Below are 47,770 nucleotides of genomic sequence, written 5' to 3' on the forward strand. Positions count from 1 at the left end.
CCTCCCGTCCGGTGGGGTGCCCCTCCGTCAGGAGGCGCTGGAGCGGTCGGCGACCGCCTCGTCGCGCTGCAGGTCGTGGCGGATCTCGGCGCGTGACCGGGGTGCGCCCACCACCGGGATCGAGTGGGTGACGGCGAGGTGCAGCCGCGAGTCGGCGTCGTACCGGAGGCGGAAGTGCTCGTGGCGGACGAGCCAGACGAGCGCGATCGCCAGCGCGACGAAGCCGGACGCGGCACCGACGCCGATCGCCCACCGCGGGCCGAAGGCGTCCGCGACGGCGCCGACGACGGGGGCGCCGATCGGGGTGCCGCCGGCGAAGATCGCCATGTAGAGCGCCATCACACGGCCGCGCATCGCCGCGCTGGTGGTGGTCTGGACGAGGGCGTTCGCGGTGGTCATGAACGTCAGCGATGCCAGGCCGACGAAGACGAGCACGATGGCGAAGGTCCAGTAGGTCGGGGCGAGGGCCGCCGCCGTGCACGCGAGCCCGAAGCCGCCGGACGCGATGACGAGCAGGCGCATCCTGGGGCGGTCGCGGCGGGCGGACAGGAGGGCGCCGAGCACCGAGCCGACCGCCATCACGGAGCTGAGCAGGCCGAACTCGCTCGCGCCCTTGTGGAACTCCACCCGCGCCATCGTCGAGGTGAAGATCGGGAAGTTCACGCCGAACGTGCCGACGACGAAGATCATCGCGAGGACCACGATGATGTCGGGTCTGGTGCGGACGTACCGGAAGCCGGCGATGATCTGGCCCTTCCCGCGCTTCGCCTTCGGTCGGTCGGCGAGCTGTTCGGGGTCGACGAACGCCAGGGCGCCGAGGACCGCTGCGAACGACGCCGCGTTGATGATGAACACCCAGCCGGAGCCGACCGCGGCGATCATCACGCCCGCGACCGCCGGGCCGATGAGCCGGGCCGCGTTGAACGAGGCGGAGTTCAGCGCGACCGCGTTCGAGACCTGTTCGCCGGTGACGACGTCGGAGACGAAGGCCTGGCGGACGGGGGTGTCGAAGGCGGCCACGATGCCGAGCGCCAGGGCGAAGCCGTACAGCCACAGGAGGGTCGCGGTCTCGGTGACGACCATGATGCCGAGGCCCAGGCCGAGCAGCCCCATCAGCGACTGCGTGACCATGAGCGTGCGGCGGCGGTCGAAGCGGTCGGCGACGAGGCCGGTCCAGGGGAGGAGCAGGAGCTGCGGCCCGAACTGCAGCGCCATCGTCGTGCCGACCGCGACCGCGTCGTTGTGGGTGAGCTGCGTCAGGACGATCCAGTCCTGCGCGGTGCGCTGCATCCAGGTGCCGACGTTGGACACGAGGGCCCCGGCGAACCAGATGCGGTAGTTGCGTCCCGAGAGGGACCGGAACATGGCGGTCACGGCTGGGCCAGCCTCCTCATGATGTCGGTGGCCTCGGTGAGCACGCGGCGTTCGGCGGGCGTGAGCACCGCGAGGCGCGGGGTGAGCCAGTCGTCACGGCGGCGTCGGGTCTCGAGGACGAAGTCCGCCCCGGCCGGGGTCGTCGCGATGAGCACCTTGCGGCGGTCGTCCCCGTGGTCGGCCTTCGTCGCGAGGCCGAGCTCCACCAGGGCGGCGACGGTCTTCGTCATCGACGGCGGGGTGACGCCCTCGTGCCGACTGAGATCCGCCAGGGACAGTGGGCCCTCACGGTGCAGGCGGGCGAGCGCGGAGAACACGGCGTCGCTCATGGTGCTGTCGGCCTTCTGGGCACGCAGGGTCCGGGAGAGCCGGTTCACGGCCACGCGGAAGTCGGTGCTCAGGTGGGTCACCTCGTCAGCCTAACTCATTAGTTCAGTGAACGAACTGGTTTGGCATCGGACGGTCCGCTGCGTCATGACCGGCGTATCGTGCGAGGTGCAGGCAACAGGTGTTGCCGAGAACTGGAGCAGGACATGTCAGAGTTCGAGGGCAAGGTCGCCGTCGTCACCGGTGGCGGCAGCGGCATCGGCGAGGCCATCGCGAAGGAGCTCGCCGCGGCGGGCGCGCGGGTCGTCGTCACCGACATCAAGCAGGACGCCGCCGAGCGGGTCGCCAGCGCGATCGAGGCAGCGGGTGGGACCGCCGTCACGTTCACGGCGAACTCGTCCGTCGCCGCCGACAACGAGCGTGCCGTGCAGTTCGCCGTGGACACCTACGGCGGGCTGCACCTCGCCGTCAACAACGCCGGCATCGCCGCCGCCCCGCAGCCCATCGGCGAGTACGACGTCGCCGCCTGGGACCGCGTGCGTGGCGTGGACCTCGACGGTGTCTTCTACGGGCTGCGGTACGAGATCCCGGCGATGCTGGCGTCCGGCGGCGGCGCGATCGTGAACATGTCGTCGGTGCTCGGCTCGGTCGGTCTCGCGCAGAACGCCGCCTACGTGGCGTCGAAGCACGCGCTCGTCGGCCTGACGAAAGTCGCGGCGCTCGAGTACACGGCGCAGGGCATCCGCACGAACGCCGTCGGCCCGGGCTTCATCGACACGCCCCTGGTGCGGTCGTCGCTGTCGGACGAGCAGCTCGCGGCGCTCGAGGCCGAGCACGCGGCGAAGCGCCTCGGCACCGACGCCGAGGTCGCCGCGCTGGTGCTGTTCCTGCTCAGCGACAAGGCCTCGTTCATCAGCGGCAGCTACCACCTGGTCGACGGCGGGTACTCCGCGCACTGAGGCGGCGGGTCCTCCCACGCGTGCTCGGTCCTTTCCTGCGCAGGAGGTCGAATCACGCGTAGCGGGTCGGATGTTCCGTCCCCCTATGCGCGATTGCGCTTGCCAGCGCGGGTGATGTGGGAAGGAACGCGCACCACGGGCGCCGGACTGGAGGCTCGGCTCACCTTCCCGACGTCGGGAAGGTGAGCCGAGCCTCCAGTCCGGCGCTGTGGCCGACTACGCGAGGATCGCGTCGTGCGGGAGCAGCGCGTGCACGCCCCACGTGCGGTTGGCGACCTGGGTGACGCGCATGCTGACGGCCACGCTGGCCATGGCGAGTGCCTCGGCGCGGGTGATGTCGTGCGTGCCGGCGATCCAGTCGACCATCCGGTCCAGGGCCGTGGCGGTCGCGGCGTTGAGGTCGGCGTCGAAGCCGAACGTGATGCGGCCGGCCGGGGTGTCGGCGTGGATGCCCTCGACCGGTGCTACGTCGAGGAGCGAGAGCGTCATGGTCGTCGTCATGCCGCACTCGACCGCGGTGCCGGAGACCTCGCCGTCGCCCTGGGCGGCGTGGCCGTCGCCGACGAAGAGGAGCGCCTCGGGGACCGTGACGGGCAGGTACAGCGTCGCGCCGGCCACGAGCTCGCGGCAGTCGATGTTGCCGCCGCCGACCGGGCGCGGCGGGATGGTGGAGTGCTCGCCGGTGGCCTCGGGCGGCAGGCCGACGACCCCGAGGAACGGCGCCGTGCGGACACCGAGCCCGAGCTGGTTGTGTGCGGTGCCCGTTGCGACGTCGATGTCCCAGAGGAGCGGGCCGCGCGTGGACGGGTCGGCCAGTCCGAGCGCGCGGTTGAGCTCGGTGTCGACGCCGCCGGAGCCGGTGTAGCCCCAGTCGTCCGGCACCAGGTCGTCGAAGTGGACCGCGAGGACCTGGCCGGGGCGGGCACCTTCGAGGGCGATCGGGCCGACCAGGCAGTGGCCTCGGCGTGCGTCGATCAGCGTCGGGACGTCGACGCCCGGTTCCTGCTGGCGTTCGGTGTAGCCGGCTGCACTCAGCGTGTGGACCGTGACGGTGTCGCCCGGGGTGGCCGTGAGGACGGGGGAGCGCTCGGCGGTGAAGACGTCGACGGCGGTGGCGGGGGAGGCCTCGAGGCGGTGGTGGGTCACGGGGCGATCATCCCAGGCGGGGTTGTGGGGGTTCGGGGGTGGGGTCGGTTGGTGAGGCGACGGGGTGCTGCGCGACAGGGGTGTTCACGCGAGACGCCGGCGTCTCGCGAGGCTTGCGGGAGGGGGTGCTGCGAGACAGGGGTGTTCACGCGAGACGCCGGCGTCTTGTGGTGCTTGCGGGAGGTCGGGGCCGGCGAGACGGGGGTGTCTGCGCGAGACGCCTCGGAACGAACGAGACGCCGCCGAAAGTGGCGGCGTCTCGATGTCGGGGCGGTGTCTCGCGCGGACGCCGGTGTCTCGGACCGAGACGCCGGCGTCTCGCGAGGCTTGCGGGAGGGCGTGCTGCGAGACGGGGGTGTCTGCGCGAGACGCCGGCGTCTTGTGGTGTTTGCGGGAGGTCGGGACCGGCGAGACGGGGGTGTCTGCGCGAGACGCCTCGGAACGAACGAGACGCCGCCGAAAGTGGCGGCGTCTCGATGTCGGGGCAGCGTCTCGCGCGGACGCCGGTGTCTCAGGTCGAGACGCCGGCGTCTCCGTCGCACGAGTCAGTGGAACTGGGGGATCGTCATCCAGATGCCGTAGAGGACCGCGGCGACGCACACCGCGAAGCAGAGCCCGGCTCCGGCGAGGGCGATCGGCGGCGTCGTGCCACTGCGGGGTGTCTCGTCGCTGTACTGCGTCTTCTCGCCGCCCGCATCGGCCGGTTGACCGACCCCGAGCAGCCGGAGGCCGAGTGTGTACAACAGGACGATCCCCACGGCCGCCACGAACCCCACGCCTGCGACGGTCGCGATCGCGGAGAAGTCGATGGTCATCGGAGTGCCTCTCAGCTCTCGGCAGCCACGGGCTCGCGCTCCGTGGTGCCCTCGTTGACGTCGCTCGCCGAGATCGGCTTGCGACGGGCCAGTGTGTAGAAGGTGAGTCCGCCGGCGAGGGCCAGGACCGCGACGATCACGAGCCCGATCGTCGAGGTCGAGGCCAGCCAGGTGGCCAGGCCACCGACCACCGCAGCCGACGGGAGCGTGATCACCCAGGCGATGACGATGCGCCCGACGACGCCCCAGTGCACGTCCGCGAGCTTCTTGCCGAGGCCGGATCCGATGACGGAGCCGCTCGTGACGTGGGTGGTCGAGAGTGCGAAGCCGAGGTGCGAGGACACCAGGATCGTGGCGGCCGAGCTGGTCTCCGCCGCGAAGCCCTGCGGGCTCTGCACGTCCGAGATCTTCTTGCCGACGGTCTGCATGATCCGCCAGCCGCCCATGTACGTGCCGAGCGCGATCGCCATCCCGCACGCCAGGATCACCCAGAGCTCGGGACCGGTACCCGCGTCCTGGTAGTTCGCGGCGATGAGGGTCAGCGTGATGACGCCCATGGTCTTCTGCGCGTCGTTCGTGCCGTGCGCGAGCGACACCAGCGAGGCCGAGATGGTCTGGCCGTGCCGGAAGCCGGTCGCGGCGCCGTGGGTCGTCGCGTTCTTCGTGATCGTGTACGCCAGGTAGGTGGCGGCCAGGGCGATCAGCCCGGCGATGACCGGGGAGAGCAGCGCGGGCAGCACGACCTTCGAGACGACCGTCGCCCAGTCGACCGAGTTCAGCCCGGCACCGATGATCGAGGCGCCGATGAGCCCGCCGAACAACGCGTGCGTGGACGACGACGGCAGGCCGAAGTACCACGTGCCGAGGTTCCAGAGCACGGCGCCGACGAGCCCGGCGAAGATCATCGTGGGGGAGATGTGGATGCCGTCCTGGCCCTCGCGGATGATGCCCTGCGAGACGGTCTTCGCCACCTCGGTGGACAGGAACGCGCCCACCAGGTTGAGGACGGCGGAGATGATGACGGCGGTGCGGGGCTTGAGGGCTCCCGTGGCCACCGAGGTGGCCATGGCGTTCGCGGTGTCGTGGAAGCCGTTCGTGAAGTCGAACACGAGGGCCACGACGATCACCAGTACGACGGTGACGAGGACGTCCATGGGCGTGACGCTAGGCCCGGTGCGTCGCGGCCGCGTGAACGGACGGTGAACAGGTCCGCGCATCTGCGAGGATGCTCACGTGCCCACGTTCTCTGCTGCCCGCGGCGACTCCTCGTTCGTCGATGCGCACGGTGTCGAGATCGTCTACTCCACCTGGCGTGCCGGTCGGCCGAAGGGGATCGTCCAGCTCGCGCACGGCGTCGGCGAGCACTCCCTGCGGTACGAGCCGCTCGCGCAGGACCTCGTCCGATCGGGCTACACGGTCGTCGCGAACGACCACCGCGGACACGGCCGGACCGGCATCCTCCAGTGGGAGGACGACCGCACGAAGCTCGGTCGGCTCGGCCCCGGCGGGCTCCGCGCCGCGATCGCCGCCGTCGAGCAGATGACCACCGTCGCGCGCGCTGACAGCCCCGGACTGCCGCTCGTGCTCCTCGGTCACTCGTGGGGGTCCCTGATGGCCCAGCGGATCGTGAACACCTCGAGCGAGTCGTACGAGGGGGTCGTCCTCTCGGGCTCCGCGTACCGGATGCCCGGGTCCATGAACGGCGGTGACCTCAACAAGCGGCACGCGGCGCTCGGGCCGACCCGGTTCGAGTGGCTGACCCGCGACCGAGCGGTCATCGACGCGATGGGCGCCGACCCGCTCGCGGTGGAGGGCGACGTCATCGCGCTCTTCGGCCTCCCCGACACCCTCCGCCTGCTCGGTGTCCCACGACGCGGCATCCCGCACGACCTGCCGATGCTGCTGCAGGTCGGGTCCGACGACCCGCTCGGCGGCCCGAAGTCGGTGCAGCGCCTGGCGCAGGCGTACCGCCGGCGCGGGCGGCTGTCGGACGTGACCGTCCAGGTGTACGAGGGCGCGCGGCACGAGGTCTACAACGAGACGAACCGGGACGAGGTCATCGGCCACCTGGTCGAGTGGCTCGACCGGGTGGTGGATTGACAACGCCGGCTTCCGCACCACCAGGAACGGACTGGAGGCCCGGATCACGTGAGCCGATCGGCGCACGTGATCCGGGCCTCCAGTCCGGCCTGTGATGCCGATCGCAGGAATAGGCTGGCGACGTGCATGGTGAGTACAAGGTCCCAGGTGGCAAGCTCGTCGTCGTCGACCTGGAGGTCGTCGACGACACCATCCAGGAGTTCCGCCTGGCGGGTGACTTCTTCCTCGAACCGGACGATGCGCTCCCGCTGATCGACGCGGCGGTCAACGGACTGCCCGCGACGACGGACTCCACCGGGGTCGCTGCCGCCGTCCGCGCGGCGTTGCCCGCGGACGCCGTGCTGCTCGGCTTCACGCCCGAGTCCGTCGGTGTCGCTGTCCGCCGTGCCCTGTCGCGCGCCTCGACGTGGAACGACTACGACTGGCAGGTCGTCCACGAGGGCCCGATCAGCCCGAACGAGCACCTGGCGCTCGATCAGGTCCTGACGGAGGAGGTGGGGGCGGGCAGACGTGGTCCGACCCTGCGCATCTGGGAGTGGGACCAGCCCGCGGTCGTGATCGGCAGCTTCCAGTCCTTGAAGAACGAGGTCGACCCCGCCGGCGCCGAGAAGTACGGCGTCCAGGTCGTCCGGCGGATCTCCGGCGGCGGCGCGATGTTCATGGACGCCGGCGCGATCATCTCCTACTCGCTCTACGTGCCGACCGCCCTGGTGCAGGGCATGACGTTCGCCGACTCGTACGCGTTCCTCGACGAGTGGGTGATCGAGGCGCTCAAGGCCCTCGGCATCGACGCGTTCTACCAGCCGCTCAACGACATCACCTCGGCCAAGGGCAAGATCGGCGGGGCTGCACAGAAGCGCCTCGGCACCGGGGCGCTGCTGCACCACGCCACCATGAGCTACGACATGGACGGCGAGAAGATGGTCGAGGTCCTGCGCATCGGCCGCGAGAAGATGAGCGACAAGGGGACCACCTCCGCCGCGAAGCGCGTCGACCCGCTGCGGTCGCAGACGGGGCTGTCGCGGGCGGCCATCATCGACTCGCTCATCGCCACGTTCACGCAGCGGTACAGCGCGACGCCCGGCCACGTCACGGACGAGGAGCGGTCCAAGGCCCGCGAGCTCGTCGAGACGAAGTTCGCGACGGCGGAGTGGCTCGAGCGGGTGCCGTGAGCTGACGAGCGGCCTCGGTGCGCGCCCCGGAACGGGGATGTCCGGCCCGGTCGAGGTGGCCCTAGGCTCGGGGCCGTGCTCCGCCGAACCCTCCTCCGTGCGTCTGCTCTGGTGGCAGCGACGCTCGTCGTCCCACTCGTCCTGGTCGGGTGCTCCTCGTCCGAGCAGGACCGAGAGGACGCCAGGAACGCGCAGTTCCGGCACTGGGCTGCCACCGTGCAGCGGGTGGTCGAAGACAGGCCGAACGGTCAGGGCGCCGCAGGGAGCCTCGGCAGCGCGGGTGCGGTGACCCTCACCCCCGACGCCGGGCACTGGGACGTGCTGGCGGTGTGCAACGGCATCGACCACATGTACTTCCGGGTCTCGGACGGCGATGCGTCGCACGTGCACTCCCGCACCGACGTGGCGTGCGGTGCCACGGCGCGGATCCCGCTCGACCTGGCAACGGCGCAGGACGTCCGGTTCCGAGGGCACCCGTACGACGAGGACGCGAAGGCGGTGTCCGACGACACCGCGTTCCTGTTCTGGTACTTCGCGATCGTGCCGCGGGGCTGGGAACCGCCGACTGCTGCCGGATGATCCTCGGCAACCGGCTGCAACCGATCAGTCGGATCTGGTCGGACGACATCGGGTCGGACCGATCGGAGGATGTCGGATCGCGAACATCCTCCGCGCGGCTGATCCGGTGACGCATCTGGTCACGTAGCGTCACTGCCGTGAACTGGATGATCCTGCTGGGGGCGATGGCCGCAGCGGTCCTCGTGACGTGGATCGCCGATCGCCTGGGGTGGATCGACCTGTCGAACAAGGCCACCAACAGCGGGGGATCCGGCGGCATCGCGTCGATGATGGACGAGGTCTTCGCGCCGACCCGGCACGAGACGCAAGCTGAGTACGAACGGCAGTCGCGCCTCCCGAAGGAGGCCCCGACGCCCGCCGGTGACGACCACGACCTGCTCAGCGGCACCGTGCTCATCCGCGTGCCCGCGGTGCGCCCGGCCGGACGGCACGTCGGCAGCATCGGGACGCACGACCGCTCGTACTGAGCGCACGTCCGCGGGCTCGCGCGTGAGGGTTCGCGCCTGCATGCTCGCGCGTCAGCGCGCATCGAGGGAGCAGAAGACGTCGAGTCGCTGCCGGCGAGGCGACGATTGCTGCTCCCTCGACGGAGGCGCGGAGCGCGGCGCGCGTCAGCGCGTCGTGAGCTCCTGGTAGTCCGGGTGGCGCTCGATCCAGGCGGCGACGTAGCTGCACTGCGGCACGACGCGGAGCGAGGAGCCTGAGCGCACGTCGTCCAGCGCGTGCTGCACGAGGATCGACGCGTGGCCGCCGCCGCGGTGTGCGGGCTCGACCTCGGTGTGCACGAAGCGGATCTCGTCGGCGTCGGCCTCGTACGCGGCGAAGCCGATCACCTCGCCGTCCTCGACGAGGGAGTACTGCTGCTGGTCGGTGTCGTTGCGGACGTCAAGAGCCATGCGCGCGAGGCTACGCGGCGATCCCGGACACCCGGTGGAGACGACCGGGCGTCATGGAACGACGAAGCCGCTGTCGTCCGACAGCGGCTTCATCGTGCTGGAGCGGGCTCCGGTGTGGCTACTCGGCCGAGTGGCGGCCGTGCTGGTGGTCGCCCTCGTCCGGACGGGAGGCCGTGCCCGGCTGGGAAGCGTCGGGACCGCTGGCAGCTCGCCCGGCATCCGACCCCGCGGCGTGCGCCGCGTGCTGGGTCCGGATGGCACCCGTCGTGGTGGCGGGCTCGTCCACCGGTGCAGCGGCCGAGTGGGCACCGTGCGTCGGCGCGTCGGGCAGGGGTGCCCGGGTGTCGCTCGCCCGGGGCAGCACCGAGACGCCGCCGCCCTCGACGGAGCGGGCGGACCGCGGTTGGGCGGGGACGTCCGGCGAGGTCGGGACCACGTGCATCGACCCGGTGTCCGGCGACACGAGCGAGCCCATGCCCGCTGCGGACTGCTGGGCGTCGACCGTCAGGCGGTCGTCGTCGCCGTCACCGTTGTCACCACCACCAGATGCTGCGGCACGGGCGGTGTCCGCACGCTCCTGCAACGCCGAGGTCTTGCGCAGCGGCGGCACGCGGAAGAACCACGTCAGCACGAACGCGATGAGGACCACGCCGAGGCCGACGAAGTACACCGTGACCGTCGAGTCGCTGAACCCGACCAGGAACGGACGGGTCAGGCGCTTGTCGGCACCGTTGAGGAACGAGGTGTCGCTCGTCGCGGAGCTCGAGGACGAGTTCGCGGCGGAGTCACCGTTCTTCAGCTGCTTGATGAGGGTCGGCGTGACCTCGTCGACGACGTTCTTCCGCTGGGCGGCGTTCGCGTAGTCGATCTGCAGCGTGCCGCCGTCACCGACCTCGGCGTTCGCCCGGCTCGCGGCGGTCTGCAGGGCCTGGCGCTCGGCGGCGGGCGTCGCGGCGGCGACCTGCTCGGAGATCACGGACTGCGCGGCTGCGGCCGGGACGGTCCCTGCGGCCACCTGCTGCTGGACAGCGGCGGTCACCTGCTTCGTCACGGCGGCGTCGGCGGCCTGCTTGGCCTGGACCGCGCCCCTGTCGAGGCCGTCCTGCACGTTCTGCTTGACCGGGTCGACGATCTTGGTCCAGATGTTGTCCATCACACCCTGGTTCTGGCGGGCGTTCGCGACGGACGGGGTGAGTGCAGCGTTGAGCGCACTCGAGAGGTCGGCCTTGTTCTGCATCGCCGTCGTGATGTTCGTCGGCATGAGCGTGAACAGCACCGAGAGGAGCACGGCTGTGCCCATCGTGCCGCCGATCTGGCGGAAGAACGTCGCGGAGCTGGTCGCGACACCGATGTCACGGGGGCTGACCGACCCCTGCGCGGCGAGGGTCAGCGTCTGCATGAGCTGCCCGAGGCCGAGCCCGATGAGGAACATGCCCGTCATCAGGAACACGAGCGAGCTGTCCGCGGTGAGGAAGGTCAGCACGGTGAAGCCGAGGGCCGTGAACGCGGTGCCGGTGACCGGGAAGATGCGGTACTTGCCCGTGCGGGACACGATCTGGCCGGACGCGATCGAGGAGATCATCAGACCGATGACCATCGGGAGCATCGCGAAGCCGGACTCGGTCGGGGTCACGCCCTTCACGATCTGCAGGTACAGCGGGATGGTCAGCATCGCGCCGAACATGCCGAAGCCGACGAGCACGGAGAGGATCGCGGCCATCGAGAAGACGTGCGACCCGAAGAGCTTCAGCGGCAGGATCGCGTCGTCGCCCATCGCGCGCTCGACGATGATGAACCCGATCAGGCCGAGCGCACCGATCGCGTAGCAGGCGATGGCGCCGGGGGAGGCCCAGCCCCACTCGCGGCCCTGCTCGGCGATGAGGAGCAGCGGCACGAGGGTGGTGATGACGAGCGTCGCGCCCCACCAGTCGATGCGGGGCTTGCCGCGGTCGCCGAACTTCGGCAGGTGCAGGAACGTCAGGACCATGAACAGGGCGATGACGCCGACCGGCACGTTGATCAGGAAGACCCAGCGCCAGCCGGACACGAAGAGGATCTGGTTCGCACCGGCGAACAGGCCGCCGACCAGCGGGCCGATGACGCTCGAGATGCCGAACACGGCGAGGAAGTAGCCCTGGTACTTCGCACGCTCGCGGGGGGCGAGCATGTCGCCCATGATCGCGAGCGGCAGCGACATCAGGCCACCGGCGCCGAGGCCCTGCAGCGCGCGGAAGCCGGCGAGCATGAGCATCGAGGTCGAGAACGACGCGGCGAACGAGCCGAGGATGAAGATGCCGATCGCGGTGAGGAACAGCGGGCGGCGTCCGAAGATGTCGGAGAGCTTGCCGTAGATCGGGGTCGTGATCGTCGAGGCGATCAGGTAGGCCGTGGTCACCCAGGCCTGCTGGTCGAGCCCGTGCAGGTCGTCACCGATCGTGCGGATCGCCGTGCCGACGATCGTCTGGTCGAGCGCACCGAGGAACATGCCGGCCATGAGGCCGTAGATCACGAGCAGGATCTGTCGGTGGTTCATCACGACGTTGGACGCCGTGGTGGTTCCCGCGGGGGCGGTCGCCGTCTGGGTCATGTGCAGGGTCTCCCGGTACCGAGGCGCTGTGGTCAGAAAATTGCGCTGTCTGCAAAGTTACATCTGCCGCAACCAGTCGGTCGTCCGGGAGCGGCTTCCTGAGTGGATCGGCAGGGATCCGCACGGGAACGGCACAGCGGTGTGCGTCGCCACCTGCTGCCCGATCGCCCGAGGCTACGCCCGCGCTGTCGGTGCGGTGGTCGGGTGACGACGACGCTCCTCGACGACGAGATCCTGTCCACCCTCCGCACCGCCGCCGACCGCGTCCGCGCGGCGATCGGCGCCGACGTCGGGGACCGGGTGGAGCGAGCGCTCACCCGGACGCTGCGGGAGACCATCTCGCTCGACGAGGACGGTGCCTTCGTCATCACGGGGGACATCCCGGCGATGTGGCTGCGCGACTCCACTACGCAGATGACGCCGTACCTGCGGCTCGTCGGGGAGAGCCCGGCGCTCGCCGACCTGCTGTGGTCCGTCGTGCGCCGGCAGTTCCGGCTGATCGACCACGACCCGTACGCCAACTCCTTCAACCGGGAGCCGAACGGGGCGCACTGGGACGAGGACGACCTGAACGCCGACCCGCTCGTGTGGGAGCAGAAGTACGAGGTCGACAGCCTGGCCTACCCGGTGACCTTCGCGCGCACCCTGTGGCGGAGCACCGGCTCGACCGACGTCCTCGACGAGCGCGCCCACCGGGTGTTCCGCACGATCGTGGTGCAGTGGCGGGCGGAGCAGGACCACGACGCGTCCGCCTACCGGTTCGTCCGCGCCGGTGCGATCCCCACCGAGACGCTGGCCCGTGACGGCCGAGGGACGCCGGTCGGTCCGACGGGCATGACGTGGTGCGGCTTCCGGCCGTCGGACGACGCATGCACGTACGGCTACAACGTCCCCGCGAACCTGTTCGCCGCCGAGGCGCTGTCGGCCGTCGCCGAGCTGGCACGGGCGGTCTGGTCCGACGGCGCACTGGCCGACGCGGCCGACGTGCTCCGGACGGAGATCACCGCGGGAGTCGCACGGCACGGCGTCGTCCCCGGGCCGGACGGCACCGACGTCTACGCGTACGAAGTCGACGGGCTCGGCGGGGTGCTGCTGATGGACGACGCGAACACCCCGTCGCTGCTGTCGTTGCCCCTGTCGGCGCCGTCGGTCGTCGACGAGACCGTGTGGCGGGCGACCCGGTCGTTCGTGCTCTCGCCGGCGAACCCGTTCTGGTTCTCGGGCTCGGTGGCCGCGGGCATCGGCAGTCCGCACACGCTGCCGGACCGGGTGTGGCCGATCGCGCTCGCCGTGGAGGGCCTGGTGTCGGGATCACCGGCGCGGCGCCGGGAGCTGCTCGACGTGCTCGTCGCGACGGACGCGGGCACCGGGGACATGCACGAGTCGTTCGACGTCGACGACCCGACGCAGTTCTCGCGGCCGTGGTTCTCGTGGGCGGACGCGATGTTCTGCGAACTGGCGATGGTGGCGGCGGAGGACTGAGCCCCCGCCGCCGACCGGGATGACTAGGCGCCGAGGGCGGCGTCCACGATCTCCTTGGCCTCGCGCTGGACCTGCTCGAGGTGCTCCTGGGACACGAAGCTCTCGGCGTAGATCTTGTAGACGTCCTCGGTGCCCGACGGGCGGGCGGCGAACCACGCCTTGTCGGTGACGACCTTGACACCACCGACGGCCGCGTCGTTCCCGGGGGCCTTCGACAGCTTCGCGGTGATCGGGTCACCTGCCAGGGTCTCGGCGGTGATGGCGTCGCCGTCGAGCTTGGACAGGCGGGCCTTCTGGTCCTTCGAGGCCGCTGCGTCGACACGCTGGTAGACCGGGGCGCCGAAGCGCTCGGTGAGCTCGGTGTAGAGCTGCGACGGGGTCTTGCCGGTGACCGCGACGATCTCCGACGCCAGGAGCGCCAGGATGATGCCGTCCTTGTCGGTGGTCCAGGCGGTGCCGTCGGTGCGGAGGAACGAGGCGCCGGCGGACTCCTCGCCACCGAAGGCCACGGAGCCGTCGATCAGGCCGGGCACGAACCACTTGAAGCCGACCGGGACCTCCCACAGGCGGCGGCCCAGGGACTCGGCGACGCGGTCGATGATGCTCGAGGAGACGAGGGTCTTGCCGATGGCGGCGTCCTCGCGCCACTGGGGACGGTGCGCGTAGAGGTACTCGATCGCCACGGCGAGGTAGTGGTTCGGGTTCATCAGGCCACCGTCGGGCGTGACGATGCCGTGGCGGTCGGAGTCGGCGTCGTTGCCGGTGAGGACGTCGAACTCGTCCTTGTGGGCGAGCACGGACGCCATCGCCGAGGGGCTCGACGGGTCCATCCGGATCTTGCCGTCCCAGTCGAGCGTCATGAACGACCAGGTCGGGTCGACGTCCGGGTTCACGACGGTGAGGTCGAGGCCGTAGTGGTCGCGGATCGCGTTCCAGTAGGGCAGCGAGGCCCCACCGAGCGGGTCGGCGCCGATCTTCACGCCGGCACGCTTGATCGCGTCGATGTCGATGATGTTCTCGAGGTCGGCGACGTACGTGTGCAGGAAGTCGTAGCGGTCGGGCGTCGCGTGCTCGCTGCGCTGCACCTCGGCGTTGCCGCCCTCGATGATCGCGTTCGCGCGGTTCGCGATCCACGAGGTGGCGTCGCTGTCCGCGGGGCCGCCGTGCGGGGGGTTGTACTTGAAGCCGCCGTCGCGGGGCGGGTTGTGGCTCGGCGTGATGACGATGCCGTCCGCGGTGTCGGTGTTGCCCGCGCGGTTGTACCGGATGATGGCGTGGCTCAGCGCGGGAGTCGGCACGTAGCCGTTGTCGCTGTCGGCGAGGACGTGGACGTCGTTCGCGGCGAGGACCTCGAGGGCCGTGCGCTCGGCGGGCCCGGACAGCGCGTGGGTGTCACGGCCGATGAAGAGCGGGCCGTCGGTGCCCTGGGACCGCCGGTACTCCACGATCGCCTGCGTGATGGCGGCGATGTGGGTGTCGTTGAACGCGGTGTCGAGCGAGGACCCGCGGTGCCCGGACGTGCCGAACACCACCTTCTGCTCGGGCACGGACACGTCCGGGACGCGGTTGTAGTAAGCGGCGACGAGTTCGTCGAGGTCGACGAGGTCGTCTGCGGTCGCGGGGGTGCCGGCGCGGTCGTTCATGCGCCCATCCTGGCATCGTCCGCGTGGACACGCTCAGGGACGGGACTCAGGCGGTGCGGAACGACCCGGTCGCGGTGCGGAACGAGCCCGTGACGGTCCGGTTCGAGGCCGTGACGGTGCCCGGTCGGGTGGCCTGCACGTCGACGAAGCGGCCGAGACGCCCGGTCACCGGGACGCCCGTGTAGGTGCCGACGGTGTCGATCGAACGCGAGCCGGTGAAGGTGCCGCGCTCGTCGCGCTGCTCGGTGCCGGACACGTAGGCACCGCCGAACGGGGAGGTGTGCTGCGTCATGGGGTCTCCTCGGGGTGGTGCGACGGCGAGGAGCCGCCAGTTCGACGGCTCCGACGTCGTCGACTGGAACCACAATCCTACCGCGTTGTCTTGCATTGTTCAAGAAAACGCGCTTGATGGAGGATCAGGCCACGAGCTCGCAGAAGCTCCGGCCGGCAGCGGTCCAGCTCGACCGCGTGGTCAACCCGACGTCGGCCGCGTACCGCCGGAGGGCGTCGAGGCCGACCTCGGCCCACGGGAACTCGGCGCTGGCGTGACCGTCGGTGTCGACGACACGTGCCTGGTAGGTGCGGTCCGCCGTGCGGTCGGTGTGCGTCTCGACGACCACCCGGCCGCCGTCGCGGACGATGTCCCGACAGCGCTCGAGCAGGGCGGCGGGATCCCCACCGATGCCGATGTTGCCGTCGAGGACGAGGGCGGTGTCCCAGCGTCCTTCGTCGGGCACGGTGTCGAAGACGGAACCCTGGACGGCACGGCCGCCGGAGCGGGTCGCGATCGCCACGGCGTCGGCGGAGACGTCGACGCCGAGCGACGGGATCCCGAGCGCCGCCGCGGCGACGAGCATGCGCCCGGGGCCGCAGCCGATGTCGATCACGGGGCCGTCGACGTCGTCGAGCAGGGAGCGGTCGACCCGGTCGGCCGCGGCGTTCCAGCGGCCGACGTCCATGGTCACGTCGGCGTCCGGACGGCCGAGGTCGGTGAGCCGCAGGCGACCGTCGGTGCGGAGCGCGCGGGCGTAGGGCTCGTCGCCGCCGGTGCCGAAGGTGACCGCGGTCTGGGTGATGTCGCTCATCGGAGGGCTCCAGTCGTGACGGAGGCGTCCACCGGTTCGGCGTCCAGGGCCGTGGCGAACGCGGACGTGGGGGCGAGGCCGGCGACGCGCTGGGCGTCCGGGACCGTGTCCACGTCGAGCAGGGTGGTGAGGGTGCCGACGTCGAGACCGGCGTCGGTGAGGCGTGCGAGCTGGACGGCGCCGGTGTCGTCCTGGGACATCGGCACGCCCCGCAGGAGTGTGCCGTCGGGCCGTCCGAGGGACAGGGACCAGAAGCCGCCGTCCTCCGCCGGGCCGAACCAGGCGTCGCGCCCGGGTGCGTCGAGCACCGGGGCGAGGTCGTCCGCGGAGAGCTGCGGGGTGTCCATGCCGACGAGCAGGGTCGGGCCGGTCATCGTGTCGAAGAGGAACCCGAGGCGCTCGTCGAGTCCGCCGTCGGGCTGGGGGAGCACGTCAAAGCCCGCGGCGGCGTCGGGGACCACGGTGCCGTCGAAGAACAGCACGCGGCGCTCGACGGGCAGGGCGGCGATGGTCCTGAGCGTGTCGTCGAGGCTGGCGGCGGCGACCCGGGCGGCGGCCTCGGGCGAGAGCGCCGGGGTCAGCCGGGTCTTCACCTTGCCGGGCAGGCACTCCTTCGCGATGACGACGACGGTCAGCGGGACGGGGGTCGTGGCGGGCATCGACGCTGCGGCGGCGGCGGTCACGAGCGGACCTCCGCAGCCGGCGTGCGGTCGGTGCTGGGGGCCGTGGAGCCGGCCGACTGGCGGAGGCGGGCCGGCGTGACGGTGGTGGTCCGGGCCTCCTGGCGGTACTTCCGGAGCAGACGCGTCATGTCCTTCACCGCGTTGATGGTGCCGCGGAGCGTCCCGGTGACCTTGCTGTCCCCGACGCGCTGGGCGTAGCCGATGTCGGACTCGTCGACGAGCCAGCCCGCGGCGTGCGCGGCCAGGACCATCTCGAGCGGGTAGCCGCTGCGGCGGTCCTGCAGGTCGAGGGCGACGAGGTCCTCGCGGCGCATGACGCGCATCGGGCCGAGGTCGCGGAGGCGGTAACCGGTGGCGCGGCGCATCAGCACGGCGAGGACGCGGTTGGCGAAGCGGGCGTGCGGGGCCCACGCGCCACGGGTGGTCGGGACGCGGCGGCCGAGCGCCAGGTCGACGCGGCCGGAGGCGACGCGGTCGACGAGCGGCGGGAGTTCGGCGGGGTCCATGGACGCGTCGGCGTCGCAGAAGGCGACGAAGTCGGCGGTGGCGGCAGCGACCCCAGCGGCACAGGCCGAGCCGAAGCCGCGACGGGACTCGGTGACGACCGTCGCCCCCAGCGCACGAGCGATGTCGGCGGAACCATCGGTCGACCCGTTGTCGACGACGATCGCACGATATCCCTCGGGCAGGCGGCCGATGACCGACGGCAGCGCGTCGGCCTCGTCGAGACAGGGGAGGATGACGTCGACCTTCATGCCCACCATTCGGTGCGACGAGCTGTTTCGGTTGGTCGACGTTGCCATGCACACCAGGCAACCGGAGAGTGGCTGCGGATGTCCGGTGCGCCCCACCCCGTCTCCGGGGGACGCGCAAAGCGGCCGGGCTGGTGCGTGGTGGTGGTCGGGTGGTCGCGACGCCCCGCTCGGGTCAGGCGAGCGGTCGCGAACTGTCGCCCGGGCCGGGCCGGGCCGGGCCGGTTCGCCGAGCGGTCACGACACCCCGCTCAGGTTCACCGGGCGGTCACGAACTGTCGGTCGGGCGCCCGGCGACCGACGCTTCGTGACCGGTCGGCGCTCGGCAGACGGGGTGTCGTGACCACTCGGCCACACCGTGACCCCTCGGCCACACCCTGACCACTCGGCAGCGACGGACCCTGACCACTCAGCCGCACCGGACCGAGACCGGTTGCCGCGCCGGCCCCGGCGCCGGCCGCTCGGCAGCCCGCGGCCGCGCTCAGCCCACCGCCGCCCGCAGCGGAGCGTCCGCGAACTCGCGCATGCCCCGCTCGAAGTCGACCTCCGCGCGCCACCCGAGCTCGTCCGCGATCCGCGCCGACGACGCCGTGACGTGCCGGACGTCCCCGAGCCGGTACTCCCCGGTGACGACGGGCTCGAACCCGGCCGTCCCGGCGATCGCCGCGGCCATGTCACCGATCGTGTGGACCGTGCCCGAGCCGACGTTGTACGCCCGGAAGGAGTCCGCTGGCATGGTCTCGGTCGCACCGATCGAGGCGAGGTTCGCCCCAGCGACGTCGTCCACGTGCACGAAGTCACGCCGCTGGGCGCCGTCCTCGAAGACCCGGGGTGCCTCGCCGCGGGCGATCGCGCTGCGGAACAGCGAGGCGACGCCCGCGTAGGGCGTGTTCGCGGGCATGCCCGGTCCGTAGACGTTGTGGTACCGGAGCGCGATCGCCCGGCCGCCGGTGGCCCGGGCCCAGGACGAGGCCAGGTGCTCCTGCGCGACCTTCGTCTGCGCGTAGACGTTCCGCGGGTCGAGGGCGGCGGACTCGTCGATCAGCCCGGGGACGAGCGGCTGCCCGTCGGGACCGATCGGGTCGAAGCGCCCGGCGTCCAGGTCCTCGCGGCGACGGGCCGGCGGCCGCATCGGTGAACCGGTCGCCGTGGCGTAGGCGCCCTCGCCGTAGACGACCATCGAGCTCGCCACGACCAGTCGGAGGATGTGGAGCCGGTCCATCCCTGCTAGTACGCAGGCCGTGCCGGCGTCGTTGCTCGAGACGTAGTCGGGGGCGTCCTGGAAGTCGACGCCCAGGCCGACCTTCGCGGCCTGGTGGCAGACGACGTCGATGCCGTCGAGGGCGGCGTCGAGCGCCACCCGGTCGCGTACGTCGCCCTGGATGAACTCGACCCCGCGGGCCTGGTGGTCGGCCGCCACCGCGGCGACCCCACCGTCGACGCCACCGTGCACGTCGGAGCGGAGCGAGTCGAGGACGCGCACCTCGTGCCCGTCGGCCAGGGCGCGACGGACGATGGCGGAGCCGATGAAGCCCGCACCGCCGGTCACCAGCAGGCGGCTCACGCGCCGACCGCCATGACGCTCGCGCTGGCCGCCGCGGGGACGAGCTCGCGCGGTGTGTAGTCGTCGGGGACCGCGGCGACGATCGACCCGATCGCGCGGACGATGACCTCGTTCGCGCGGGCGAGGCGCTCCATCACCATCGCGTGGGAGACGGGTGCCTCCGCCGCGGCCTCGTCCTCCGTCGGCGCGAGCCCGGCGTCGGCATCGGTGACGAACGACAGGTTGACGGTGCCGATGCCGAGCTCCGCGGCGAGCGGGACCTCGGGCGTCATCGTCATGTTGATCGTGTGGCCGCCGGCCTCGCGCAGCCAGACCGACTCCGCGCGGGTCGAGAAGCGGGGGCCCTGGATCACGACGCACGTACCGGTCGGGCGGAACGGGACGTCGAGGCCCGCGACCGCCTCGACCGCGGCCCGGCGGAGCACCGGGTCGAAGGGGTCCGCGAAGGAGAGGTGCTGGACGGCGTCCTCGAAGAACGTGTCGGCGCGCCCCCAGGTGCGGTCGATGAGCTGGTCCGTCACGACGAAGGTGCCGGGTGCGTAGTCGGGGTGCAGGCCGCCGACGGCGCTCGACGACACGATCGCGCGGACGCCGAGGGACCGGAGCGCCCACAGGTTCGCGCGGTGGTTGATGCGGTGCGGTGCGACGGAGTGCTCCCGCCCGTGCCGGGTCAGGAAGGCGACGCGCTTCCCCGCCATCGTGCCGACCGTGATCGGGGACGAGGTCGCCCCGAACGGCGTCGGGACGTCGATCTCGTCTGCGGTGCCCGGTGCGAAGAGCTCGTAGAGGCCGGAGCCTCCGATCACACCGATGTTCGCGGTCACGTCGTTCTCCACAGGTCCTCCGGATCGTCAGGGGTGCGCCGAGCGCGCTGGTTACGCTACTGACAGGCGGCCGGGTGGGCCGCATCGAGTCCTTCGGAGGCAGCCGTGCGAACGATCGGTCAGCACCAGCGCGAGCTGGAAGCCCTCGTCGCACCCGCGCTGCTCACGTTGGCAGACGTGGTCGGGGACGACAGCCTGGAGGCCCTGCTCGTCGACGACCTCGCTGCCGACACCGGCGCCGGACACGGGTACCGCGTGCTCGGACGAGCCGTCGGCTCACCGATGCCGCTCCCACCGTTCGACAACAGCCAGATGGACGGCTTCGCGGTGCGGTCCGCGGACGCCGGCACGACGCTGCGCGTCGCCGAGCCGATCCCGGCCGGCGTCGTCCCCGCGCCGCTGACCCCCGGCACCGCGGCGCCGATCATGACCGGTGCGCGCATCCCCGACGGCGCGGACGCCGTGTTCCCGGTCGAGGCCACCGCGCCCGGGGTCTTCCCCGCGGCACTGTCCTTGACCACGGTGGAGGTGCCGACGGACCTGGCTCCCGGCACCTTCGTGCGCACCACCGGGTCCGACCTGGCACTCGGCGCACCGGTCGTCGCAGCAGGGGCGGCGCTGACACCGGCCGTGCTCGGTGCGCTGGCTGCTGCGGGCGTCACGCAGGTCGAGCTGGTCCGACGACCGCGGGTGCTCGTCGTGTCGACGGGCTCCGAGCTGTCCGGGTTCGCAGGTGCTGCCGGCGCCGGTGCCGCGATCAACGACGCGAACGGCATCGCGCTGCGGGCGGCGCTCGCCGAGGTCGGGGTCGAGTCGCGGATCGCGCGCGTGCCCGACGACGAACCGCGCTTCCTTGCCGCACTCGATGCCGCCGTGGGGGACTGGGCCGACCTCGTGCTCACGACCGGCGGGATCAGTGCCGGGGCCTACGAGGTCGTCCGTCAGGCACTCGAACCCCGCGGGCTCGCCGTCACGCCGGTCGCGATGCAGCCGGGTGGTCCGCAGGCATCCGGCACCGTGTCGATCGCGGGGCGTCCCGTGCCGGTCGTGTCCTTCCCGGGCAACCCGGTGTCGGCGCTGGTGTCGTTCGAGGTCTTCCTCCGCCCGCTGCTCGCCCGTGCCGCCCGGATGCCCGAGTCGCGCGTCACGCAGGTGCTACCCGCGGCGTCCGCTGCCGCGTCGCCCGAGGGCAAGCACCAGGTCCGTCGCGGTCGGGTGCAGGACGGCCACGTGCACTTCGTCGGTGGTCCGTCCTCGCACCTCCTCGCCCACTACGCCGACGCCACGCACCTGGTGCACGTACCCGTCGGCACCGCGGCCGTCGCGCCCGGTGACCCCCTGACCGTCTGGAGCCTCCGATGACCGACGACACCACCGCCTCCGATCCGGCGTCCGCGACTGCGTCCGCGTCCGCGTCCGCGTCCGACGACCTGTCCCACGTCCGTGCGGACGGCAGCGCGCACATGGTCGACGTCTCGGAGAAGGACGTCACCGACCGCTCCGCGACGGCCACCGCGACGCTCGTCACCCGTCCGGACGTCGTCGAGCGCATCCTCGACGGCTCCCTGCCCAAGGGCGAGGTCATCGGGACGGCCCGCATCGCCGCGATCATGGCGGTGAAGAAGACCTCCGACCTCATCCCGCTCTGCCACCCGCTGCCCATCGCTGGCGTCCAGGTCGAGATCACCGGCGCCGGCGACCGCGTGGTCGTGGAGGTCTCCGTCCGCACCACCTCCCGCACCGGCGTGGAGATGGAGGCCCTCACCGGCGCGAGCGTCGGCGCCCTCACGGTGTACGACATGGTCAAGGCCGTCGACCGCACGGCCACGATCACGGACGTCCGCGTGCTCGAGAAGCACGGCGGCCGGTCCGGGGACTGGAGCGCACGATGAACCTGCTCAGCCGAGGCCGAGCCGCGGTCGTCGTCGTGTCCACCCAGGCGGCCGCCGATCCCGCCCTCGACCGCACCGGGCCCGTGATCGCGGCCTGGCTCCGCGAGCACGACTTCGCGGTCCCCGAGCCGGTGATCGTCGCCGACGGCGGGCCCATCGCGGCGATGGTGACGAGCGAGCTCCTCGCCGAGGCCCGGGTGGTCATCACCACGGGCGGCACCGGCGTCACGCCGACCGACCGCACGCCCGAGGCAGTGGCGCCCCTGCTCGACCTGCAGCTGCCCGGCATCGTCGAGGAGATCCGACGCCGGGGTCTCGTTGGGGCCGGACCGACCGCACTGCTGAGCCGCGGCGTCGCCGGCATCGCCGGCAGAACGCTCGTCGTCACGCTGCCCGGGTCCCGCGGCGGGGTGTCCGACGGGCTCGACGTCCTCGACGGACTCCTCGACCACCTGCTCGCACAGCTGCACGGCGAGGGCCACGCTCCCCGGAGCACGTCGTGACCGCGCTCGACGGCACTGCCGACCAGAGCGCCGACCGCGTGGTCGTCGCCGAAGTCGTCGACCGGGTGATCACGGTGGACGAGGTCGCCGCAGTCGTCGCCACCGACCAGGACGGCGCCGTCGTGACCTTCGCGGGCGTGGTGCGCGACCACGACGGCGGCAAGGGCGTCACGGCGCTCGACTACGAACAGCACCCGAGCGCCGGCAGTGTCATCGCCGAGGTCGCCCGTACGATCACAGCCGACCACCCCGGGGTTCGCGTCGCCGTCCTGCACCGGGTGGGGGCGCTCGTCGTCGGGGACGTGGCACTCGCAGCGGCCGTGTCCTCGTCGCACCGGGCGGACGCGTTCACCGCCTGCGCCGCGCTCATCGACCTGGTGAAGGAGCGCACCCCGATCTGGAAGCACCAGCGGTTCGCCGACGGGACCGACGAATGGGTCGCGTCCCTGTGACCGGGGAACCGGGGACCACGACCGACGCCCCGACGGACACCGCGGACCGGGCGGGCACCGCGGACCGGGCGGGCACCGCGGACCGGGCGGACACCGCGGACTCGGCGGACACCGCGGACTCGGCGGACACCGCGGATCCGGCGGACACCGCGGACCCGACGGCAGCGGAACACCAGGCGCCTGGTGTCGTCGCCGCGTCGCTCCGGTGGGAGGCCGCCGCTGCCGTCGCCGACGAGGTCCTGGCCGTCCCGCCCGGCCCCGACGAGTCCCGCATGGCGAACGCTGCGTTCGTGGCGGCGACGGTCGTGGCCGTCGTGGCCGTCGCGATGCTCCTCGCGCCGGTGCCGTCCGGCTGGCGTGCCGCCGTGGCCGTCGCCGTCCTCGTGCTCGGCGCGGTGCTCGGGGGCGTCGGACTCCTCCGAGGGCGCGCTCGTCGGCGGATGCACCCAGCGGCACGCCTCCACGAGGACGCCATCATCGCCGCGCTCACGTCCCGGGAACGACAGGCCGTCCGTCGTGCGGTCAACGGTCGCTCGAACGCACCCGAGGACCGCGCATCGGTGGTCGACGCCGTCGCGCTCCGCCGTGCCGAGGCGGGCGGCACCGTGTACACCGCCGGTGCCGCCATCACGGGGACGAGCGGTGTGGTCCTGCAGCACGACTCCTCGCTCCTCTGGGCCGGGGCGGTCGTGGTCTGGTTCGCAGCACTCGTGACGACGTGGTGGCGGCGCCGCCTCGCAGACCGGTACCTCCGCCGCCGAGGGCTGCGATCCTGAGAACACCGCAGGGCTCGCCGCGGAGAACCGCACCCCACGAAGAGGTGCGTGGCGCAGTTCACCGCTGATCCATAGGATTCGACGTCATGAGCGTGCTGTTGTCCGGGGTCACCATCGTCCTGCTGGTGTTCGCACTGATCGACATCCTGACGAAGACGGACGACCAGATCCGCGGGCTGCCGAAGATCGCGTGGGTCATCCTCGTGATCCTGGTGCCCGTCGTCGGCAGTGTCGTGTGGTTCGCGATCGGGCACGACTGGGCTCCCGGTCCTCGCAACCACGGCCGCTACATCGAGCCGAACCGCCACGAGGACCAGCACCCCACCCTCGGCCACGCCCGAGCGGCGCACGGCGACCGGCGCGTGACCACGACGGAGCAGGAGCTCGCCGAACTCGACCGCGAGATCGAGTTCTGGGAGGCCAAGGCCCGGCTCAAGCGCGCCAAGGAAGCCGCTGGCGAGGGCGACAGCGCCTCGTCGATCTGACCCGCTGATGACCACCGAGACCACCTACGCGACCGACGTCGTCACCGACGAGCAGTGGGACGCGATCGACCGCCGCCTCGACGGGGGTCTGGTGGACGACCGCGCCCGTCGGGCTGCACGCCGTCGTCGCCTGCCCTGGATCCTGGGTGCCCTGGCGCTCGTCCTCGTCGGCGGGGTGGCCGCCGGGTGGTTCGCCGCTGACCTGGGCATAAGCTCGGGTCCGTCTGCCCGGGAGCCTGCTCCGGGTTCGTCGAGTGTGGTGGGCACGGTGGTCTACGCCGCACTGCTCGTGTTCGGCTACGGGATGCTCGTGTCAGGCCTGATCGTGATGGCTCGATCACGCGGCACGATCATGCCCCCTCCGGAGGCCATAGCCGGGATGCCGCGCAGCGAGCGCCTGTCCATCCGGCGGACCCTCGCGGGGCGCGAACGGGCGGACCCCTCCCGCCGCCGCTCACTCCGACGGCTGGCGACGCTCCGGCTCGACCAGGTCAGGTCGTCGGGCTGGACCTTCGGCGGGCTCCTCCTGGTCACGGTCGGTCAGGTCTGGAACGACTGGGGACGGTGGACGGGAACCCTCTTCCTCTGTGCCTTGGTGCTCTATGTCGTCGTCATCGTGGCGTTCTTCGTGCAACGCCGACGCTGGCGCGCCTTCCTCGCCGCGCACCCTGCTGACGGGGGCGAGCCGGCGTCGGGGAGCTGAGCCGAGCCTCCCGGCTGTCCGTCGGGACCACGTGCGGGTCGCACGGTGCGCGCGCAGCCGGCCGGTGCGAGCTTGGCCGCCCCGTGCGGCGGCATGACCTCGCACGGTGTGGGCACCCTCGCACCAACCGGAGCCCGCCCCGACCCCGCCTCCGCACCGCCTACCCTTGACGGGTGGCACATCTCCTCGGCGCCGAGAACCTGCATCTCGAGTTCCCCACCCGCACCGTCTTCGACAGCGTCACCATCGGCATCGACGAGGGTGACCGCATCGGCGTGGTCGGCCGGAACGGCGACGGCAAGTCGACGCTCCTGAGCCTGCTGTCCAAGCGCCTCGACCCGGACACCGGCCGTGTGACGCACCGCCGCGGGGTGACCGTGGGGTCGCTCGACCAGCGCGACGAGCTGCCCTCGGGCGAGACCGTCGGCAGCGTGGTCGTCGGTGACCGCGCGGAGCACGAGTGGGCGGGCGACCCGAAGATCCGCGACGTGATCGGCGGACTCGTGTCGGACATCCCGTGGGACGTGACCGTCGACGACCTGTCGGGTGGACAGCGTCGGCGGGTGGCGCTGGCACGGCTGCTGGTGGGCGACTGGGACGTGCTGTTCCTCGACGAACCGACCAACCACCTGGACGTCGAGGGCATCCAGTGGCTCGCGGAGCACATCAACCGGCGTTGGCCGGCGAACCAGGGCGGGCTCGTCGTCGTGACGCACGACCGGTGGTTCCTCGACGCGGTGTCGACCGACACGTGGGAGGTGCACGACGGCATCGTCGAGCCCTTCGAGGGCGGCTACGCGGCCTACATCCTGCAGCGCGTCGAGCGTGACCGGCAGGCCGCCTCGAGCGAGCAGCGTCGACAGAACCTGGCGCGCAAGGAACTCGCGTGGCTCCGTCGCGGTGCGCCGGCCCGCACGAGCAAGCCGAAGTTCCGCATCGACGCGGCGAACGCGCTGATCGACGACGTCCCGCCGATCCGCGACGGCGTGGCGCTGGCGAAGACCGCGACGGCGCGCCTCGGCAAGGACGTCGTCGACCTGCTCGACGTCGGCCTGACCTTCCCGGGTGCCGACGAGCCCACCATCCGCAGCATCGAGTGGCGCATCGCCCCGGGCGAGCGCACCGGCATCCTCGGGCCGAACGGCGCGGGCAAGTCGACGCTCCTCGCGCTCATCGCGGGCCGGCTCCAGCCGACCGCCGGCCGGGTGAAGACCGGCAAGACCGTGCAGGTGGCGGTGCTCGACCAGCAGCTCGCGGACCTGGCGCAGTTCGCGAACGACCGCGTCCGCGAGGTCGTCGCGCGCAAGAAGACCAGCTACGTCGCCGACGGCAAGGAGATGACGCCGTCGCAGCTCCTGGAGCGCCTGGGCTTCACGGCCGAGCAGCTCTCCACCCCGGTCAAGGACCTGTCCGGTGGGCAGAAGCGCCGCCTGCAGCTCATGCTCATCCTGCTCGACGAGCCGAACCTGCTCATCCTCGACGAGCCGACGAACGACCTCGACACGGACATGCTCGCCGCGATGGAGGACCTCCTCGACACCTGGCCGGGCACCCTGCTCGTCGTCTCGCACGACCGGTACCTGCTCGAGCGCGTCACCGACCAGCAGTACGCCGTGCTCGGCGGTCACCTCCGGCACCTGCCGGGCGGCGTCGACGAGTACATGCGGCTCCGCGCGGCCGGCACCGGTGGTGGGACCGCGTCTGCGGCTGCCGCCGCCACGGCCGGGAGGCCCGACACGGCCGGGTCGGGGTCCGGCACCACCGCCTCGGGGCCGGGTGCAGGGCACGGGGTCGCGTCCGGCGGGTCCGCTGCGGCTTCGTCCGGGTTGTCGGGGTCGGAGCGTCGGACGGTGGAGAAGGAGATGTCGGCGCTCGACCGCAGGATCGCCCGGTTGGGGGTTGACCGGCAGACCATGCTCGACCTCTTCGCGGCGCACGACCAGTCGGACTACGCGGGGCTGGGGGAGCTGCAGGCGAAGCTCGCTGCGCTGGAGGCCGAGATCGAGCAGCTCGAGGAACGCTGGCTCGAGATCGCGGAGCAGCTCGGGGTGTAGTCCCGGGGCGGCTGCGGCGGCGGCTGGGTGCCGGTGCCGGTGCCGGTGCCGGCTGCGCCGTGCCCGCTGCCCGTCGCGCCCCGTGCCCGCTGCCCGTCGCGCCCCGGCGTGGACGTCGCGCCCCGATGTGACGGGGCGCGATGTCCACGGCCGGGCGCGACGTGCTCAGTGGAGGGTCGGGGCGTCGCCGCCGCAGCGCCACAGGGAGGCGGCCAGCCGGTCGATCTCCTGACGCGCTTCGGCGTTGCCGGTGCCCTCGGCGAAGACCGTGAAGACGATGCGGTCACCGCCGACCTCGTCCGTCACCCCGGTCAGCCCGAACATGTCGTCGAGCGTCCCGGTCTTGCCGCGGACGCGCCCGCGGGCGTCGCTCGCGGGGCCGGTGAAGCGGCCGTGCTCCGCCAGCGTGCCGGTCTTCCCCGCGACCGCGAGTCCGGCGTCGACCGGGGCGAGGCCGTCCTGGTGCTGCACCACGACCCGCATCAGCTGCGTCAGGAACGCCGCCGGCACGCGGTTGTCCCCGCTGAGCCCGGAGCCGTCGACCAGGCGCAGGCCGCTCGTCGGGACGCCGGCGTGCCGGAGCGCCGTCGTGGTGCCGGCCTGGATGGCGTCGAACGAGCGACCGGTGCCCTCGGCGACGGCGACGTGCCGGGCGAGGACCTCGGCGAGCGTGTCGTCCGAGTGGGTGAGCAGCGTCCCGACCAGCTCCGACACCGTCGCCGACCGCACTGACCCGAGCGTCGTCGCGGCCTTCGGTACGGCGACGGAGGCGGTCTCGACCTGGACGTCCGGGCCGAGCAGGGCCGCGAAGGACGTTGCCGCGCGCGAGACGGCGGTGTCGCTGCGGAGCGAGTACGCCTCGGTCGGGTCGTCCCGGTCGCCGTCCACCATGAGCGCGGTGATGTTCGAGACGCTGCCGCTCGTGCGGGCGCTCTCCGTCCAGCTCGGGTGCCACGCGGGTCCGTCGAACAGGGCGGTGTCGACCTGCACGAGCCGGATCGGCCCGGGGTGTGCCGCGCGGACCTGGCGTGCGAGGTCGTCGAGGTGCGGGGCGCCCGGGTAGACGCCGTCCTGGCCGGAGGGCAGCCGGCTGAGCGTCGGGTCGCCCCCGCCCACCAGGACGACGGCGTCCGGGGCCGCTCCGCTGACCACCCTGGTGGTGAAGCGGTGGTCCGCGCCGAGGGCCGTCAGCGCTGCCGAGGCCGTGACGACCTTCATCGTGCTGCCGGTCTGCGTCGGCTCGTCCCCGCGGACGGCGATGACCGTCGCCCCGGTCCGGACCGATCGGGCATCGAGGTGCAGCTGACCGGAGGACCACCTGCCGGCGAGGTCGTCCGCGGTGCAGCGCTGTTCGGCCGCGGACGCTCGACCGGGTGCTGTGCCGATCGCGGTCACCGCCACGGTCAGGCCGCCGAGGACGAGGACGAGCACCGCGACGAGGGCGACGACGTACGGGTAGCGGCGGAGGAAGGAGCGGGGGGTGGTCACTCGTCCATCGTCCGGTCGGACGGACTCGCCCTGCATCGTCCGGCCGGGTGAAGCGAGGACTCCTCGGTCGTCCGATCGGACGAAGTCGGGTGGGGCGGTCTCAGTCGCCCAGGCCGAGGATCAACCGGCGGAGCAGCCCCGCGAGCTGGTCCTGCTCGCCCGCGGACACGACGGTCAGGATGTCCCGCTCGGCCTGCAGCAGGTCCGCGATCGCCGAGTCCACCGCGCTCCGCCCGGCATCGGTCAGCGACACGAGGATGCCGCGGCCGTCCCTCGGGTCCGTCCGGCGTGCCACGAGCCCGCGTGCCGTGAGCCGGTCCACCCGGTTCGTCATCGTGCCGCTCGACACCAGGGTCTGCTGCAGCAACGTCTTCGGGCTGAGCTCGAACGGGTCACCCGCGCGCCGCAGTGCCGACAGGACGTCGAACTCCCACGGCTCCGTGCCGCTCGCGTCGAACGCCGCCCGACGTGCCCGGTCGAGGTGTCGGGCGAGCCGGTCCACCCGGGAGAGCACCTGCAGCGGCGCGAAGTCGAGGTCGTCCCGCTGCCGTCCCCAGGCCGCGACGATCCGATCGACTTCGTCCTGGTCCGGCATCCGTCCATCATGGCCGGTCGGGCTGCGCACGGCCACTGCGGCGCACGGACGACCCAGGCACGGTCACCGCCCGACCCATGGGAAGATGGACGAGCGCCTCCGTGCGCGTTCCGCCTTGGTGTAATGGCAGCACGACGGCCTTTGGTGCCGTTAGGTCTGGGTTCGAGTCCTGGAGGCGGAGCTCGCGGCCTCGTGCATGACGGCCCTCGTCTGGCCCTTGATCGGAGAACCGCACGTGCCCGAACCGCGAGACCTTGTCTTCCTCGACTGCGACACCGGCATCGATGACGCGCTCGCGATCGCGTACCTCGCCCGGAGCCCCTCGCTGCAGCTCGTCGGGGTCGGTACCGTGTCGGGCAACATCGACGCCGCCACCGCTGCGCGGAACACCCTCGACCTGCTCGACGTCCTCGGGCTCGGAGACGTCCCCGTGGCGATCGGCGAGCACGACTTCACGACGCGCGCCTACAGCGGTGGGGCTCCGCACGTGCATGGCGACAACGGCATCGGTGGTGTGGTGCTGCCGCCGAGTCTGCGTGCAACGCACGAGCAGGACGCGGCACACCTGCTGGTGACGCTTGCTCGGCAGCATCCCGGTCAGATCCGGGTCCTCGCGATCGGGCCGCTGACGAACCTGGCTCGTGCGCTCGAGATCGAGCCCGACCTGCCCCGTCTCGTGCGGGACGTCATCGTCATGGGTGGTGCGTTCCTGGTGCCCGGGAACGTCACGCCCCTGGCCGAGGCGAACATCCACAACGACCCCGAGGCAGCCGACGCCGTCTTCGCAGCAGACTGGGCGGTCACGCTCGTCCCGCTCGACGTGACGACCGGCCACCGTTTCTTGCAGGAGCACCTGGACGAGCTGCTCCTCGCACCAGCGCCGTACGCGAGCATCGGCAAGATGCTCGACACCTACTTCGACTTCTACGCGACGGTCTACGGCTCCCGGGTGGCGATCCTGCACGACCCGCTCGCAGCCGCGGTGTTGTCTGGCGAGTCCCAGGTCACGAACACGCTGGACGTCCCGGTCCTGGTGACTGGTGGGCACGGCCCCGATCGCGGCCGGACGCGCGCCGACCTCCGAACCGACGGCTCGGCGACGCGCAGGCCCGTGCGGGTGGTGCTGACCGTGAGGGAGCTGTTCGCACCCGTGTTGCTCGAGCGGCTCGTCGGTACCGGGCGCGCCGACTGAAGTTCGCTCCCTGCTCGGCCTGGCAGGCTGATCGCGTGCACATCACCCTGGACTCCACGACCGCGACGGACGTCGTCACCGGCATCCGCTTCCCCGAGGGCAACCGCTGGCACGACGGCCGGCTCTGGTACTCGGACATGCACACGGGCGAGGTCTTCTCGCTCGACCCGACCACCGACGAAGGACCACGCCTGGAGGCCACGGTCGACGGCCAGTCGTCGGGCCTCGGCTGGCTGCAGGACGGCCGCCTGATCGTCAGCGCGATGGAGGCCCGGACGCTCGTCGCGGTGCAGCCCGACGGATTGCAGAGCGTGTTCGCAGACCTGTCCCCGATCGAGTCGTCGCTCATCAACGACCTCGTCGTCGATGCAGCCACCGGCCGGACCTACGTCGGCGCGTTCGGGTACGACCTGTACGCCGGCGAGGAGCTCCGCCCCGGTCCGCTGTACGTCGTCGAGCCCGACGGCTCCGTCCGCCTGGCTGCCGACGAGCTGGTCTTCCCGAACAGCGCGAACGTCCTGCCGGGCACCCGCACGCTGGTCGTCAGCGAGACCTGGGGCGGCCGCCTGACGGCGTTCGACATCGAGGCCGACGGGTCCCTGACCGGCCGCCGCGAGTGGGCGGCACTCCCGCAGGGGATCACGCCGGACGGCAGCACCGTCGACGCCGAGGGCGCCATCTGGGTGTGCTCCGTCGACACCGGGGAGTTCCTGCGCGTGGTCGAGGGCGGCGAGGTCACCGACCGCATCGACGCACCGGGACGCTGCGCGGTCGACTGCGCGCTCGGTGGTCCGGACGGGCGCACGCTCTACCTGGCCACCGCCGACAGCTACGACCCGGCCACCACCGCGCAGACGCGCGACGGACGCATCAGCGCGGTCCGGGTGACGGTTCCGGGTCCCTGACCGGTCCTCGACCGGTCCTCGGACGGGAGGCTCGTGGCGGCGCCGCCACGAGCCTCCCGTCCGGTGGACGGCCGGCTGGTCACCGCTCACTCAGCGCCAGCGGGATCGGCGCACCTTCCCCGTGTCATCGCGCAGCGGTTCGCGGACGATGACCCATTCGCGGGGCCGCCGCTCGGGGTCCAGACGCTCGGCGGCCCACTGGGCGAGATCCGTCTCGTCGAGGTCGTGCTCCCCGATGTCGACGACCGCGCGGACCCGCTCGCCGAGGTTGTCGTCCGGCACCCCGACGACGACGCACGAGCGGACGGCGGGGTGGGTCTCGAGGACGGACTCGACCCCGGCCGGCCAGACGTCGACGCCGCCGGAGACGATCCGGTCGTCGGCGCGGTCGGCCAGGAACAGCCACCCGTCCTCGTCGAGGTGGCCCATGTCCCCGAGCCCGTGCCACGTGTCGGCGTCGGGCTCCGGTCGGCCGAGGTACCGGTAGGTGGCAGGACCCGGTCGGGTGAACTCGATGCGTCCGATCTCGCCCGGTCGGGCGGTCGTGCCGTCCGGTCGGAGGATGCGGACGGACGAGCCTCCGGCCGCTCGCCCGACGGAGCCCGGCCGCTCCACCCACTCCCGCCCGGTGATCATCGTCAGCCCGTTCGACTCGGTGCCGGAGTACACCTCCACGACACGGTCGGGGCCGAGCCAGTCGATCCAGGCGCGCTTCACGTGTGGCGGGCAGACGGCGCCGATGTGCAGGACGGACTCGAGCGCGGACACGTCGGCGCCCGCCAGACGCTCCCGACCGAGCGCCGTGATCCGCGACATCATCGTCGGCACGACCATGGCCCACGTGACCCGGTGCCGTTCAACGGCCGCCAGCCAGGCCGCGGCGTCGAAACGGGGGAGCAGGACCAGTTCGTGCCCGGTCATCAGGCCGCGCATCGCGTAGACGAAGGGCGCCGCGTGGTGCAGCGGACCGGCGACGAGCTGCGTCGCGTGCCCGGGGACGAACGCGGCGACCCGTCCGTCCCGGTCGACGTGCGCCGAGGCCGCGGCGACGACGACCTTCGGGGCACCGGTGCTCCCGCTCGAGGTCGGTGCCTTCCAGGAGCGGGCGGCGGCATCCGGGAGCACGGCGACGTCCCCGGCGCCGACACCGCAGCCTGTGAGGGGCATCGACCGGTGCCGCGCCATCGGCTGATCGGTCAGGACGAGCGCCGGTCGGACGAGATCGAGGACGGCGTCGCGGTCGTGCGGCGGCAGCCGCGGCGACAGCGGTTGCGGGGTCGCACCGGCCTTCCAGACCGCGACGGTGGCGACCACGGTGTCCACGGTGTTGGACCCGATGACCGTGACGAACGCGTCGGGGGTGACCCCGGCCTCCAGGAGGAGCCAGGCGAGCCGGTTGGACCGTTCCTCGAGCGCCCGACGGTCCAACCGGGTGGTGCCGTCGTCGACGGCGAGCCGGTCCGGGTCCTCGTCCGCGAGCACGGTGAAGGCCCGCGAGATCGAGACGCGCATCAGGCCGGGACCGCGCCGGACCGGATCCGACCGATCGGTGCACCGCCGGAGCGGTCGAGGAGCTGGTCGTACAGCGCGACGTGCGCCGCGGCGGCGGCGGTCCACGAGTACCCCGTCGCGAGCGCGCGTCCGGGCAGCGGGTCGGCGGGGTCGCGCAGCGCGGACTCGAGTGCGTCGGCGATGCCGTCGACGTCCCCGGCGAAGGCGACGGTGTCGCCGAACACCTCGCGGAGGACGGGGAGGTCGCGCGCGACCACCGGGACGCCGGCAGCGAGCGCCTCCATGGCCGCCAGGCCGAATCCCTCCTTGGTGGAGACGAAGGAGAAGGCGGCGGCTCCGGCGACCAGGGCCGGGAGGCTCGGGTCGTCGACGACGCCGAGTTCCGTCACCGGGATCCCGCGTTCGCGCACCAGGGCGTCGAACTCGGCGCGGTAGGGCCGGTAGTCGAACAGCGTCTCGCCGCCGGCGAGGACGAGCGTGACGTCGTCGTGCCCGCGGGTCCGGAGCAGGTCGTACGCGCGGAGCAGGTCGATGGTGCCCTTGCGCGGTTCGATGCCGCCCACGGCCAGGACGTACCGGCCGAGCCGATCGGCCCACGCTGCCCGGGCGGCGACGGCCGGTGCGCCGTCGCCGGCGGCATCGGTGAACCGGGCGGCGTCGACGCCGTTCGGGATGACGGTGGCCGACCGGTCGTAGGAGGTGAGAACCTCGGCGGCGACCGATCGGGACACGCAGACCAGGGCGGCCGGTTCCAGGACGGCCCGGTCGTGGCAGGCGACGAGCTGCGCGGTGGTGAACGTGTCGAGGTGGTGGACGGTGCGGACGGCGCCCTCACAGGCGTTCGACGAGATGCAGTCCTGCGCGTGGACGACGTCGAAGCCGGACAGGTCGAGGCCGGCACGGAGCGCCTCGATCGAACGGACGATCCGTTCGCCGACGGTCTCGTCGGGGGATGCGTCGGGGAACGGGACGACCTGCATGGTCACCCTCGGGTCGACGGTACGGAAGAACACCTCGTCCCCGCCGCGGCCGAGCGTGCCGACGGTCACGTCATGGCCGGCCGCGGCGAGTGCCTCGGCGAGGGCGAGCGTGTGGACCACCCCGCCCCGGGGCTTCGTCGAGTAGGTGAGCAGGGCGATGCGCATCGGGTGGCGCGCTGTCAGCCGGCGAGGGCGGCGCTCGCGGTGGTCCCCGCGGCGGGGCCGAGTCCGGTGACCGAGCCGGAGATCGCGACGGTCTCCTCGCCGTCGGGCCAGCGCAGTCGGACGCCGGGGGTGGCGGTCAGTTCGCCGCACTCGGCGGTGACGGCGGCGGCGGAGCGCATCCGCCCGGCGCCGGGGTCGTCGGCCGTGAGCATGGCGAACCCGGGGAAGCAGCCGAGCCAGTCGGCGGTGGCGGCGAGCCGCGGGGTCGGGACGTCGGCCACGTCGAGGACCGCGCCGCACCCGGAGGCCTCGGCGAGCATGCCGGCGGTACCGACGATGCCGGCCATGCTGACGTCCTTCGCTGCGGCTGGTCGTGCTCGGGCGACCGTGTCGGCGAGGTCGCGGAGCGCTGCTCGGTCGCGTCCCTCGGTGCTGTTCCACTGCGCACCGCGGTGCCCGGTGCGCCATCCTCCGGTCAGGTCGGCCGTGAGGGTCAGGCGCTGGCCGGTCCGCCCGCCGCCGCCCGGCACCGGGTCGGTGGTGCGACCGAGCGCGGTGACCGACAGCGCTGCGGGGACGCCGAGCTGCGTGTGGCCGCCGATGATCGGCACGCCCCAGGCGTCGGCTGCGCGGCGGAGCCCGCGGACGACCCGGGCGACGAAGGAGGCGTCGCGGCCGGCGACGGCGTCGAGGAGCGCGGTGGGGGTGGCACCCATGGCGGAGAGGTCGTTGACGTTGACGAGGACGCCGCACCACCCGGCCCACTCGGGGTCGCGCTCGACCATGCTCGGCAGGATCGCGTCGCAGGCCGCCACGACGTCGGTGCCGCTGACGGGGGCGCCGTCGTCGCCGACCCAGCCCTGGCCGCCGGGCCGGTCGTCGCCGAAGAGCCCGGCGAGGTGCGCCTTGGTCGTGTCGACGAGCCGCTGGTAGCGGTCGATCGGCCAGCGCATCCGCAGGTGCGGCACCCCACCGATGACGTCGGTGCCGGTGACCTGCCAGCCGATCCGTCGGAACAGGACGGCCGCGTGCTCCTGCACGACGGCGTCGAAGCGGAGGACCCCGCGCTGTTCCGCGAGGGCGCAGGCCGCTCGGACCAGGGCGGGGCCGATCCCGGAGGCGTTGCGGGCCGTCGGTGCGACGACGAGGCGGCTGCCCGTCCACCACCCGGTGTCCCGGATGGTGGCGGGGGCGATGCGGACGCCGCCGAGGACCGTCCCGCTGCCGTCGGTGGCCCGCGCGACGAGCACCACCGTGCGGTGGTCGTCGTCGAGGTCGTCGTGGTCGCTGCCGGCGAAGAGCCCCTGCTCGCCGACGAAGGCGTCGCGCCGCAGCCGGCGGTGCTCGGCGACCTCGTCGGCGTCCGCGATGCCGACGACCCAGGCCGGGTCGGTGGTCGGACCGGGACGGACCGGTGCCGGGCCCGTCAGGGCGGGGACGTCGAAGACCGCCACGTCAGGCTCCCGTCGTGCTGAGGACCGAGCAGGCGCCGCAGGCGGCACAGCCGGCGGCCTGGTCGGTGCCGCGCATCCCGGCTGCGAGGAGGAGGTCGGAGACCCGACCGGTGACGTCGTGCATGACGTCGCGCGGCGGGGTGGTCGCACCGTCGACGTCGACCGCCAGGGTCCCGCGGATCGGACGGAACGGCACGATGAACGGGTAGACGCCCATGTCGATGAGCTCGGCGGCGGACGCGACGAGCTCGTCTGGGTCCTCGCCCATGCCGACGATGAGGTAGGTCGAGACCTGGTTCCAGCCGAACACCCGGACCGCCTCACGCCAGGCGGCGCGGTACTCGTCGAGCGGGACCCTGGCCTTGCCGGGCGTCCATCGGCGCCGGACGTCGTCGTCCATCGACTCGACGTGGATGCCGATGCTGCGCGCTCCCGCTTCGTACAGGTCGGTGATCGTCGACAGGTCGGCCGGCGGCTCGCACTGCACCTGGATGCCGAGCTCGGGGACGCGGTCCTTGATCGCGCGGACACAGCGGGCGAGGTGCGTGGCGCCGCGGTCGCGTCCCTTCGACGTGCCGGTCGTCATCACCATCTGCGTGACGCCGTCCAGCCGGACTGCTGCCTCGGCGACCTCGGCCAGCATCGCGGGCGTCTTGACCGCGATCGTGCTGCCCGCGCGCAGGGACTCCTCGATCGAGCAGAAGCGGCAGCGCTCCGCCTCGTCGTACCGCATGCAGGTCTGCACGACGGTCGTCGCGAGGACCGAAGCGCCGTGTAGCCGGGCGATCTGCTCGTACGGGGTGCCGTCGGCCGTCAGCAGGTCGTAGAAGCGCGGGCGAGAGACCGGCTCGACGGAGAGGCCGAGGTCGGCGCCCTCGAGCATGAGCTTGCCGTCGGCGACCGTGTACGGGCTCGTCGCGTTGACGGGCAGTGCGGCCTGCAGGCCCTCGAACAGGACGTGGCCGTCGTCCGAGGGTCCGGCGCCGCCCTCGCGGTGCACGGGGGCGGCGAGACGGACCCCGAGCAGCGAGAGGGCGACGCGGTGACCGACTGCCCCGTTGTTCGTGATCGTCACGGTCAGACCATGTACGTGCTGTTGATGATCGCGCCCTTGCGGGCGTAGTGGATGACGGCGTCCTGGACGTCGAGCGGGTGGCACGGCGTCACGCCCGCGATGAGGTCCTCTTCGCGGTTGCCGTGCAGCGCCAGCCCGAACCGGCAGCAGAACACGGTGCCGCCCTCGGCGATGAAGGTCTCGAGAGCGTTGTTGATGTTGTTCTCGCCCGGGAACCCGTCGGACCCCGTGGTCGGGAAGCCGCGGTTCGCGATGCAGTTCATCGCACCGGGGCCGTAGAAGTAGAGGACGCTCGTGAAGCCCTTGCGGAGGGCCCGCGTGGCCTGCAGCACGGCGACGAACGACACGGAGGACTCGTGCGCGATGCCGTGGACGAGCTGGAAGTAGTACTGGTCCGGCGTCGCTGTGTAGTCGGGGAACACCTTGGTCGAGCCGTAGATGGTGCTGCCCTTCGGCAGGGACGGGTGCGCGATCTCGTTGCGGGACTTCTCCGCGTTCTCCGCGACGATCGTGTCGTAGTCCGGCGTCTCGGCGGTCGTTGCATCGGTCATCGGGTGCTCCCAGGGCTCAGCGTCGGATGTGCCGCCAGGCGGTTGCTCCTGGCGGTGGTCCAAGTCTGTGTCGGGGCCCGTTTCGGACTGGTTTCACCTGGAACAACGATGCGTTTCGTCGATGACGTTCTGGTTTCCCGACGCCGAGCGACGCCTGGCCCGTGGCCGCCGCCGGCCGTCAGCTCAGGCGGTACGCCCCGACGACCCGCTGCGCCGCGTGGTCGAGCGACCGCCTGGCGCGCGTGATCGTGGCCTCGACGTCGACCTCGGCGACCGCCATCCCGCCCTTCGCCCACGTCTTCGCGACGATCTCGCCACCGGGGTCCACGATCTTCGCCTGCCCGAGGAACCGGAGGTCGCCGAGCACGCCCGTCTGGTTCGAGGAGACGACGAAGACCTGGTTCTCCGCGGCACGAGCGCAGTCGTAGAGGTCGAACAGGTGCGCCTGCCGGTCCGTCCGGATGCGGTCCGAGCGGTCGGTGACGCTGGCCGGCCAGGCGCTGAGACACGCGATGACCGCGGCGCCGTCGAGCGCCAGGGTCCTGGCGGACTCCGGGAACGTCTTGTCGAAGTCGATGAGCATCCCGATGCGGCCGACGGGGGTGTCGAAGGCCCGGAAGGAGTCGCCCGCGAGGTACGCCTCGGACTCGCCGAGGGGGAGGTGCACCTTGCGGTGGGTGCCGAGGACCCCGTCGCCGGTGACGCAGACCGCGGTGTTGTAGCGGACAGGCGCCCCGTCGACGACGCCGCGCTCGGAGATCCCGAACGCGACGGTCATGTCCCCGGCCATCGCGGCGACCGCGCGGACCTCGGGACCGTCGAGGTCGATCGCCTCGGGGATGCCGTCGGCCGCGGACGCCGGGTGGTGCAGGTCGAGCAGGTAGCCGCCGATGGTGGCGTCGGGCAGCACCAGGAGGTCGACGCCGCGCTCGCGGCCCTGCTCGATGATCCCGGGGAGCTTCGCGAGCGTGCGGCTGACGTCCCGCCCGAAGTGCGCGGCCACGGCTGCCATCGTCACGGTGGTCACGGCCCCAGCGTAGGCCGTGGCCGGCTCAGGGCGTCGGCTCGGGGACCGCCGCCCTGACGGTCCGCGTGATCGCGTCCGCCACGTGCTCGGCGTCCCGCGCGACGGCGTGGAACCGTCCGGAGCCCCAGGTGTGCATCCACGGCAGCCCGATGAACCGGAAGCCGGGGACGCTCGTCTCACCGCGGTCCTGCAGGGGGAGCCCCTCGGGGTCCAGGACGTCGAGCTCGCCGAGCCAGGACCAGTCGGCGCGGAACCCGATCGCCCAGATGATCGTGGCGACCTCGTCGAGGGGCAGTGTCGACGGTCCGGGTTCCGGGTGCCAGACGGGCACGTACCGGGCCTCGGCGGGGGCGTCGATGCCCTCGCGGGCGATGTACGCGTCGATGTCGTCCTTGATGGAGTCCGCCACCGAGTCGGCGTGTGCGAGGTTCGCCGCGAGGGTGTCGTCGAAGTGCACGACGCCGTCCTCGATGCCGGTGGCACGGCCGTGCAGCCCCATGCCCTCGCGGGCGAAGGCGCGCAGGTCGACGTCCCGTCCGCCGTCGCGGCCGGTGACGTAGTGGTTGGTGGACTCCCGTTTGGCGAGCCCTCGCGTCGCGATCGGGATGTCGTAGACGCCCATCTCGGCGAGCCACGTCATGCAGTCCTTGCCACGGTGGAACCGGGCGACCCGCGGCGCCCGACCGACGGCGAGGTGCACCTGACGTCCCTCGAGGTGCAGGTCCTCCGCGATCTGCGTGCCGGACTGCCCGGTCCCGATGACGAGCACCGGGCCTCCTGGCAGTGCCGCCGCGTTGCGGTACTCGTGCGAGTGGACCTGGTGCACGTGTGCCGGTACCTGCGCGGCCCACGTCGGCACGACCGGGCGGTGGTAACCGCCGGTCGCCGCCGTCACGGTGTCGGCCGTGATCGTGCCGGCGGACGTGGTGATGACGAACACCCCGTCGGGGCGTCGGCGCACGCGCTGCACGGCGACGCCCTCGGCGACCGGTGCGTCGAAGGTGTCGGCGTAGCGGCGGACCCAGGCGTGGGTCTCGTCGCGGGTCATGAAGCCGTCCGGGTCGTCGCCGTCGTACGGGTACCCGGGCAGGTGGCAGTGCCAGTTCGGCGTGACCAGGGTGAAGGCGTCCCAGCGACCGTCACGCCATTCGTGGGCGATGGAGTCCCGCTCGATGACGACGTGTCGCACGCCGGCCTCGACGAGACCGTGGCTGACGGACAGGCCCGCCTGCCCGCCGCCGACGACGACCGCCTCGACGTGCTCGCCGTCTCGGATCGTGGTCGGGATCATGCGGGTGCCCCTTCGCGTGGTGGTTCGAGTGCGGTGACCGTCACGTCCCCGAGCGGATTCCGCGTCGCGGCCAGCGCGATCGACTCCTGGGTGTGCATCGCCGACGTGCAGGCGAAGCCGTACTTCGCCCGGACCCGTTCGCTGGCGATGTCGAGCGCTTCGGTGGCCCGCCGGACGAACTCGTCGACCGGGTAGACCGAACCCGCGTCGAGGAAGTCGTGCACCACGAGACTCGGCGAGTAGTACGACGCATCCGTGCCGTCCGGCCAGCGGACCGCGAACTGCATCTCAGGCATGTGCGAGCTCCCGCCACCCGTTGACGGACGCGGCGTCGGACTCGCTCACCGGGCCGTAGAGGTCCGGCCGACGGTCCCGGAGGTGGAACATGCCGCCGCGCATGCCGCGGAAGGTCCCGGCGATGTCGATCTCGGCGACCGCGAGCCCGGACTCGAGGAACGTGTTCGCGAGCACGTTCCCACCGGGGTCGACGACCTTCGCGTTGCCGACGTACCGGAGCGACCCGAAGGTGCCCGACTGGTTCGACGCCATCCAGAACACCTGGTTGTCGAGCGCCCGTGCGACGTCGAAGGTGTTGTGCCGGTAGGTCCAGCGGTCCTCCTGCAGGTCCTCGGCCGTGGCGGTGCGGGCGGCCGGCCACGCGGACAGGCTCACGATGACCTCGGCCCCGTCGAGCGCGAGCATGCGGGCCGCCTCGGGGAACGCCTTGTCGTAGCAGATCTGCAGCCCGACGCGGGCGAGCGGGGTGTCGAAGGCCGCGTAGGAGTCGCCGGCGGCGTAGGACATGTGCTCCCCGAGTGGCTGGTGCACCTTCCGGTATGAGCCGTACACCTGGCCTCCGTCGAGGCAGACCGCCGCGTTGTACCGGGTCTCGCCGTCGTCGTCGAGCTCGCAGAACCCGATCGCGACGAGCATGTCCCCGGCGAGCTCCTGCACCCGCCGGATCTCCGGACCGTCCAGGCGGATCGCCGGGGGGAGCGACCGCTTCGTCGTCGTCACGGTGTCGCCGTGGTTGCCGAGGGACGACAGGTACCCGCCGATCGACGCCTCGGGGAACGCCACGAACTGGACGCCCTGCGCCCGCGCGTCCTGGAGCGTCTGCTCGATGAGCGCGTAGTTCTGGTCGAGGTCGCGGGTGAAGTTCGCCGAGACCGATGCGACGGTGATGGGGGACATGCAGCCAGTCTGAGCAGCGGGTGTTTCGGATTGGTTTCCGTCGGAATGAGAGATCGTTACGACGGCCCGAGCCGCCGTCCCCGGTCTCAGTGGTGGTGCTGCACCGGCCACACCGGGAACGGGTCCACGTACCCGGCCCACGCCGCTGGGCCCGCGAGCAGCTCGTCGTCCGTGAGCAGACAGGCGTGCAGCGCCCCGACCACGTGCTCCCGGTGGAGGCGCTCGCCGAAGAAGACGAGCTCCTGCCCAGCGGGCGCGTCCGGGTCCCAGCTCGAGATCCCCGACGGGTCGAAGGACACCGTGTCCCCGGCGCTGCGCCACGACCCGTACTGCCCGGCGCGCGTGGCGAGCTGCACGAGCCCCCGGGACCGTGCGATCCGCCCGACCCGGTGCGGCACGAGGTCGTGCCGCACCGCCTCGAACAGTCGCTCGGGGTGGAACGGCCGCGGGTTCCGGAACACGAGCGCGTCGCCCCCGTCGGGCCCGGCGAGTGCCCGCGTCCACCCCATCCGCTGACCGAGGCGACGAGCACACCCGCGACCGCTCCACCGAGCTGCGCGGAGCGGCCCTGTCGGCACGTCCGTCACGCTGGCGTCCGGGTTCAGCCGTCGCAGCAGCCAGAGCACGCTGTCGAGCTGGTCCGGCGGGGCCGTCGCGGCGTCGGTGAGCACGACGACGGTCGCGAACTCGACCTGTGACGCGAGGAACTCGGCCGTGACGTGGTCGGTCGCGGGGGCAGCCGCCGGCGAGAGCAGCCAGCGGTGCACGTCCTGCACCGACACCACGGCGACGAGGTCGTGCAGTTCGACAGCAGGACCGTCGCCGCGCTGGTGGTCGAGTTCGGTCTCGAGGACGAACGCAACCTCCATCAGGTCGGCTTCTGGCTCGAGTCCGACGACCGTCCGACCGGAGGACCCGTCGCGCGCCATCGCGAGGAGGCGGTCGGCGAGGACCAGGGCGAAGTCGCCGCTGTCCTCGGTGTCGTCCGTGACCTCCGTCCCGGGCCACGGCTCCGGTCCGGCCCCGGCCCCGGCCGCCGTGCCGGCGAGTCGTCGGCACACGAGCGTCCGTGTGTCGGTCCGCAGGCCGCTCACGAGCGTCACGGACAGGCCGGGAGGCGCGGGTCGGGTGGGGTCCTGGTGTTCCGTTCCGTGGTCCATGCCGACTACTCTACTGAGAACAGTTCTCAAAAGGAGGCACCATGAAGGTCCGCAACTCCCTCAAGTCCCTGAAGCAGCTGCCCGGTGCGCAGGTCGTCCGTCGCCGCGGCCGCACCTTCGTCATCAACAAGCTCAACCCACGTGGCAAGGGGCGCCAGGGCTGACGGCCGGGAGGCCGTGGTGCGGTCCGGCAGGTCGGCCCGCAGCCGCGGGTGGCTCAGCGCAGCCGACGTGCCGGACGCGGGGCGAGCCTCCCGGCCGGTCCTGACCTCGGTGGTTCCGCGGATGTCGTGCCTGATCTGCCGGAGCGAGCATCGCGGGTGGATCGGATGCGCCCCCCACGGTGGCCGACCCTGCACCCGCCATCCACGAGATCGGACCACGCATGACCACCCACCAGGCCACGCCGGAGCGCCCGTCGGGCGCCCCCGTCGACCCCTTCGCACCCGTCGCCTTCGCCGCGACGACGATCGCGAACCGCATCGTCATGTCGCCGATGACGCGGAGCCGCGCGCCCGAGCCGGCGCGCACCGCGACGCCCTCCATGGCGGTGTACTACTCCCAGCGCGCGTCTGCCGGCCTCATCGTCACCGAGGGAACGTCCCCGTCGGAGGAGGGCAACGGCTACACGAACACACCGGGCATCTACTCGGCCGAGCAGACCGAGTCCTGGAAGCAGGTCACCAGCGCCGTGCACGCCGCCGGCGGGACGATCTTCATGCAGCTCATGCACGCGGGGCGCATCGGCCATCCGGACATCGGGACGAACGGACTGGCGCCGATCGGTCCGTCTGCGGTGATCCCGTCCGGTCAGACGTTCACACACAGCGGCATGCAGGACTACGTCGAGCCGCGGGCGTTCTCGGACTCCGAGGTCGAGCAGACCATCGCCGACTTCGTCGCTGCCGCACGCAACGCCATCGACGCCGGGTTCGACGGGGTGGAGCTGCACGGCGCGAGCGGCTACCTCATCCACCAGTTCCTGTCCGAGCACACCAACCGGCGCACCGACCGGTGGGGCGGATCGGTGGAGAACCGCATCCGCTTCGCCGTCGAGGTCGCCGCGGCCGTCAGCGCGGCGATCGGAGCCGACCGCGTCGGGTTCCGCATCTCGCCCGGCATCCCGCTGAACGACGTCAACGAGGGCGAGGACCTGGCGGCGACGTACCTGCCGCTCGTGGCACGGCTCGGCGAGCTGGACCTGGCCTACCTGCACGAGATGGAGGCGGCCGGTCGCGACCTCACCACGGCCGTCCGGGCCGCGTGGCCGAACGCCTTCGTCCTCAACCCGCTGACCAGCCCGCGCCCGACCGGGCCGGAGGACCTGGCCCTCGTCGAGGACGGGACCACGGACCTGATGTCGTTCGGGGCGGCCTTCATCGCGAACCCGGACCTGCCGGAGCGCATGCGCGTCGGGACGGAGCTCGCGCAGGCCGACGGCGCGACGATGTACGGCGGCGGCGACGCCGGCTACATCGACTACCCGCGCGCATGAGCAGGAGCAGCGACGTGCGCACCAGCGGGAGCACGACCGTGCGGCGCTCCCTCCTGTTCTCCCTGGTCGTGGCTGCCCTCGCGTGGGGGGTCGGCGTCGTCGTCTTCGGTGCTGCCGAGTTCGTCGTCCGGCTCACCGCGGAGGTCGGTCGGCCGATCAGGTGACCCACGACCCACCACCCTCGGTCAGCTGGTCCCGGTGCCCGAGGTCATCGGCCAGCTGATGGGCCTGCCCGCCTGACGGCGGCTCAGAGGTACTGCGCGATCGCGTCGGCGACCGCGCGCGGGTCCTCGCGCTGCACGAAGTGGCCCACCCCGTCGAGCTCGACCAGTCGGCGTCCGGCGGGGAACCACGACGCGTTCCCGCGCGCCAGGGTCGGCGTCTCGCAGCCGTCCTCCAGTCCGATGAGGAACGTGGTCGGGACGGTGATCTCCGGCCAGGCGTCGAGCAGCGCCTGCGCCGCCTCGTACCGGGGGCTTCCCGGGGCCTCGCCGGTGCCGTGGCGGTAGTAGTGGACGACGAGGTCGGCGAAGTCCTCGGTGTCGACCGATCGGAGGACCTCGTCGAGCGCGTCAGCTGACAGGGGGAGCGACGGCGACCAGTGCTGCCACGCCCAGGTGACCAGTTCCTCCGGAGCCTGTCGGAACGCCTCCGCTCCCGCTGCGGTGCAGAGCCAGTAGCGGTACCAGGCCACCGAGACCTCGTCGAGCGCCTCCTGGCCGTGCAGGACCGACGACGGGCCGTACGCGGTGGCCATCGTCACCAGGCCGGTGACGGCCTCCGGCGCGAGTGCGGCGACGGCGTGCGCCGTGCGGGCGCCCCAGTCGTGTCCCACCAGGACGACGGGTCCCAGCTCGAGCTCGTGGATGAGGTCGAGGAGGTCCGTGGCGAGCGCGGCGACCTGCGCGGACCGGGCCTCCGGCTCGACCACCCGGGTCCCCCCGACGCCGCGGAGGAACGGGCGGATGACCCGGAGACCGCTCGGCAGGGCGGCGACGACGTCGTCCCAGGTGCCGGGATGGTCGGGGAAACCGTGCACCAGCACGACGGGCGTGCCGGTCCGGGGTCCCTCGTCGAGGTACTCGATCTCGGTGGAGCGGGTCTGCACGAGCGGCATGGACGTACCTTTCGGGTCGCGGTCGTGTTGCCCATGATGGCGACGGACGACGTCGACGGACCGGCGGACACCCCGCCGGTCCGTCGGTTCCGTGGTTCCACCGGGGGCCGGGCCCGTCCCGGCGTCAGGGTGTCGACTGGTGGTGCTCCTGCTGCTCGGCCGGGAAGCGACCGTCCGGGTCGACCTGGGCCTTGATCCGCTGGAGGCGGTCCCAGTCCTCGGGTGCGAACGCCGCCTCCGGGTGTCCGTCGTCGGGGGCGTAGTTGAGGTAGCGGGTGCCGGTGCTCCACGGGCGCATGACCTCGACCAACGCGTCCGCCTCGCCGCCGCCGGCAGCGTCGTCGTCGTCGGGCATCCCGATCGACACCGCCCAGAGCACGTGGGACGCGTCACTCGTCGTCACCGCGCGACCGCTGGTCGACGTCCGGGACAGCGCTCCGCCGAGCTGCCGGATCGCGACGATGTGCAGACCGGTCTCGGACGCGGGCCCGACCTCGGCGAGCAGTGCGCGCTGCGCCTCCGGCGTGAGCCCGGAGAGCATCGCGGTCTGCTCCGAGAACGGCGTCGGGTCCTCGGGGTCGTTGTGGACGTGCTCGAACTCCTCGTTCGACAGCGGCTGCACGGTGTCGGCGAGGAGCGGTGCTGCGGACCGGAGCGGCTCGAGGAGTCGGTCGAGGTCCGCGGTGTCGTGGATCAACGCGACACGGACGTGGACCACGAATCGACCCGCGAGCAGTTCCGGCACCCCGGGCAGCGCCGGCAACCGCAGGAACGCGATCGAGACCGTGAGCTCCTCGGGCGCCGTCGCGGTGACCTGCTCGAAGGCCTGCAGCACGCGCTCGGCGTCGCGACCGTCGAAGAACAGGCCGCCGCCGGCGAACCCGTCGACCGGGAGCAGGGCGATCTCCATGGCGGTGACGATCCCGATCGCGCTGCGCCCACCGCGCAGCGCCCAGAACAGGTCCTCGTTCTCCGTCGCGCTCGCCCGCACCATCGCGCCGTTGGCCGTCACGGCCTCGAGCGCGAGGACGTGGTCGGTGCCCCACCCGTACTTCCGGCCCAGGATCGGGCTGAGGCCACCGCCGAGGGTGAACCCCACGACGCCGACCGATCCGGACGACCCGTGCACCGGGGCCAGACCGTGGGCGGCGGCGAGCGGCACGACGTCCCGCCAGCGGGCGCCGGCGCCGACGAAGGCCCGACGTCCCGCGGCGTCGACGTGGACGTGGTCCATGCGTCCGGTGTTGACGAGCACGCCGTGTCGGAAGGGGCGGACGCCGTGGTGTCCGGTGCCCATCACGGCGACCGGCAGGTCGTGCTCGTTCGCGAACACCACCGCCGCGGCGACGTCGGCGGCCTCGGCCGCGAGCACCACGACGTCCGGACTCCGCCACGTCGCCCTGTTGAACCCGGCGCACGCCGCCGCGTAGCCCTCGTCGTCGGGCGTGCGTGCCGTCCCGACCAGGTCGGCTGCGAGCCGCTCGACGGCGCCCGGCGGGAGCGCCCGCGCTCGTTCCGAGGTCGCTGACAGTGGGACGGAGGGGATCTGGGTCACGGTGCTCCTTCGGTTCGCTGGCTGCTGACACGGCCCGGGTCGGCGCAGACCGCGCTCGGGGCCGGGCCAGCAGTCTCCGGCGGCAGCGACGCCGATCGCACCCGTGGTCGCACTGAGACCGCCGACCGCCGACCGTCGGCGGCCGACGGGTCACCAGGCGGCGGTGGCCCGCTCCGACAGTGCCCAGAGCGCGGCCGCGGTGTCCTCGTCGAGCGCGAACGGTGCTACCCCGCGGAACGTCTCCGGACGGCTCATGTCGCGGATCTCGTCGATCGCGACGGGCGCCTCGGCGACGTTCTCGAAGTACCTGCCACCGGCGGAGGCGCCCTCCGGAGCCGCCGCCAGGAACACCGGGGTGGCTGCACCCTCGCTGAGGGTCTTCGCGCCGGCCGTGGAGACCTGCATCTCGGTGGGCAGGTTCTTCTGCAGCCCCGTCTGGATGAACCCCGGGTTGTATGCGCTGACGGTGACGCCCTGGGCGCTCCACCGCCGGTTCGCCTCGACGGCGAAGAGGATCAGCGCCGTCTTCGAGACCGCGTACGCCGACCACGGTTCGTACGGCTCGGCCTGCCCGGCGAGGGCCTCGACGTCGACGGGGCCGAGGAGGTGGGCGTTGGAGCTCGCGAGGACCACGCGGGCGTCGCCGGCGGCGGTCAGGGCGGGGAGGAGCCGGGTCGCCAGGGCGAAGTGGCCCAGGTAGTTCGTCATGAACTGGGACTCCCAGCCCTCGGCGGTCCTGGACTCCGGCGGGACCATGATGCCGGCGTTCCCGACCAGGACGTGCAGCGGGCCGGACCATGCGGCCGCAGCGCGGGCGATCGAGGCCGGGGACATCAGGTCGAGTTCCACGACCCGGGGGTGGACGCGACCCGTGGCGGCGGCGATCCGGTCGGCAGCGGCCTCGCCCCGTGCGACGTCCCGCACGGCAAGCGTCGCCTCGGCGCCGGCGGCGGTGAGGGCGCGGGCGATCTCCTCGCCGAGTCCGGACGACGCCCCGGTGACCAGGGCGCGGCGTCCGGTCAGGTCGACGCCGGACAGCACGTCCGCGGTGGTCGGGTGGGCAGGAGCGGGTGACGACGACATGTGCGTTCCTCTGTGAGCGCCGCGGACCCCGACCTCGGTGGTCGGCGCGGCCCTGTCAGTGGAACCGACACGGGACGTCGCCTCAAGCGGAACGCGAGGTGTCCGGTGGTCCCGCTGAGCTCCCGGACCGCCCACCGGCGACAGCGCCGCCGACCTCCGGTGATTCCCCGGAAGCGCCCGGCGTCGCAGCCAGCGACGATCGCTCTCGATCCCCATCCGACCACCACCCACAGAACGGGTCACCCCATGCCGACCATCTCCATGCCGTCCCACCACGACCTGCAGCTCATCGAACAGGCGGAGGCACGGTACAACCACGACTTCCTGGCGGGCGCCACCGACGCCACGCGCACCGCCCTCGGGATCCACACCGCCCGGATCGGCGACGGGTTCGCGACCGCCGTCACCGCTGACGCCTCCGGGTACTGGACCAAGGCGATGGGCCTCGGCTTCGAGACCCCGGTGAACGACGCCCTGGTGCTCGACACGATCGACTTCTTCCGCCGCTCCGGCAAGGACCAGGGACTCTTCGCGATCGCCCCGATGGTGCTCCCGCCGGACTGGGAGCGGATCTGCGCGGCGAACGGCATCACCGCCGGGCCGGCCACCGCGAAGTTCACCAGCCGGGTCGAGGCGCTCGTGCCGCGGCCGAGCGCCGTCGCGGTCCGTCCGCTCGTGCCCGGGGACGCACCGGCGTGGGGGCGCATCACGCGAGAGGCCTTCGGCATGACCGACCCGGACCTGACCCCGCTGCTGGCGACCCTGCTCGACGACCGGCACGTCCGCGCCTTCGGCGTCTGGGACGGGGACCTGCTCGTCGGTGCGGCGGCGGTGCACCTGCTGGGTGACGTCGCGGCGCTGCACACGGCCGGCACGCTCGAGCCGTACCGGGGCCGGGGGATCCAGTCGGCGCTGCTCGCTGCCCGGATCGAGGCGGCCGCCGCAGCGGGGTGCCGCATCCTCTCCGCGGAGACCGGTGCCGGCACCGGGCCGTCCTCGCGCAACCTCGCCCGCGCCGGCCTCGTGCACCTGTACGACCGCGTGAGCTGGCGCTGGAGCGCCTGACCCGCCTGACCCG

49 protein-coding genes and 1 tRNA gene are annotated in these 47,770 nt (G+C 72.3%); 21 read left to right on the forward strand and 29 right to left on the reverse strand.

The features are described from left to right. Nucleotides 1-27: 27 nt before the first annotated feature. Both BIU98_RS08215 and BIU98_RS08220 read right to left on the reverse strand, forming a co-directional pair. Nucleotides 28-1,374, reverse strand: coding sequence for an MFS transporter (locus tag BIU98_RS08215; RefSeq protein WP_083393106.1), 1,347 nt, complete (start codon nt 1,372-1,374; stop codon nt 28-30). Then, on the reverse strand, nt 1,371-1,784 hold the full coding sequence (locus BIU98_RS08220) for a MarR family winged helix-turn-helix transcriptional regulator (RefSeq protein ID WP_071274626.1): 414 nt from the start codon (nt 1,782-1,784) through the stop codon (nt 1,371-1,373). Before BIU98_RS08220 ends, BIU98_RS08215 begins: the two co-directional genes overlap by 4 nt. A gap of 123 nt (nt 1,785-1,907) precedes the next feature. Between BIU98_RS08220 and BIU98_RS08225 the strand changes: the two genes are divergently transcribed. Beyond that, nucleotides 1,908-2,660: an SDR family NAD(P)-dependent oxidoreductase gene (locus BIU98_RS08225; protein ID WP_071274629.1), complete on the forward strand. Its 753-nt coding sequence runs from the start codon at nt 1,908-1,910 to the stop codon at nt 2,658-2,660. A 216-nt stretch (nt 2,661-2,876) separates the two neighbouring features. Here BIU98_RS08225 and BIU98_RS08230 read toward each other — a convergent pair whose 3' ends face one another. The 3 genes from BIU98_RS08230 to BIU98_RS08240 form a co-directional block, all read right to left on the reverse strand. Further along, the gene (locus BIU98_RS08230) at nt 2,877-3,806 is read right to left on the reverse strand and encodes an acetamidase/formamidase family protein (RefSeq protein ID WP_071274632.1); all 930 of its coding nucleotides are present in this window, start codon (nt 3,804-3,806) and stop codon (nt 2,877-2,879) included. A 545-nt stretch (nt 3,807-4,351) separates the two neighbouring features. Beyond that, the gene (locus tag BIU98_RS08235) at nt 4,352-4,621 is read right to left on the reverse strand and encodes a hypothetical protein (protein WP_071274635.1); all 270 of its coding nucleotides are present in this window, start codon (nt 4,619-4,621) and stop codon (nt 4,352-4,354) included. 11 nt (nt 4,622-4,632) lie between these two features. After that, on the reverse strand, nt 4,633-5,775 hold the full coding sequence (locus BIU98_RS08240) for an inorganic phosphate transporter (protein ID WP_071274638.1): 1,143 nt from the start codon (nt 5,773-5,775) through the stop codon (nt 4,633-4,635). 79 nt (nt 5,776-5,854) lie between these two features. Between BIU98_RS08240 and BIU98_RS08245 the strand changes: the two genes are divergently transcribed. The 4 genes from BIU98_RS08245 (at nt 5,855) to BIU98_RS08260 (ending at nt 8,939) form a co-directional block, all read left to right on the forward strand. After that, nucleotides 5,855-6,721, forward strand: a complete 867-nt coding sequence (locus BIU98_RS08245) for an alpha/beta hydrolase (protein ID WP_071274641.1) — start codon at nt 5,855-5,857, stop codon at nt 6,719-6,721. A gap of 122 nt (nt 6,722-6,843) precedes the next feature. Further along, nucleotides 6,844-7,893, forward strand: a complete 1,050-nt coding sequence (locus BIU98_RS08250) for a biotin/lipoate A/B protein ligase family protein (protein ID WP_071274644.1) — start codon at nt 6,844-6,846, stop codon at nt 7,891-7,893. A 75-nt stretch (nt 7,894-7,968) separates the two neighbouring features. Then, the gene (locus BIU98_RS08255) at nt 7,969-8,472 is read left to right on the forward strand and encodes a hypothetical protein (RefSeq protein WP_139200635.1); all 504 of its coding nucleotides are present in this window, start codon (nt 7,969-7,971) and stop codon (nt 8,470-8,472) included. Nucleotides 8,473-8,609: 137 nt separating this feature from the next. Then, nucleotides 8,610-8,939, forward strand: a complete 330-nt coding sequence (locus tag BIU98_RS08260) for a hypothetical protein (protein ID WP_071274650.1) — start codon at nt 8,610-8,612, stop codon at nt 8,937-8,939. Between the two features lie 144 nt (nt 8,940-9,083). Here the strand turns inward: BIU98_RS08260 and BIU98_RS08265 are convergent, their stop codons facing one another. Further along, on the reverse strand, nt 9,084-9,368 hold the full coding sequence (locus BIU98_RS08265) for a GNAT family N-acetyltransferase (protein WP_071274653.1): 285 nt from the start codon (nt 9,366-9,368) through the stop codon (nt 9,084-9,086). A 118-nt stretch (nt 9,369-9,486) separates the two neighbouring features. Then, nucleotides 9,487-11,955: an MDR family MFS transporter gene (locus tag BIU98_RS08270; RefSeq protein ID WP_071274656.1), complete on the reverse strand. Its 2,469-nt coding sequence runs from the start codon at nt 11,953-11,955 to the stop codon at nt 9,487-9,489. Between the two features lie 204 nt (nt 11,956-12,159). Here BIU98_RS08270 and BIU98_RS08275 point away from each other — a divergent pair, with 204 nt between their 5' ends. Next, nucleotides 12,160-13,437, forward strand: a complete 1,278-nt coding sequence (locus BIU98_RS08275) for a glycoside hydrolase family 125 protein (RefSeq protein ID WP_071274659.1) — start codon at nt 12,160-12,162, stop codon at nt 13,435-13,437. 23 nt (nt 13,438-13,460) lie between these two features. Here BIU98_RS08275 and pgm read toward each other — a convergent pair whose 3' ends face one another. The 7 genes from pgm to BIU98_RS08310 all read right to left on the reverse strand — a co-directional run bounded on the left by pgm (nt 13,461) and on the right by BIU98_RS08310 (nt 19,988). Continuing rightward, nucleotides 13,461-15,080, reverse strand: coding sequence for a phosphoglucomutase (alpha-D-glucose-1,6-bisphosphate-dependent) (gene pgm, locus BIU98_RS08280; protein ID WP_071274662.1), 1,620 nt, complete (start codon nt 15,078-15,080; stop codon nt 13,461-13,463). 46 nt (nt 15,081-15,126) lie between these two features. Continuing rightward, the gene (locus tag BIU98_RS08285; RefSeq protein WP_071274665.1) at nt 15,127-15,372 is read right to left on the reverse strand and encodes a hypothetical protein; all 246 of its coding nucleotides are present in this window, start codon (nt 15,370-15,372) and stop codon (nt 15,127-15,129) included. Nucleotides 15,373-15,496: 124 nt separating this feature from the next. Beyond that, nucleotides 15,497-16,165 carry a bifunctional 2-polyprenyl-6-hydroxyphenol methylase/3-demethylubiquinol 3-O-methyltransferase UbiG gene (locus BIU98_RS08290; RefSeq protein WP_071274668.1) on the reverse strand — a complete coding sequence of 223 codons (669 nt, stop codon included), beginning with the start codon at nt 16,163-16,165 and terminating at the stop codon, nt 15,497-15,499. Then, nucleotides 16,162-16,848 (reverse strand): DUF2064 domain-containing protein, encoded by a 687-nt coding sequence (locus tag BIU98_RS08295; protein ID WP_254787828.1) that lies wholly within the window; start codon nt 16,846-16,848, stop codon nt 16,162-16,164. Before BIU98_RS08295 ends, BIU98_RS08290 begins: the two co-directional genes overlap by 4 nt. After that, complete coding sequence (locus BIU98_RS08300; protein ID WP_368073041.1) at nt 16,845-17,603, reverse strand: glycosyltransferase family 2 protein; 759 nt, start codon at nt 17,601-17,603, stop codon at nt 16,845-16,847. Before BIU98_RS08300 ends, BIU98_RS08295 begins: the two co-directional genes overlap by 4 nt. Nucleotides 17,604-18,081: 478 nt before the next feature. Continuing rightward, nucleotides 18,082-19,164: an NAD(P)-dependent oxidoreductase gene (locus BIU98_RS08305; RefSeq protein ID WP_071274674.1), complete on the reverse strand. Its 1,083-nt coding sequence runs from the start codon at nt 19,162-19,164 to the stop codon at nt 18,082-18,084. Next, nucleotides 19,161-19,988: an MTAP family purine nucleoside phosphorylase gene (locus tag BIU98_RS08310; protein ID WP_254787829.1), complete on the reverse strand. Its 828-nt coding sequence runs from the start codon at nt 19,986-19,988 to the stop codon at nt 19,161-19,163. Before BIU98_RS08310 ends, BIU98_RS08305 begins: the two co-directional genes overlap by 4 nt. Before the next feature lie 105 nt (nt 19,989-20,093). Here BIU98_RS08310 and glp point away from each other — a divergent pair, with 105 nt between their 5' ends. The 8 genes from glp to BIU98_RS08350 all read left to right on the forward strand — a co-directional run bounded on the left by glp (nt 20,094) and on the right by BIU98_RS08350 (nt 26,853). Then, nucleotides 20,094-21,350 carry a gephyrin-like molybdotransferase Glp gene (gene glp, locus BIU98_RS08315; protein WP_071274680.1) on the forward strand — a complete coding sequence of 419 codons (1,257 nt, stop codon included), beginning with the start codon at nt 20,094-20,096 and terminating at the stop codon, nt 21,348-21,350. After that, nucleotides 21,347-21,880 carry a cyclic pyranopterin monophosphate synthase MoaC gene (gene moaC / locus BIU98_RS08320; RefSeq protein ID WP_071274683.1) on the forward strand — a complete coding sequence of 178 codons (534 nt, stop codon included), beginning with the start codon at nt 21,347-21,349 and terminating at the stop codon, nt 21,878-21,880. Before glp ends, moaC begins: the two co-directional genes overlap by 4 nt. After that, nucleotides 21,877-22,383, forward strand: coding sequence for a molybdenum cofactor biosynthesis protein B (locus BIU98_RS08325; protein WP_071274686.1), 507 nt, complete (start codon nt 21,877-21,879; stop codon nt 22,381-22,383). Before moaC ends, BIU98_RS08325 begins: the two co-directional genes overlap by 4 nt. Beyond that, nucleotides 22,380-22,835, forward strand: coding sequence for a molybdenum cofactor biosynthesis protein MoaE (locus BIU98_RS08330; protein ID WP_071274689.1), 456 nt, complete (start codon nt 22,380-22,382; stop codon nt 22,833-22,835). The genes BIU98_RS08325 and BIU98_RS08330 overlap by 4 nt, the downstream gene beginning before the upstream one ends. Next, nucleotides 22,832-23,611, forward strand: coding sequence for a hypothetical protein (locus BIU98_RS19370; protein ID WP_071274692.1), 780 nt, complete (start codon nt 22,832-22,834; stop codon nt 23,609-23,611). Before BIU98_RS08330 ends, BIU98_RS19370 begins: the two co-directional genes overlap by 4 nt. An 86-nt stretch (nt 23,612-23,697) precedes the next feature. Further along, complete coding sequence (locus tag BIU98_RS08340; protein ID WP_071274695.1) at nt 23,698-24,096, forward strand: PLDc N-terminal domain-containing protein; 399 nt, start codon at nt 23,698-23,700, stop codon at nt 24,094-24,096. A 7-nt stretch (nt 24,097-24,103) separates the two neighbouring features. Beyond that, nucleotides 24,104-24,799: a hypothetical protein gene (locus BIU98_RS08345; protein WP_071274698.1), complete on the forward strand. Its 696-nt coding sequence runs from the start codon at nt 24,104-24,106 to the stop codon at nt 24,797-24,799. A gap of 173 nt (nt 24,800-24,972) precedes the next feature. Continuing rightward, nucleotides 24,973-26,853, forward strand: a complete 1,881-nt coding sequence (locus BIU98_RS08350) for an ABC-F family ATP-binding cassette domain-containing protein (RefSeq protein WP_071274701.1) — start codon at nt 24,973-24,975, stop codon at nt 26,851-26,853. A 165-nt stretch (nt 26,854-27,018) separates the two neighbouring features. Here BIU98_RS08350 and BIU98_RS08355 read toward each other — a convergent pair whose 3' ends face one another. Both BIU98_RS08355 and BIU98_RS08360 read right to left on the reverse strand, forming a co-directional pair. Next, nucleotides 27,019-28,341, reverse strand: a complete 1,323-nt coding sequence (locus BIU98_RS08355) for a D-alanyl-D-alanine carboxypeptidase/D-alanyl-D-alanine-endopeptidase (protein WP_254787830.1) — start codon at nt 28,339-28,341, stop codon at nt 27,019-27,021. A gap of 100 nt (nt 28,342-28,441) precedes the next feature. After that, the gene (locus BIU98_RS08360; protein WP_071274707.1) at nt 28,442-28,936 is read right to left on the reverse strand and encodes a MarR family winged helix-turn-helix transcriptional regulator; all 495 of its coding nucleotides are present in this window, start codon (nt 28,934-28,936) and stop codon (nt 28,442-28,444) included. 109 nt (nt 28,937-29,045) lie between these two features. Here BIU98_RS08360 and BIU98_RS08365 point away from each other — a divergent pair. The 3 genes from BIU98_RS08365 (at nt 29,046) to BIU98_RS08375 (ending at nt 31,033) form a co-directional block, all read left to right on the forward strand. Beyond that, nucleotides 29,046-29,117: transfer RNA gene (locus BIU98_RS08365), tRNA-Gln, on the forward strand. 54 nt (nt 29,118-29,171) lie between these two features. After that, entirely contained in the window at nt 29,172-30,128 is a 957-nt protein-coding gene (locus BIU98_RS08370; RefSeq protein ID WP_071274758.1) for a nucleoside hydrolase, read from the forward strand. A 35-nt stretch (nt 30,129-30,163) separates the two neighbouring features. After that, nucleotides 30,164-31,033, forward strand: a complete 870-nt coding sequence (locus tag BIU98_RS08375; RefSeq protein ID WP_175481320.1) for an SMP-30/gluconolactonase/LRE family protein — start codon at nt 30,164-30,166, stop codon at nt 31,031-31,033. 90 nt (nt 31,034-31,123) lie between these two features. Here BIU98_RS08375 and BIU98_RS08380 read toward each other — a convergent pair whose 3' ends face one another. The 10 genes from BIU98_RS08380 to BIU98_RS08425 all read right to left on the reverse strand — a co-directional run bounded on the left by BIU98_RS08380 (nt 31,124) and on the right by BIU98_RS08425 (nt 41,442). Further along, the gene (locus tag BIU98_RS08380; RefSeq protein WP_071274710.1) at nt 31,124-32,545 is read right to left on the reverse strand and encodes an AMP-binding protein; all 1,422 of its coding nucleotides are present in this window, start codon (nt 32,543-32,545) and stop codon (nt 31,124-31,126) included. After that, complete coding sequence (locus BIU98_RS08385) at nt 32,545-33,690, reverse strand: MSMEG_0565 family glycosyltransferase (protein ID WP_071274713.1); 1,146 nt, start codon at nt 33,688-33,690, stop codon at nt 32,545-32,547. The genes BIU98_RS08380 and BIU98_RS08385 overlap by 1 nt, the downstream gene beginning before the upstream one ends. Before the next feature lie 14 nt (nt 33,691-33,704). After that, a complete protein-coding gene (locus BIU98_RS08390; RefSeq protein WP_083393109.1) occupies nt 33,705-35,144 on the reverse strand; it encodes an MSMEG_0567/sll0787 family protein in 1,440 nt (479 codons plus the stop codon). A 1-nt stretch (nt 35,145) separates the two neighbouring features. Then, nucleotides 35,146-36,219 (reverse strand): MSMEG_0568 family radical SAM protein, encoded by a 1,074-nt coding sequence (locus BIU98_RS08395; RefSeq protein WP_254787831.1) that lies wholly within the window; start codon nt 36,217-36,219, stop codon nt 35,146-35,148. A gap of 2 nt (nt 36,220-36,221) precedes the next feature. Next, a complete protein-coding gene (locus BIU98_RS08400) occupies nt 36,222-36,770 on the reverse strand; it encodes an MSMEG_0572/Sll0783 family nitrogen starvation response protein (protein ID WP_071274716.1) in 549 nt (182 codons plus the stop codon). Nucleotides 36,771-36,948: 178 nt separating this feature from the next. Continuing rightward, a complete protein-coding gene (locus tag BIU98_RS08405) occupies nt 36,949-37,797 on the reverse strand; it encodes a carbon-nitrogen hydrolase family protein (protein WP_071274719.1) in 849 nt (282 codons plus the stop codon). Between the two features lie 25 nt (nt 37,798-37,822). Beyond that, complete coding sequence (locus tag BIU98_RS08410; RefSeq protein ID WP_071274722.1) at nt 37,823-39,088, reverse strand: MSMEG_0569 family flavin-dependent oxidoreductase; 1,266 nt, start codon at nt 39,086-39,088, stop codon at nt 37,823-37,825. Next, nucleotides 39,085-39,384, reverse strand: coding sequence for an MSMEG_0570 family nitrogen starvation response protein (locus tag BIU98_RS08415; RefSeq protein ID WP_071274725.1), 300 nt, complete (start codon nt 39,382-39,384; stop codon nt 39,085-39,087). The genes BIU98_RS08410 and BIU98_RS08415 overlap by 4 nt, the downstream gene beginning before the upstream one ends. Further along, nucleotides 39,377-40,282, reverse strand: coding sequence for a carbon-nitrogen hydrolase family protein (locus tag BIU98_RS08420; RefSeq protein ID WP_071274728.1), 906 nt, complete (start codon nt 40,280-40,282; stop codon nt 39,377-39,379). Before BIU98_RS08420 ends, BIU98_RS08415 begins: the two co-directional genes overlap by 8 nt. 86 nt (nt 40,283-40,368) lie before the next feature. Next, nucleotides 40,369-41,442 carry a GTP-binding protein gene (locus BIU98_RS08425; protein ID WP_083393110.1) on the reverse strand — a complete coding sequence of 358 codons (1,074 nt, stop codon included), beginning with the start codon at nt 41,440-41,442 and terminating at the stop codon, nt 40,369-40,371. 41 nt (nt 41,443-41,483) lie between these two features. Here BIU98_RS08425 and ykgO point away from each other — a divergent pair, with 41 nt between their 5' ends. The 3 genes from ykgO to BIU98_RS19375 all read left to right on the forward strand — a co-directional run bounded on the left by ykgO (nt 41,484) and on the right by BIU98_RS19375 (nt 43,101). Then, nucleotides 41,484-41,606: a type B 50S ribosomal protein L36 gene (gene ykgO / locus BIU98_RS08430; protein WP_071274734.1), complete on the forward strand. Its 123-nt coding sequence runs from the start codon at nt 41,484-41,486 to the stop codon at nt 41,604-41,606. A 221-nt stretch (nt 41,607-41,827) separates the two neighbouring features. Continuing rightward, the gene (locus BIU98_RS08435; protein WP_083393113.1) at nt 41,828-42,937 is read left to right on the forward strand and encodes an alkene reductase; all 1,110 of its coding nucleotides are present in this window, start codon (nt 41,828-41,830) and stop codon (nt 42,935-42,937) included. Continuing rightward, nucleotides 42,934-43,101, forward strand: a complete 168-nt coding sequence (locus BIU98_RS19375; protein WP_175481321.1) for a hypothetical protein — start codon at nt 42,934-42,936, stop codon at nt 43,099-43,101. Before BIU98_RS08435 ends, BIU98_RS19375 begins: the two co-directional genes overlap by 4 nt. Before the next feature lie 83 nt (nt 43,102-43,184). Here the strand turns inward: BIU98_RS19375 and BIU98_RS08440 are convergent, their stop codons facing one another. From BIU98_RS08440 to BIU98_RS08450, 3 genes are all read right to left on the reverse strand, one after another. Continuing rightward, entirely contained in the window at nt 43,185-44,054 is an 870-nt protein-coding gene (locus tag BIU98_RS08440) for an alpha/beta fold hydrolase (protein WP_071274737.1), read from the reverse strand. Between the two features lie 124 nt (nt 44,055-44,178). After that, nucleotides 44,179-45,609 carry an FAD-binding oxidoreductase gene (locus tag BIU98_RS08445; RefSeq protein WP_083393111.1) on the reverse strand — a complete coding sequence of 477 codons (1,431 nt, stop codon included), beginning with the start codon at nt 45,607-45,609 and terminating at the stop codon, nt 44,179-44,181. 150 nt (nt 45,610-45,759) lie between these two features. Next, nucleotides 45,760-46,692 carry an SDR family NAD(P)-dependent oxidoreductase gene (locus tag BIU98_RS08450; RefSeq protein ID WP_071274740.1) on the reverse strand — a complete coding sequence of 311 codons (933 nt, stop codon included), beginning with the start codon at nt 46,690-46,692 and terminating at the stop codon, nt 45,760-45,762. A gap of 246 nt (nt 46,693-46,938) precedes the next feature. Here BIU98_RS08450 and BIU98_RS08455 point away from each other — a divergent pair, with 246 nt between their 5' ends. Then, complete coding sequence (locus BIU98_RS08455; protein WP_071274743.1) at nt 46,939-47,757, forward strand: GNAT family N-acetyltransferase; 819 nt, start codon at nt 46,939-46,941, stop codon at nt 47,755-47,757. Nucleotides 47,758-47,770 lie beyond the last annotated feature (13 nt).

Source organism: Curtobacterium sp. MMLR14_010, from assembly GCF_001865015.1.
GTDB lineage: Bacteria > Actinomycetota > Actinomycetes > Actinomycetales > Microbacteriaceae > Curtobacterium.

What these genes read in the sequence shown, in the direction of transcription:
- BIU98_RS08225 (WP_071274629.1), top strand. Translation starts at nt 1,908, where the DNA reads ATGTCAGAGTTCGAGGGCAAGGTCGCCGTCGTCACCGGTGGCGGCAGC.
- BIU98_RS08235 (WP_071274635.1), bottom strand. Translation starts at nt 4,621, where the DNA reads ATGACCATCGACTTCTCCGCGATCGCGACCGTCGCAGGCGTGGGGTTC.
- BIU98_RS08240 (WP_071274638.1), bottom strand. Translation starts at nt 5,775, where the DNA reads ATGGACGTCCTCGTCACCGTCGTACTGGTGATCGTCGTGGCCCTCGTG.
- BIU98_RS08265 (WP_071274653.1), bottom strand. Translation starts at nt 9,368, where the DNA reads ATGGCTCTTGACGTCCGCAACGACACCGACCAGCAGCAGTACTCCCTC.
- BIU98_RS08270 (WP_071274656.1), bottom strand. Translation starts at nt 11,955, where the DNA reads ATGACCCAGACGGCGACCGCCCCCGCGGGAACCACCACGGCGTCCAAC.
- pgm (WP_071274662.1), bottom strand. Translation starts at nt 15,080, where the DNA reads ATGAACGACCGCGCCGGCACCCCCGCGACCGCAGACGACCTCGTCGAC.
- BIU98_RS08285 (WP_071274665.1), bottom strand. Translation starts at nt 15,372, where the DNA reads ATGACGCAGCACACCTCCCCGTTCGGCGGTGCCTACGTGTCCGGCACC.
- BIU98_RS08290 (WP_071274668.1), bottom strand. Translation starts at nt 16,165, where the DNA reads ATGAGCGACATCACCCAGACCGCGGTCACCTTCGGCACCGGCGGCGAC.
- BIU98_RS08300 (WP_368073041.1), bottom strand. Translation starts at nt 17,603, where the DNA reads ATGAAGGTCGACGTCATCCTCCCCTGTCTCGACGAGGCCGACGCGCTG.
- moaC (WP_071274683.1), top strand. Translation starts at nt 21,347, where the DNA reads ATGACCGACGACACCACCGCCTCCGATCCGGCGTCCGCGACTGCGTCC.
- BIU98_RS08325 (WP_071274686.1), top strand. Translation starts at nt 21,877, where the DNA reads ATGAACCTGCTCAGCCGAGGCCGAGCCGCGGTCGTCGTCGTGTCCACC.
- BIU98_RS08340 (WP_071274695.1), top strand. Translation starts at nt 23,698, where the DNA reads ATGAGCGTGCTGTTGTCCGGGGTCACCATCGTCCTGCTGGTGTTCGCA.
- BIU98_RS08345 (WP_071274698.1), top strand. Translation starts at nt 24,104, where the DNA reads ATGACCACCGAGACCACCTACGCGACCGACGTCGTCACCGACGAGCAG.
- BIU98_RS08360 (WP_071274707.1), bottom strand. Translation starts at nt 28,936, where the DNA reads ATGCCGGACCAGGACGAAGTCGATCGGATCGTCGCGGCCTGGGGACGG.
- BIU98_RS08380 (WP_071274710.1), bottom strand. Translation starts at nt 32,545, where the DNA reads ATGCGCGTCTCGATCTCGCGGGCCTTCACCGTGCTCGCGGACGAGGAC.
- BIU98_RS08385 (WP_071274713.1), bottom strand. Translation starts at nt 33,690, where the DNA reads ATGCGCATCGCCCTGCTCACCTACTCGACGAAGCCCCGGGGCGGGGTG.
- BIU98_RS08400 (WP_071274716.1), bottom strand. Translation starts at nt 36,770, where the DNA reads ATGACCGATGCAACGACCGCCGAGACGCCGGACTACGACACGATCGTC.
- BIU98_RS08410 (WP_071274722.1), bottom strand. Translation starts at nt 39,088, where the DNA reads ATGATCCCGACCACGATCCGAGACGGCGAGCACGTCGAGGCGGTCGTC.
- BIU98_RS08415 (WP_071274725.1), bottom strand. Translation starts at nt 39,384, where the DNA reads ATGCCTGAGATGCAGTTCGCGGTCCGCTGGCCGGACGGCACGGATGCG.
- BIU98_RS08420 (WP_071274728.1), bottom strand. Translation starts at nt 40,282, where the DNA reads ATGTCCCCCATCACCGTCGCATCGGTCTCGGCGAACTTCACCCGCGAC.
- BIU98_RS08425 (WP_083393110.1), bottom strand. Translation starts at nt 41,442, where the DNA reads ATGGACCACGGAACGGAACACCAGGACCCCACCCGACCCGCGCCTCCC.
- ykgO (WP_071274734.1), top strand. Translation starts at nt 41,484, where the DNA reads ATGAAGGTCCGCAACTCCCTCAAGTCCCTGAAGCAGCTGCCCGGTGCG.
- BIU98_RS08435 (WP_083393113.1), top strand. Translation starts at nt 41,828, where the DNA reads ATGACCACCCACCAGGCCACGCCGGAGCGCCCGTCGGGCGCCCCCGTC.
- BIU98_RS19375 (WP_175481321.1), top strand. Translation starts at nt 42,934, where the DNA reads ATGAGCAGGAGCAGCGACGTGCGCACCAGCGGGAGCACGACCGTGCGG.
- BIU98_RS08440 (WP_071274737.1), bottom strand. Translation starts at nt 44,054, where the DNA reads ATGCCGCTCGTGCAGACCCGCTCCACCGAGATCGAGTACCTCGACGAG.
- BIU98_RS08450 (WP_071274740.1), bottom strand. Translation starts at nt 46,692, where the DNA reads ATGTCGTCGTCACCCGCTCCTGCCCACCCGACCACCGCGGACGTGCTG.
- BIU98_RS08455 (WP_071274743.1), top strand. Translation starts at nt 46,939, where the DNA reads ATGCCGACCATCTCCATGCCGTCCCACCACGACCTGCAGCTCATCGAA.